Annotated in this window: 50 protein-coding genes (1 of these 50 running past the window's edge); 35 read left to right on the top strand and 15 right to left on the bottom strand. The window is 41.2% G+C overall.

The genetic code is table 11. The features are described from left to right. Nucleotides 1-217: 217 nt before the first annotated feature. Nucleotides 218-1,681, top strand: a complete 1,464-nt coding sequence (locus AVL57_RS20850; protein WP_061093810.1) for a hypothetical protein — start codon at nucleotides 218-220, stop codon at nucleotides 1,679-1,681. A 571-nt stretch (nucleotides 1,682-2,252) separates the two neighbouring features. Then, complete coding sequence (locus tag AVL57_RS20845) at nucleotides 2,253-3,140, top strand: hypothetical protein (RefSeq protein ID WP_061093809.1); 888 nt, start codon at nucleotides 2,253-2,255, stop codon at nucleotides 3,138-3,140. Between the two features lie 669 nt (nucleotides 3,141-3,809). Here AVL57_RS20845 and AVL57_RS20840 read toward each other — a convergent pair. Further along, nucleotides 3,810-4,010: a hypothetical protein gene (locus AVL57_RS20840; RefSeq protein WP_061093808.1), complete on the bottom strand. Its 201-nt coding sequence runs from the start codon at nucleotides 4,008-4,010 to the stop codon at nucleotides 3,810-3,812. 234 nt (nucleotides 4,011-4,244) lie between these two features. Here AVL57_RS20840 and AVL57_RS20835 point away from each other — a divergent pair, with 234 nt between their 5' ends. Together AVL57_RS20835 and AVL57_RS20830 are read left to right on the top strand one after the other, a co-directional pair. Next, entirely contained in the window at nucleotides 4,245-4,538 is a 294-nt protein-coding gene (locus AVL57_RS20835) for a hypothetical protein (protein WP_061093807.1), read from the top strand. 200 nt (nucleotides 4,539-4,738) lie between these two features. After that, entirely contained in the window at nucleotides 4,739-5,179 is a 441-nt protein-coding gene (locus tag AVL57_RS20830; RefSeq protein ID WP_061093806.1) for a hypothetical protein, read from the top strand. 42 nt (nucleotides 5,180-5,221) lie between these two features. On the opposite strand, the gene AVL57_RS20825 is transcribed toward AVL57_RS20830, so the two are convergent. Continuing rightward, complete coding sequence (locus AVL57_RS20825; RefSeq protein WP_061093805.1) at nucleotides 5,222-5,731, bottom strand: hypothetical protein; 510 nt, start codon at nucleotides 5,729-5,731, stop codon at nucleotides 5,222-5,224. A gap of 129 nt (nucleotides 5,732-5,860) precedes the next feature. Between AVL57_RS20825 and AVL57_RS20820 the strand changes: the two genes are divergently transcribed. From AVL57_RS20820 to AVL57_RS20785, 8 genes are all read left to right on the top strand, one after another. Next, nucleotides 5,861-9,181, top strand: coding sequence for a UvrD-helicase domain-containing protein (locus AVL57_RS20820; protein ID WP_061093804.1), 3,321 nt, complete (start codon nucleotides 5,861-5,863; stop codon nucleotides 9,179-9,181). After that, complete coding sequence (locus AVL57_RS20815) at nucleotides 9,178-9,588, top strand: hypothetical protein (RefSeq protein ID WP_061093803.1); 411 nt, start codon at nucleotides 9,178-9,180, stop codon at nucleotides 9,586-9,588. The genes AVL57_RS20820 and AVL57_RS20815 overlap by 4 nt, the downstream gene beginning before the upstream one ends. Before the next feature lie 121 nt (nucleotides 9,589-9,709). Then, complete coding sequence (locus AVL57_RS20810; RefSeq protein WP_156454892.1) at nucleotides 9,710-10,126, top strand: hypothetical protein; 417 nt, start codon at nucleotides 9,710-9,712, stop codon at nucleotides 10,124-10,126. Nucleotides 10,127-10,257: 131 nt separating this feature from the next. Then, the gene (locus AVL57_RS20805; protein ID WP_061093801.1) at nucleotides 10,258-10,770 is read left to right on the top strand and encodes a L5-gp82 domain-containing phage-derived protein; all 513 of its coding nucleotides are present in this window, start codon (nucleotides 10,258-10,260) and stop codon (nucleotides 10,768-10,770) included. Nucleotides 10,771-11,250: 480 nt separating this feature from the next. Continuing rightward, nucleotides 11,251-11,841 carry a hypothetical protein gene (locus AVL57_RS21475; protein WP_242635075.1) on the top strand — a complete coding sequence of 197 codons (591 nt, stop codon included), beginning with the start codon at nucleotides 11,251-11,253 and terminating at the stop codon, nucleotides 11,839-11,841. A 118-nt stretch (nucleotides 11,842-11,959) separates the two neighbouring features. Then, nucleotides 11,960-12,829, top strand: coding sequence for a hypothetical protein (locus AVL57_RS20795; RefSeq protein WP_061093800.1), 870 nt, complete (start codon nucleotides 11,960-11,962; stop codon nucleotides 12,827-12,829). A gap of 26 nt (nucleotides 12,830-12,855) precedes the next feature. Next, a complete protein-coding gene (locus AVL57_RS20790) occupies nucleotides 12,856-13,932 on the top strand; it encodes an endonuclease domain-containing protein (RefSeq protein WP_061093799.1) in 1,077 nt (358 codons plus the stop codon). Nucleotides 13,933-14,177: 245 nt separating this feature from the next. After that, a complete protein-coding gene (locus AVL57_RS20785; RefSeq protein WP_061093798.1) occupies nucleotides 14,178-15,917 on the top strand; it encodes an LA2681 family HEPN domain-containing protein in 1,740 nt (579 codons plus the stop codon). Nucleotides 15,918-16,217: 300 nt separating this feature from the next. Here the strand turns inward: AVL57_RS20785 and AVL57_RS20780 are convergent, their stop codons facing one another. Further along, entirely contained in the window at nucleotides 16,218-16,676 is a 459-nt protein-coding gene (locus AVL57_RS20780; protein ID WP_061093797.1) for a hypothetical protein, read from the bottom strand. Nucleotides 16,677-16,689: 13 nt separating this feature from the next. After that, complete coding sequence (locus tag AVL57_RS20775; protein WP_061093796.1) at nucleotides 16,690-17,493, bottom strand: LEM-3-like GIY-YIG domain-containing protein; 804 nt, start codon at nucleotides 17,491-17,493, stop codon at nucleotides 16,690-16,692. A 264-nt stretch (nucleotides 17,494-17,757) separates the two neighbouring features. Between AVL57_RS20775 and AVL57_RS20770 the strand changes: the two genes are divergently transcribed. Both AVL57_RS20770 and AVL57_RS20765 read left to right on the top strand, forming a co-directional pair. Beyond that, complete coding sequence (locus AVL57_RS20770; RefSeq protein ID WP_061093795.1) at nucleotides 17,758-18,186, top strand: hypothetical protein; 429 nt, start codon at nucleotides 17,758-17,760, stop codon at nucleotides 18,184-18,186. Next, on the top strand, nucleotides 18,183-19,376 hold the full coding sequence (locus tag AVL57_RS20765; protein ID WP_061093794.1) for an acyltransferase family protein: 1,194 nt from the start codon (nucleotides 18,183-18,185) through the stop codon (nucleotides 19,374-19,376). Before AVL57_RS20770 ends, AVL57_RS20765 begins: the two co-directional genes overlap by 4 nt. On the opposite strand, the gene AVL57_RS20760 is transcribed toward AVL57_RS20765, so the two are convergent. The 7 genes from AVL57_RS20760 to AVL57_RS20730 all read right to left on the bottom strand — a co-directional run bounded on the left by AVL57_RS20760 (nucleotide 19,350) and on the right by AVL57_RS20730 (nucleotide 30,640). Next, nucleotides 19,350-21,947 (bottom strand): PD-(D/E)XK nuclease family protein, encoded by a 2,598-nt coding sequence (locus AVL57_RS20760; RefSeq protein ID WP_061093793.1) that lies wholly within the window; start codon nucleotides 21,945-21,947, stop codon nucleotides 19,350-19,352. The two genes, AVL57_RS20765 and AVL57_RS20760, sit on opposite strands and share 27 nt — an antisense overlap. Before the next feature lie 560 nt (nucleotides 21,948-22,507). Then, nucleotides 22,508-22,897 (bottom strand): hypothetical protein, encoded by a 390-nt coding sequence (locus AVL57_RS20755; protein ID WP_061093792.1) that lies wholly within the window; start codon nucleotides 22,895-22,897, stop codon nucleotides 22,508-22,510. 22 nt (nucleotides 22,898-22,919) lie between these two features. Continuing rightward, nucleotides 22,920-27,530, bottom strand: coding sequence for an RHS repeat-associated core domain-containing protein (locus tag AVL57_RS20750; protein ID WP_061093791.1), 4,611 nt, complete (start codon nucleotides 27,528-27,530; stop codon nucleotides 22,920-22,922). Nucleotides 27,531-27,622: 92 nt separating this feature from the next. Further along, entirely contained in the window at nucleotides 27,623-28,057 is a 435-nt protein-coding gene (locus tag AVL57_RS20745; protein WP_061093790.1) for a hypothetical protein, read from the bottom strand. Nucleotides 28,058-28,587: 530 nt separating this feature from the next. Further along, nucleotides 28,588-29,847: a HipA N-terminal domain-containing protein gene (locus AVL57_RS20740; RefSeq protein WP_061093789.1), complete on the bottom strand. Its 1,260-nt coding sequence runs from the start codon at nucleotides 29,845-29,847 to the stop codon at nucleotides 28,588-28,590. Further along, a complete protein-coding gene (locus tag AVL57_RS20735) occupies nucleotides 29,844-30,293 on the bottom strand; it encodes a hypothetical protein (protein ID WP_061093788.1) in 450 nt (149 codons plus the stop codon). The genes AVL57_RS20740 and AVL57_RS20735 overlap by 4 nt, the downstream gene beginning before the upstream one ends. After that, complete coding sequence (locus tag AVL57_RS20730; protein WP_061093787.1) at nucleotides 30,290-30,640, bottom strand: hypothetical protein; 351 nt, start codon at nucleotides 30,638-30,640, stop codon at nucleotides 30,290-30,292. The genes AVL57_RS20735 and AVL57_RS20730 overlap by 4 nt, the downstream gene beginning before the upstream one ends. 406 nt (nucleotides 30,641-31,046) lie before the next feature. Between AVL57_RS20730 and AVL57_RS20720 the strand changes: the two genes are divergently transcribed. The 21 genes from AVL57_RS20720 (at nucleotide 31,047) to AVL57_RS20620 (ending at nucleotide 54,466) form a co-directional block, all read left to right on the top strand. Next, nucleotides 31,047-32,225, top strand: coding sequence for a GGDEF domain-containing protein (locus AVL57_RS20720; protein WP_061093785.1), 1,179 nt, complete (start codon nucleotides 31,047-31,049; stop codon nucleotides 32,223-32,225). 3 nt (nucleotides 32,226-32,228) lie between these two features. Continuing rightward, nucleotides 32,229-32,789 (top strand): hypothetical protein, encoded by a 561-nt coding sequence (locus AVL57_RS20715; protein WP_061093784.1) that lies wholly within the window; start codon nucleotides 32,229-32,231, stop codon nucleotides 32,787-32,789. Continuing rightward, entirely contained in the window at nucleotides 32,782-33,546 is a 765-nt protein-coding gene (locus AVL57_RS20710; RefSeq protein WP_061093783.1) for a DNA/RNA non-specific endonuclease, read from the top strand. The genes AVL57_RS20715 and AVL57_RS20710 overlap by 8 nt, the downstream gene beginning before the upstream one ends. Further along, complete coding sequence (locus AVL57_RS20705) at nucleotides 33,543-34,028, top strand: hypothetical protein (RefSeq protein WP_061093782.1); 486 nt, start codon at nucleotides 33,543-33,545, stop codon at nucleotides 34,026-34,028. The genes AVL57_RS20710 and AVL57_RS20705 overlap by 4 nt, the downstream gene beginning before the upstream one ends. A gap of 1 nt (nucleotide 34,029) precedes the next feature. Continuing rightward, entirely contained in the window at nucleotides 34,030-34,977 is a 948-nt protein-coding gene (rdgC, locus tag AVL57_RS20700; RefSeq protein ID WP_061093781.1) for a recombination-associated protein RdgC, read from the top strand. Between the two features lie 133 nt (nucleotides 34,978-35,110). Continuing rightward, the gene (locus AVL57_RS20695) at nucleotides 35,111-35,779 is read left to right on the top strand and encodes a hypothetical protein (protein WP_061093780.1); all 669 of its coding nucleotides are present in this window, start codon (nucleotides 35,111-35,113) and stop codon (nucleotides 35,777-35,779) included. After that, the gene (locus AVL57_RS20690) at nucleotides 35,776-37,308 is read left to right on the top strand and encodes a type II secretion system protein GspD (RefSeq protein ID WP_061093779.1); all 1,533 of its coding nucleotides are present in this window, start codon (nucleotides 35,776-35,778) and stop codon (nucleotides 37,306-37,308) included. The genes AVL57_RS20695 and AVL57_RS20690 overlap by 4 nt, the downstream gene beginning before the upstream one ends. Before the next feature lies 1 nt (nucleotide 37,309). Then, entirely contained in the window at nucleotides 37,310-38,632 is a 1,323-nt protein-coding gene (locus AVL57_RS20685; RefSeq protein WP_061093778.1) for a hypothetical protein, read from the top strand. Beyond that, a complete protein-coding gene (locus AVL57_RS20680) occupies nucleotides 38,626-39,330 on the top strand; it encodes a hypothetical protein (RefSeq protein WP_061093777.1) in 705 nt (234 codons plus the stop codon). The genes AVL57_RS20685 and AVL57_RS20680 overlap by 7 nt, the downstream gene beginning before the upstream one ends. A 9-nt stretch (nucleotides 39,331-39,339) precedes the next feature. Further along, nucleotides 39,340-40,938 (top strand): GspE/PulE family protein, encoded by a 1,599-nt coding sequence (locus AVL57_RS20675; RefSeq protein ID WP_061093776.1) that lies wholly within the window; start codon nucleotides 39,340-39,342, stop codon nucleotides 40,936-40,938. Then, nucleotides 40,938-42,098, top strand: a complete 1,161-nt coding sequence (locus AVL57_RS20670; protein ID WP_061093775.1) for a type II secretion system F family protein — start codon at nucleotides 40,938-40,940, stop codon at nucleotides 42,096-42,098. The genes AVL57_RS20675 and AVL57_RS20670 overlap by 1 nt, the downstream gene beginning before the upstream one ends. A gap of 40 nt (nucleotides 42,099-42,138) precedes the next feature. Next, nucleotides 42,139-42,612: a competence type IV pilus major pilin ComGC gene (locus AVL57_RS20665; RefSeq protein WP_061093774.1), complete on the top strand. Its 474-nt coding sequence runs from the start codon at nucleotides 42,139-42,141 to the stop codon at nucleotides 42,610-42,612. Continuing rightward, a complete protein-coding gene (locus AVL57_RS20660) occupies nucleotides 42,599-43,126 on the top strand; it encodes a pilus assembly FimT family protein (RefSeq protein ID WP_167542106.1) in 528 nt (175 codons plus the stop codon). Before AVL57_RS20665 ends, AVL57_RS20660 begins: the two co-directional genes overlap by 14 nt. An 18-nt stretch (nucleotides 43,127-43,144) precedes the next feature. After that, entirely contained in the window at nucleotides 43,145-45,193 is a 2,049-nt protein-coding gene (locus AVL57_RS20655; protein ID WP_061093772.1) for a type II secretion system protein, read from the top strand. Beyond that, complete coding sequence (locus AVL57_RS20650) at nucleotides 45,193-48,390, top strand: hypothetical protein (protein WP_061093771.1); 3,198 nt, start codon at nucleotides 45,193-45,195, stop codon at nucleotides 48,388-48,390. The genes AVL57_RS20655 and AVL57_RS20650 overlap by 1 nt, the downstream gene beginning before the upstream one ends. Nucleotides 48,391-48,506: 116 nt before the next feature. Then, nucleotides 48,507-50,468 carry a Calx-beta domain-containing protein gene (locus AVL57_RS20645; protein ID WP_061093770.1) on the top strand — a complete coding sequence of 654 codons (1,962 nt, stop codon included), beginning with the start codon at nucleotides 48,507-48,509 and terminating at the stop codon, nucleotides 50,466-50,468. A 61-nt stretch (nucleotides 50,469-50,529) separates the two neighbouring features. Continuing rightward, nucleotides 50,530-53,022: a Calx-beta domain-containing protein gene (locus AVL57_RS20640; protein ID WP_061093769.1), complete on the top strand. Its 2,493-nt coding sequence runs from the start codon at nucleotides 50,530-50,532 to the stop codon at nucleotides 53,020-53,022. A 96-nt stretch (nucleotides 53,023-53,118) separates the two neighbouring features. After that, complete coding sequence (locus AVL57_RS20635; RefSeq protein WP_061093768.1) at nucleotides 53,119-53,418, top strand: type II toxin-antitoxin system HigB family toxin; 300 nt, start codon at nucleotides 53,119-53,121, stop codon at nucleotides 53,416-53,418. Between the two features lie 15 nt (nucleotides 53,419-53,433). Further along, entirely contained in the window at nucleotides 53,434-53,856 is a 423-nt protein-coding gene (locus tag AVL57_RS20630; protein ID WP_061093767.1) for a helix-turn-helix domain-containing protein, read from the top strand. Nucleotides 53,857-54,032: 176 nt separating this feature from the next. Continuing rightward, nucleotides 54,033-54,257 carry a hypothetical protein gene (locus tag AVL57_RS20625; protein ID WP_061093766.1) on the top strand — a complete coding sequence of 75 codons (225 nt, stop codon included), beginning with the start codon at nucleotides 54,033-54,035 and terminating at the stop codon, nucleotides 54,255-54,257. An 8-nt stretch (nucleotides 54,258-54,265) separates the two neighbouring features. Then, nucleotides 54,266-54,466: a hypothetical protein gene (locus tag AVL57_RS20620; RefSeq protein WP_061093765.1), complete on the top strand. Its 201-nt coding sequence runs from the start codon at nucleotides 54,266-54,268 to the stop codon at nucleotides 54,464-54,466. An 86-nt stretch (nucleotides 54,467-54,552) separates the two neighbouring features. Here AVL57_RS20620 and AVL57_RS20615 read toward each other — a convergent pair whose 3' ends face one another. The 4 genes from AVL57_RS20615 to AVL57_RS20600 all read right to left on the bottom strand — a co-directional run. Continuing rightward, entirely contained in the window at nucleotides 54,553-54,765 is a 213-nt protein-coding gene (locus AVL57_RS20615) for a hypothetical protein (protein ID WP_061093764.1), read from the bottom strand. Nucleotides 54,766-54,880: 115 nt separating this feature from the next. After that, the gene (locus tag AVL57_RS20610; protein ID WP_061093763.1) at nucleotides 54,881-55,702 is read right to left on the bottom strand and encodes a hypothetical protein; all 822 of its coding nucleotides are present in this window, start codon (nucleotides 55,700-55,702) and stop codon (nucleotides 54,881-54,883) included. Further along, a complete protein-coding gene (locus AVL57_RS20605) occupies nucleotides 55,702-56,013 on the bottom strand; it encodes a hypothetical protein (RefSeq protein ID WP_061093762.1) in 312 nt (103 codons plus the stop codon). The genes AVL57_RS20610 and AVL57_RS20605 overlap by 1 nt, the downstream gene beginning before the upstream one ends. Next, nucleotides 56,003-57,671, bottom strand: the 3' portion of a protein-coding gene (locus AVL57_RS20600) for an ATP-dependent helicase (RefSeq protein ID WP_061093761.1). 374 nt of this gene lie beyond the right edge of the window; 1,669 of the gene's 2,043 nt are visible here — the last part of the coding sequence; its start codon lies beyond the right edge, outside the window; it ends in the stop codon at nucleotides 56,003-56,005. The genes AVL57_RS20605 and AVL57_RS20600 overlap by 11 nt, the downstream gene beginning before the upstream one ends.

Below are 57,671 nucleotides of genomic sequence, written 5' to 3'. Positions count from 1 at the left end.
TACATCCCACGTTTTTAAGGAGTTTCCAAGCTTTTGGAAAAATTTTCCCACGTGGGAATAATGACTAAATATCTTTCATTAATTTTAAAGGTTATGCAGCGCAACTAAAAATATTGATAGATAAAGGTCAGAAAATTTACACGCATCAGTTTGTAGGATATGCTCGAATCGAATCCTAGATATCTATCAAATCTTTAAAAATATGAAGGGAAGCACAGTGCGCGAATTGTTTCACCTACCTGAAAAGTATGGTTATAAAGCACCGCTAGCCAGCGTGTCGGAAAATTTCGATTTCAAAGCGTTTTACCGTCTTTGTAACTCAATGGATATTTCGCCCACAACTATCGCTGTTGCCTCCGACATATTTATTAAATTACAAAGTACTGATGAGCTTATCGCGAGCCTAGAATACCTCGCCATTGAAACACAAAGAAAAGTGTCCAATATCCGGCACCATCTTACTCTTCTTGAGAAAAGTGGATTCGTGGAAGGAGAATTTATAACTACCGACCCAATTAGAAAGCGCCGTGGTAAGTTATTCAAATTGATTATCCCGCAAGGCGCTGCGTTAACGAGTGCTCCAGAAAGTGAAGAAGTAGAGAATTTCAAGCTGGTGGCCTCTAATACCGTTGAATCAATCAACATAGACCAGTATGAAGATAAGACGCGGTTCATCGAACTCCAAATTGTTAGGTACCTTGTTAAAGCGATGAGAACAAACCGCAAAGACAAGTCTTCAAAAATTTCGATAGATATCAGAGAGAATTCACTTGTTAAGCCAATCAAAATTACTGCAAGGGCAGAGGAGGGGAGATTAGTATATCTGCCTGACATGTCCTATTACGCAGGCGCTATTACGTGGTTGATAGACCATATTCAAGGACGCTTGTTAGAGACAGACAATATAGGCGAAACATTTACGCTCCCGCTTGAGCCGTTAATCGCACTTGCTAAAGATATTAATTTGAGCGAAGCATCGGGCGGTGGTTACGTTACCAATGCAATATCAGCCCTGCAGCGAATATCAGCAACTACTTTTGACATGGCAGATTTCTTTGAAGCGAGCAACTCATCAGTTGTAGATATCGAGCTATTCTTCAAACTCTTCCGTCTTGAAGCCATAGTGACTTATAAGGATGACAAGGGGCTTGAGAAAAAAGCTGCAGTACTTCAGTTTCCACGCTCGACTATCACAAACCTAGTGAATGCCATTCGCTCTAGACAAGAGCTAAACGGTCTATTGCTTATACAAAGTGACATATTCGCCACTAACAATGAAATTGAAATCTTGTTCGGCCTATGGGCTAGGGAACACTTAATTACTGGTAAACAAGCACTTAAAATCTATACATGGAATGAGCTAAGAGAAAGTGTAGCTCCTTCATCTAAACTACCGGAGTTCAAAAGAAAGTTTTCGAACATGATAATTGCTAATCATGATCCAACTTACAACGCCAAAATTCACGAGAAGATAACGAAAAAGATTACAGAACAAGTTGGATCAACATACCTATCTGGATCTAAGAAAGGGGAGCGGGTGGTGGAATATGGCAGAGCAACTATACAAGGTTACTTAGTCAATATCGGTTACTCTGAAGAGCAGGGCTGTTCCATTATTGCATTTAGACGAGATATGTCAGCACTTAGCATCATCGGACAAATCGGTGCAAATAAGACATAACCTGTTTGAGGTCGAAAACCTGATTTATTAAAAAATAGAAAAAACGCTACAGCCCATTACTGAAAAGGGCTATAGGCATACTTAAGTTCAGATTCCCACGTGGGAATATCTATTACTCATGTAGCCAATCACCAATTTTTGCCTTTCAAATCACCAACTTTTGCCTTTCAAATTACCCATTGCGTCGAATACATTTATACAACCAATTGAAGTGGGAGCTGACCTGAATGACTGGATCGAATCTTTATATTATAAATCAATAGTTAAGGCTTCGGATCGAATCTTTAGAAAGATCCTGCGTCATTCAGATCCGGCTTGATCTATTGCGTTATTTAATTAAAGATTACATCAAATAGGTAAGGGGTTTAAATCTTTACTGATTAGCGGAAAATAAAAAACAGAAGATAGGAAGCGCTAAGAAGACAAAACCCGCAACGTGCGCTAACACATGCGGGTTTGAAAACGTAACTTTTTGGAATCGGTTACAGGTCTAATTTTAGCTGATTGACTAGTATGGTCAACAGTTATCGCGTTTTTTATCGGCAAATGATTAATATTTGTTGGTAAAAATATGACAAACAGAAATAAAGATAACGATGTTCTGTTCATGGCCACCTGCATGTTTGAACATCTCACAGATACGGAAGCTTATGTGTTTTCACACATAGCGTATTTCGCATGCCAACAAAAAATCTTCAATCGGACATTTAAGTCCACAACTCAGGCTATCTGTAATAAGACTGGGTACTCACCTAACGCAGTTCGTGCGGCCCTGGACTCGTTGATAGAAAAAAAATTCTTACAAGAGCCCGAACTCGATCCAAAAGCTCCACGTCAAAAGTACACCTACTATGATGAAATATCTCACACGCTTACTATTGGTGAGCATGCCTATGCTATTGAATATGCTAAATGGCTTGAGATAGCACTTAAGGATGCAAAGACGAAGAGTGCTGGTGGCCTAGTTAGGGAAATCACATTTTTCAAAGTTTACGTTGGCAAATTTAACAAAAAAACCAACACCCTCAAGTTAAACCAGTCTAAGCACATGCATAAACTACTTATCTTGCATGGGTACCTTTATAATCAAACGAACTGGAACATGAAGAAATTCCGACCTTCTCTTAATCGGGGAGTACGGTTCTTAGCTTTAGCATTTCAGTGGTCTCAGAATACAATTCGCCGTTTAATAAATAGTTTATCTGATCTAGGTTTCGTGAAATATGAATTCAAGGATAAGGCAGTTACCTTCGTAGCCGTAAATGCCATAGAAAAGTTAACCGGCTTTCTAAACGTACTTCGAGAAACGTTACAAAGCGATAACCTCTCCACTAATCACATCCCAGCTGTAACACAAGGCCCACTTAGCGCGCCTGATGCATTACCCCGACCCAAAAGAAGTTTCAAGCCATCAACCCCCGCTGAAGCAGCAGCCTTTCTTAATAATCTGAAAGCATAGAAACTCTTCTTTCAAGCAACAAAACTCCAATTACTATTTAAATTATTCAACACCCTTGCCTTAAGCCTCCATTGCGCCTAAAGATCAGGCCAAAGGGCGAGCTTAGGTGCCGTATATTAGTCTAAGAGCTTAGGTTTAACTTCTGTACATTCAACTTTGTTCACATCAAGACTCCATTCGTGCGCACTTATAGCTTCACTGATTTCCATTGGTGAGCAGTGATTTACTTTGAAGAGCAAGAACCGACATTGGTGCGTTTTAAACAACCATTAGTGCGGACATTAAATGATGTATTAAATGTTTTTAGATTTTTAAAGATGGCTAACGCCTCATTACTTAAATCTTATTTCTAAAAACAAAAGAAAAAAACTAAGAGCGTAATTGTTTGTATAAAAATAAGTAACAAGCAGAGGAGGGGAGGATGAATTGAAAACGGCATCAAAGTACATCCATCAAGGAAGTAACTATTCCATTGATGAGTATAGTTTTACTTTGCAGGTCACTTATCGACGTTGATGAGCTGAGAACAGCCATAGGTGCCTACATTAAATGTAGTTCTAAATGTTTTTAGATTTTTAATATGGCAAAACAATCATTATGACGACCAACTAACAATAGATGAGCATGATGTAGCGTGGAGCTTAATTCATTTTCTATAAACAGCGGTTTTTAGTCAGCGGAGATATACCTGGGCTCACACGCGAAATCATCGTTCTCAAATTTAGCGCCTCCCAATATGTCATATAACTCAGTATCAGTGATTGAAAACCAATAAGGAATAGTCGACATAAAATCATTTTCTGACATCGTTTTATCGACATTAGTTTGTTTAATTTTTACCTGAAAGAAGTCTGGTAGTTTCATTGGCATGTAAAACCCTTGGAAATTTAAAAGTTTGATTAAAAGTCGACGATACACGAATACTTTTAGGTCGCAAATAAACGCCTTCCCGCTAAACCAGATAACAAATCGCTGTATTACTCGCAAATAAAGGTTCTGGCACTAAAAACATATAAACTAGAAGATGCGAAGCCGGAGAGTGAGTGAGAAGGGGCACCATAGCCCCTATAATAAAACCTTACAGATACAAACAGCGGATCAAAAATGACGACAGTTAATCAGTTTGTGAGTAGCTTAGAATCACGTACTGTTCACATTAGTAAGCCTGTAGAGCTCCAATACGCTAAAGATGTGGATGACATAGAAGATTACATAGAGAAGTCTTTTAAACGTAAGCTTTGTGCTACGGTCATTGCAAACATGGCTCAAAATGAATCTATTTCGAGTGACTTAATTGAACACTTTGCGAAACGACTAGAAACGGAAGATGGGCTTCAAACACTGACAGCACATTTTCTATCGATGTTTATCTACGCTCAGCCTATTAGCTCACAATAGGCCGTAACAATGGGAGTGTAGAGCATCGACACTGCCAATAATGCCAAATTATTAGAGTATGAGAACTTATACCAAAGTATAGTGGCATATTCTGATTACCCCTGTATCTGTCAATTTTTGACATACTCAATTAGCCGCAAATCCTCTATAAATTCCCTGTTGAGAGAAATAAAGAACAAAAAGATAAACAGGAATTAACCGTGATTACTGATAATACAACCAAACAACTTAGCATCCAGACTTTTGACGCATGGACGGGAAAGGAGCTAAACACCTCTCACACGGATAGTGACATGATGGTTAAGATGCAACTTTCGGTAGGTAAAATCGATGTTGACTTACGGCCTACTGAAATAATTGATGGCAAGAGATTTATTTTTCCTGCTGAAGCCAAATGGCGATGCGTTGAGCCTAACGGCGTCGTATATTGGTCTGAACAGCGTTTGAAAAAATATTGTGATGAAGACACAAAAGAGCCACTGGGCTGGGGAGCAAATAAGCACCCAATTCATTACACTAATGAGAATGGGTACCTAAGAACAGTAACGCAAAAATTGGAGCCTGGTATGTGGCTTCATTCTTGGACTCGTATACCTCGTCAGGAAAATAGAAGTAAAAGGCTTTTCCTTGATTTAGATTGATTCGTATTTTAACCCTCTTACTCAACCAACCAGCCTTTTCTATCAGCTCAATGCCGAGCGTACTTCATCAAAGTTTGACAAGAAATATTGATGAAGTGCGCTGGTATGCTGCTCAGTCAGTTTGTCATAGTCTTTTCTCGCCACTTCTAACAGTAACTTATCGTCGTGTTCCATTAGCTCGATACGTAACCGAACATCAACATCATTTTCAATACAATCCATAAAAAGCTTAACCCATGGCGAATTAGATTCTAAAAGGCTTCTTTCGAATTTGCTCAGAAGTTCGTTGAGCTCTGGAGTGACTAACCCCCCCCCAAACATAAATATGTTATGAAGTAACGGCCCGCAACTTCCTATCACTAAATTTGATTTCATTTTTGTCTGTTGAAAAATTCGATTACTTCCTGCCCACTCTTCTGCAAGCCTTTCATGTTGGAGCACGGGGCGGTTAGCAAGTTTACAAATAGGAAGATATGCGAATATTCCATAGACCAGGGGATAGCTGTCACGCATTTTAGGAGCAGGGCGCTTTTTAAATAGCTTTCGAATCATATGGCCTCCAATATTCATGCACAAAGCATAAACCAGATAGGTCATATCCGATACAGATTACCGGATATGGACGTAATTTTGCGCTGGTACGTTTTGTAGATACGTTGACTGAAAAATAGGAGATGTATTATGCAAGACACGAATATACGTAAAACACTATCAGAACTCACAACACATAAATTGGTAGCTGCCCCTGCTGGCTCAGGTAAGACAACTGAGTCGATTAAATATTTCCTTAACTGTCTATTGCATAGCCTAGAGCCGGAAAACGTACTTTCAATCACCTTCATCAATAAAGCGACTGCTGAGTTGAGGCAGCGACTAGTAAATGAGCTTAAGCGTGCTAAGTTAAATCAGGTACCTAATAGCCCTCATGAAATGCAAATGTTTGAACTTGCCAAAAAGGTGTTGAAGCGTTCAGAAGAAAGAGGCTGGGGGATTTTAGAAAATCCCAATCGTTTGGAAATTAAAACCTTTGATTCCCTCTGCAAAAGTATTGCTGCTATGGCCCCTGCATCAAGTTGTTTTGGAAAAATCACGGCGATATCTGAAAGACCAAACGACCTTTACAGAGCAGCCGCAGAGTCTTTATTGGGGCAATACAAAGAAAACTCTGATTTGGGCGAAGACATCAGAAAGCTGCTTATGCATTTTGATAACAAATTTCCAAAGGCGGTCAACATGCTGGCCGAAATGCTGTCTTACCGCGAGCAATGGCTATCATTGGTTATGGACAGGGACGTCGTAGAGCAGCGTGAAGTTATGGAAAATAACAACGCACAAGTTATCGCTAAATGCGCTGCACCTTTGTTCGATACACTCAATAGTGTCATGGATGAGCTAAAAGACATTGTGGCGTATGCAAAGGGCACAGAATGTAACGTCCACCAGCTAGATTCAGATGCCTTAACAGATGAGCAAACCTTTAAATTTCTTACCTCGTTTAAAGAAGTTTTCTTTACTAAGCAAGGCAAAGTTAAATCTAAATTAACTAAGCGAGAAGGGTTCGGTCCACTTAAAGACATTAAAGATGAAGATGCAAAAGCGCATGCAACCATGATGCGTGAGCAAGCCAGCTGCTTACTAGAGCACTTTCGCGACCTAGATGAAGACATCGTAGGTATTTTAGATAGTGTTGTACCACCAAATTACTCCAACAAAGAATGGGATCTTCTATCAAGTATCTTAACCCTTCTACCAATACTTGCTGCCAAGTTATTGCTTCAGTTTAATAAGCATAAAGAATGCGACTTTGCAGAGATTCAAAACGCGGCATTACGCGCACTAGGGGAAGAAGGTAAACCGAGTGATACGATGCTACGACTTGATAACCGCATTTCCCATATATTAGTAGATGAAGTGCAAGACTGTTCGCCTTTTCAATTTGAGCTTTTAAAGCGTCTGAGTAGCGGGTGGCAAATAGATGATGGTAAAACGTTGTATCTGGTTGGCGATAAGATGCAGTCGATTTATTTATTTCGAGGTGCCGATGTTGGAAACTTTATTCAAGCGTCTGATAATGGCGTAGGACACTTAAACTTAGAGACACACCAACTAACGAGTAACTATCGCTCTCAAGCTGGGATTATCGAATGGGTGAATAGTAAGTTTTCAAGTGCATTTGGCAGCAAAACAGATGCTTCACTTGGTTCAACCACTTATAACCCTTCTGAGGCGGCAAAACCTGCCTTAGATAATGAGGCCGTATCCATCACACGATACGAAGGTCCAAATTGGTTAGCAAGACAAGCTTCTGACATTGTGAATCAAATTCACAAAATACAAAGCGCAGAAAAGAACGCATCTATCGCAGTATTAGGCCGTTCACGCGCTGACTTAGCAACCATCATCGAGCATTTGCGCAAAGGGGAGGTAGGTCATAGAGCGATTGATATTCACCCCCTCGCTTCATTGTCTGTTATTACGGATTTAACTCTACTGACGAAATCAATCTGTGACCTTAGCGATAAGGTTAGCTGGATAGGGTTATTACGCTCTCCGCTTATGGGGCTATCACTAACTGAACTAGAAACCATTGCACAGGAAGGTGGAACAAAGCGAGCCCGATATAAAGATATTATGATTGCGAAACTAAAGTCGGAAAAGACGCTAAGTAAATTAAGCCAAGGCACGGTCGAGCGTATCAAGCGCCTTACTAAGGTTATTGACCAATCAATTCGCCACGCAGAGCGTAAATCTTTAGCCTCAATCATCGAGGGGGCGTTTGTGGTCTTAGGCGGCTTATCAGTGTTGAAAGATGCGAATGAGAAAAATGCATACAAAGCGTTCTTAGAATTGTTGGGTAAATTCAGTTTTGAACAGTTCGATGGCGATAAACTGTCAGACTCCATTGAGAGTTTATTCGCACCGGATGAAAAGTCGTCTGGAATGATTAACCTTATGACCATGCATAAATCTAAGGGTTTAGAGTTTGATTACGTGTTCATTCCAAATAGCCACAAACCAATTAGGCCAGAAGTAACCAAGTTGGTCGATTTTGTGCAAACCTCCATTAAAGGTGAGCGCATTGCGGTATTTGCACCAAATAAATCGTCAAGCTTGACCGAAACTCGTATGAATAAATGTATCCAAGCCATTAAGTCAATGAAAGCTCGCAACGAAGCTATCAGACTGGCTTACGTAGGTTCTACTCGGGCTAAGAAACAACTCTTCATTCTTGGCGAGTCAAAGACTGCTTATCCTGAAAGTAGCTTACTGGGCATGTTAAAAGTTAATGATAGTGAAGCCGTTAAGGTTCTGACAAGCGAGGTTACTGAACAAGAGGTTGATACGTTACCAAAGCGAACGCGACTCACTAAATTGAATAACTTGCACCTTCCAGAAGGCCAAATGTTAGCGTCATCGCGCGGTATCATACATGTGGATAATGAAGCCCCTCCTAAATTTGACTGGATGGTTGATACACACAGAATTATAGGAATAGTTTTTCACGCCACTATTGAAAAAATTGCCGATAAGGGATGGGATGCATTCTTCGCTCAACCGGCTGAAACTAACCGAGCGTATTGGCGAGTATTGCTATTAAAACATGGGATAGCTGATAGCTCTTTATTTTATGCAATAAGAGAATTGGAAGAGCAGCTGCAATACCTTAAGTCCAGCGACTACATGGCATGGGCGTTACAGCAAAGTAATATCGAAGTTGAAAAGCCGATATATACGAAGCGGCTAGGCAAGCTTAAAAAGTTAATAATCGATATAACATTTGAGACTGACAATGCTCGCTATATTATTGACGCGAAAACGAGTAGGCCTTCTCATGGGGAAACTGAGCAAGCATTCGCGCATCGAATGATGGCCCGTTATGCCGAGAAAATGGAATCATACAAAAACTTATTTCCGGATAACGAGACAATTAAAGTTTGCCTATATCTATCGTCCATTGGGAAAATAGCGACATATGATTTCAAAGAGGATGTCGCTGTATGAAGGTTAAAGGCCTATATCCTTTATTGATAGGTTTGGTTGTGGGTGGGTTAGTTATACCGCTCACAGCAATGCTAGGGATTGTTATTACTCTTTTTAAAGGAAAGGGGGATAACTCATCTCTAAGCAAAATAGAATATTGGTCTTTACTATGGGCGTATGCGATGGCATTGTTTTCACCCTACCACCTCGATATTTTAGTAGTGATTGGTGTGTTGTTCGGGGTATTGGCAATTTGGAAAGTTAAAACACGTCTTTTTAGTTTAATGACGATGATAGGGCAGGGAGTCTTGATTGTTTTAAGCCCAACCCTGGCACTTATTAATAACCCCGAAGTCCTCCAGCTAACATTTGGTGTTTATGTTTTGTTTTACATAACAAGTATTTATTTATACACAAAGGTTAAATGATTTTTACTTAAAAAAATCCCTGTATCTGGTGTAATATATGGGATTGTTAGTTAGTCTACTGTGCTGAACTAACCCCAATAATAATTAGATATTACATGGAATGTTAAGGGTGAAGGCTGTTATGCAGAGTAGTAAAAATCCTGAAACTGATGTCGAACATGAATACGATGAGCTTATCAAAGATATAAAAGCCCATTTAGATAATGCTCAAATTCCAGATGAATTTAAGAAACGTAGCGTTGAAGAATGGGAAGATGATCCTAGCTTCAACGACTATGTCGTTAGAAAGATGTATAGCATGTTAGCCCGTAATTACATGGTTAATTTGGTGCTGGCTGGGCGTTTAGAAAAAGAAACCTATTTGCAAATGCTCAGCTTGGGTGAATCTCAAGAGGGGTGTCGCACCATTGCTATAAATTTCATGTTACAGAGCTTGGAAGTACCTCATAATTTTAAGGTACCGGAAGAGTTGGCAGGTCAGCTTTATCATAAGTTCGATCCTGAAATGGAAACGGTGGTTAAAAAGAAACGCCATTAAGATGGCAACAGGCTTCATCACCGGTTGTCATTCCTCCCTCCTTTAGCTGGCTAAAAAGTCCAAAACTGGAAACAAATTCTTAGCCTCATACATTACTTACATCTTCTTACAATCACTAAAATGAGATAGTAATGTACTCTGAGCAATCACAAGCAACTTTCTTTGATAATGTAGAATCCGTTTCAAACTTACCTTGTTCTTTACCAGAATTAATTATTGTCTTTAAAGACAGACAATACGCGCTGGGTATGAGTGTTCGCGGATATCGTGACTTAAACAGTAAAAATAGTGAGCTTTTTTCTATACAAGGTAAAGGCGGTCCGTTATCAGGCAAAGTAATAGATCACTCGGTCAGTGTGGCTATTGATGATGCAACATTCAATGTGCGTGTTGGCGGTCAGCGTAGAACACGTGTTGAAAAACGTCGGTGTGTGCATGCATTTGTGGAAGGTCAATTAACCCAAGTGAAAAAAGATAACATTACAACACTCGGCTCCGACTGGATAGAGGTAACTTACAACCCATTTTATACAGATACTTTTATCGAAAAATCATCGAACAAGGCAGTTTATAAGGCTAAGAAAGCTATCCTGCAACAAGGGAGCGTTTGGTGTAAGGGTTTAAGTTATGAGCCTCCTGCCTGACAAGGGGGAAGGGTACTTGCTCAATTAGAAAGATAGGCAAGCCCGAAGGCAAATGAGTAGCGCCTCAACTATTGCTCTCTAAAGTAAGTTGAAGAGATAGAAACCAAACATGTTTCATATTGATTAGTCATAATCTAGTCTGACATTTTCAATAACAGAATGCGACCAGAGCTAACAGTCTCTTGTGTACGTATTGCTGCCGTTCATTTTTGTCCCTTAAGACACCTATTCGTTTTATTTTACACTCAGCTATTTTGCGTACGCCTGAGCGTATGACTTGGCGGTGTAAAGCTTTAGAATGCTAATAATGAGATATTTATTTGCGAACCGCTCTTTGAATATAAATAGGTTCGTAAAATGCAGGATGTGATGTCATCTCAGTCTCAGCAGGGGATAGCGGGAGGTGGCCTCGTATGATAAAAATTAATATGCGGTTCTAAGGGGCCGCATCATTTAAATGTTAGTTTTTAGGAAACAAGGATGACTATAGAAACGGACGAAGAATTAGCAGCTGCCGTTAAGAAAGCAGGGCTTTTGCTTCAGGAAATTCAAGATTATTGTGGCCGTGAAAATCGCCCAGATGCTAAAGTACGGTTTCCCCGTGGTTACCTGAGAACTGCAAGCGAACAACGGAACCGGCTCAGCTTTGTACAGTCAAAAGAACTTAGGGCGAACCTCTCTTATACATTAATTCTGACAGATAGCGTTCTATGGCTTTTAGTAAGAACAGATATATCTGCTACTGCTAAAGACATGCTAATAAAAATGTTTATTTTTCTCGGTGGCGCTCTTATTGAAGGAATTCTTTCGGATTATTTAGTAGGAATAGTTGGTAAACAACGCTCATTTAAAAAGCGTTCTGAGTATCTTTTAAATCAGGGCATTGTTTCCCAATCATTGCACGACGACTTAAATTGGGTTTGGGATATAAGGAATAATATGCACCTGTTTCTACTCGACGTGCGTGAGTATGAAAACCAATACAACGTCTCATCTCACGTCAGGTGTGCAAACGCTTTTAAAGAATTAATCAAGATTCTAAACGAAAAAGGCCGTATCAATGCAAACTAACATTACGCTATCTGTACTGCCTTCAGTCGCTGGGAAGCGAACACTGGGCCGTTCAGCGATTATAGCCCATGTCTGCGTCCCAAAGCTCAAAGCTTAGCGTTAGGTATCAGGAGACAGAATGGAATACTTGCTCAGCATATTATCTGGTGGCTTTAGTGGTGCGGTTTTGGTTTGGCTTGCCCAAGGATGGATTTCAGAGAGGCTGAAACAATCTATTAAACATGAATACGCGGAAAAATTAGAAAGCTATAAAACTGAATTAAATTCAAAAGTGGAAGCGATTAAGCACGAAAATCAGGTTTCACAACTGCGAACCTCATTGTTCTTTGATCATCAAAGAGATGCTTTTGCAACATTAATAACTAAAATAGCCCAAATCAACAAAGAGTGGGTGTCTCACTATGACCCTGAAGTAGGGTTGTATGAACCTGTTCCTTCAAACGGGCAGAGAGAGTTTGAAGAGCTCTTATATCATCATCAATTGTTTTTAGATGAAGAGTGTTTAATGGCATTGTCATTAGTTAAAGACGCGTATAATCGCTCTCTGCCATTCGATGATGGAAGTGGTGCTCCTCCTCACCAAAATGAATCAAGTCAGCATGTTTCATTTATCGAGTATCTACAGCCAAGAATCGCTTCAGTATTTCGAGGCAAGATTGGTGTTGATTCTGATCCGCAACACCTAATGGATATCGCAGTTTTATCTGCAATTGAACTCGTTAATGGGTATCACTTTTTAGACATGGGGGTTCCTCCTGAAGGAAACCTGTCGACTCGTAGAACCAAAGATGCTTCTGATAAAGTTAAGGTTGGTTTAGATAATATCGATGAGCTAATAACTTTGCTAAGAAGTTTTGATGAATATTTGAGCCGTGATGGGGGCTGGATTCACGAAGCTCAATTAAAGGTAAAGCGAACTTTAAATGTACTGGACAAATGCCTGACAAATCAGAGCACTCGGACGAAACTTGATTGCGCCAGTGTTTGAGGCGTTATACCTAACATGGAGAAATCATGACACGAGATGCAGCAGACATTGAAAATAGACCAAAAGAGTTATTCAAGCTTCCAAATTACGGTTGCTTACCTTCAGGGAGTTTTCAGATAGATTTAAATGGTACTCTCGGTGATTTTTTGGCGCATGACCTATTTGATCTTGATGGAAACCAACCAATAGAGGGCAGAATAGTTGAACTGACGGATGGTCTGATTAACGTAAACCCATCAGATGAAGCTCTTGCATTTTATCGTGAGCGTGGTGACGATTTTCAAATGATCAATGTAGTAGTTTGCTGCTATGCATTTGAAGAAAGAGATGGTCAACTTTTTGGGCTTCCATACCATATATCGTTAAGACCTACACAAAAAAGAGGACTACCATCATCCGTTGGAGTTGATTGGATCGATAAAATCGACTTGGAACGTATTTTAGATGGCAACCCATATTATATGGGCTTCAATCCGTTTTCAAATGCGTTTGGTTTGTATTGTGTTGGTGAGGGAATACCAGTTAACGAGAAAATGTGTTCCGATGTAATAGGGTTTGTTTATAACACCTATTTTCTTGCATCAAAATACAACAAGTCAGACGTTTTAGATCCCGGTTTGTGCACATCATTACTCGGTGAAAGTAAGGGGTTGCTAAATGATTACCGAAAGTTCAGGTTCACTCGATACTTTAAACGATTTAATAACATCGAATCAGTAAAAATCTGGGGATGCGATTCTCCGATAGAGCTTTTTCTGCTTCAAGCTATGCATAGTTTCGGGCTAAAACCTACAATTCAAACCCACATCCTCAGAGACGGTACCATTTTTCCAACTTTACAATCGATGTGGGAAGGTAGCGTTAGAACTAAAGCGCTGAGCAAGACAATCACAGAGGTTGACTTTTACTTTGCTAAACAGCGCGTAGCGATTTTTGTTGATTCTGTAGCTCATCATTCTTCTGAAGAAGCCATAGCTAAAGATAAAGCAATAGATGACAAGCTAGAAGCTATAGGAATACGCAGCATTAGAATTTCTGGTCCCGATATTATGAACTCGCCGATAGCTTGTGCTCAGCGTGTTTTCAATATTATCGAAGGCTAGGTATTACAAGAGACTATGGTGCAAATGACCGAATTTGGCATCAATCAGAAGTTAAAGGACACTACCTATGAAGGTCCGCTTATTGTCTCAAGATGCCCCTGAAGCTGTGGGGCTGTGTACGTATTGAAGAAGTTGAAGCATTGAGACTATAACGGCATTAATGCGCGAATTACGGACATATTACTTATCTTCATGCTAGTTTCTAAAGACTGATTTTTGCTTAAACGGAAAGGTGTGTTTTTAATATGGATATGAAGGAAGAAATTTCTATTGAACTTCACAATGAAATGTCTGCTTTGATGGATGAGTTATGCGATCAAAACGATTTTGATGGCATCATCCAATTGTGTGAAGATTTAGGAGCATACACTCACGATTCGTCACTAATACGATTACACCTGTTCTACAATATCGGTTCTGGATATTCTCATGTTGCAGCTCGACGAGAAATTCAATTCGATAGCAAATCTTCTGGTCTGGCATTGCTTAATTATAGAAAAGCAATGGCCGAAGTTAAGGCTTTTGCGAGAGAGTGTTTTCGTAGTGTCCCGTCTGACGAAGTGATGAATTATTTCTATGATCTTCGTAGTCGAATACTCACCAATATGGCAAATGAGCTGGATTGTCAGGGACGCCGCCTTGAAGCTCTGTCGTATTACGACGACTCGATTGAAGCAAGTAATGTACATGCGATGTTGAGTAAAGCACGATGCCTTTATCAATTTGCACAAGACGTATACGACGACAGCCACGCTTATTATCTACAAAGGGAGTCGTTCAAATGTTACAAGAACGCGTTATCGAGAATTGATGAATTCCCATTAGAGCAGCGTAACAGTATTGAGTCTAACCCATTTCACAATCACTTCCTCAATTGGTTTCAGGAGCAAGAGATACAGTTTGGTTCAGAATTCCCAGAACTCAATACTTTGAGTGGTAGCTCAGCTGATACGAAAAAGGAGAAGGATTACCTCATATGGTGTGCAGAGCATAGGTTGTTTATAAACGAGCTGAATGGAATCTCGACATCTGAAGTTGTAAATCATGATGTGTTATCATTGCCTAGTTTTACAGCACGAATTAATACATTACTCACCACAACCGAAGAGCTTAGCTTTCATGGTCATTTCGATGAAATGAAAACAGATTATTGCTATGCTCGTTACTTGGCGTTTATGGGGAGTTCAATTCCATTATTTGAAGAGCACTTCTTCAATTCAACATTTGAGCATGTTGATACTCTTGATTACGAAATAAACAGTTTAAAGACAAACCATCTTAAGTCTTGCTTTCGGATTAGCTATTCCATTTTTGATAAAATTTCATTTCTTCTCCATCGTTTTTTTGAACTGGATACGATTCAGAATGATCATCAGGTTGACTTCAAAAAGGTTTGGTTTAAACCCCGCAGTCAGGAGCTTAAGAGTATATTCCAAAGTAGTGGGAATGATTACTTTAGGGCACTTTACTTTATTTCACGCGAAATCAGACAAGGAGGGCGAAACACCCCAGATGAGCAAGATCCATCATATTGGTTTGATCCAGACACACTTAGGTTATTTGAAATCAGAAATGCAATGGAGCATCGAGCATTCAAGTTGGTTGATGCTGTATGCCATAGCCACCATAGCAAAGATAACTCAAATGGAATTGAAGAGTGCAGAAGCATGATATTAAACGTCCAGCAGAATATCGAACTCATTAGTCAACAATTATTGCGCGAGCAAGGCAAGAAAGATGAGCTTGAAAACCAACTTGAAAAGCTGAGGGGGCAAGAGTCCAGCTTGGTCAAAGACCTAGATGAAAAAGAGCGTATGAGCTCATATTTTACTATTGTAGGTGTTGAAGAATTTGAGCTACTTACGATGAAATTACTCACCCTAGCAAAAGACGCATTGGTCTATTTGTCTTTGGCTATTCATTACGAAGAATCTAATAAGCCTCAAAATGGACTTGTGTTGCCGTCCTTCGTACCCAAGAAGTAATGTATTTTCAACCGTTTAAATTGCTCTGTAAAACTTAGCGCATTAAGGTTAATGCTTTATTGAGAGGCTATTCATTATGGCGACCTAATAGCACCTGCTCTGATGTCCGCTTTTGACCAAAATAGAAGCAGGAAATCACATCGTTGACCGTCTGCTCTTTGTCTAAAGCCGCCTGTCGGGTTGTGTCTAAACCTATAAATGAAAATTTAAGATCAAGTATAAGTTACTACATTTAATATTTACGTTGCTCGAAGTACCATTATCTAAGCAAGCTTCCATTTCAACCATTGAGATTACCCTCTATCCTTCTCCTATGTAGTCATGAGCTTCGTTAAACTGAATGTGATAAGCGAGAAGATATATGTTGTCATGGGATAGGCGCATCCAATTAGCAGGGCAGTAATCACCATTTAGCTCGATGTCGGCCTGATATTCAGATTCTCTATTTAGCAAACGTGCTGTCGCTCTGGCTATGCTTCGCCATTCAATTTCCACATGGAAGTACTCTTCCGCTATTGCATCTTGCAATCGCAAACCTATCGCTTCCAATGTGTCGACTTCAGCATATTCATCATCACTACTAACAATAAGCGTCTTATTTACAAATAGCTGATGAATATTACCTCGCACTTCATCTGCAAAGTAGGTGATTAGTACAAGCTTAGGCACTTTATCAATTTGCTGTAAAACGTCTGAGGAAGGGGAGTTTAATGCTCCTTCGTACTTCTTGTGCTCAGCGGTTGTCAAACGGGCTTTCATCACTCGTGTTTCCTTACTCTATATGCTTTATCGATTGTTGAGGCCACACTAGGGGTTCGCCATTGAGGGTTATTTTATATTGAGAGTAAGGGAACTCTGCTTTCGTAGCGAGTTGGCCAATAAACTCTTTTAACGTGTTCCCTTCTTGAGCAACACCTGTATTTTGCAACACTTCAATTTGGCGCTTATCGAAAACTGAAGAAAATGTAGTTCCCGCAGGTAGCCAAGACACCACGCGGTATGCACAAACAATTGCGTTACCTACACAAGCAACGGCAATAGTTGGCTTGTCTAAATTCGCTTTTTTCTGAGCAATCCGCCAATATCCTCTGGTAAGATCATATATCTCATGAGCTTCAAGGTCCTCGCGGTAGGATTTAATGTGTAAAAGCGTCAACCTAATATTTTTTTCACGCGCAAATTGCTCTAGTGCATCTAGCTCAATGAAATCCGTGCCTTTTTCAATAGCCACTTGTGCCCATGTTTTAATACCTAGCTTCGTGCCATCGCCACGTTTCAAATTGGTCAGCTTTGTATTGGTACTCAACGCATCAATTAATGCTGCCTCTACGTGAACAGCAACACCATCAGGTAGGTTATGTCTAACGATGTGAATGATTTGAAATTTATCGTAATGCTGTAACAGGGACTTAATTTTCTTCTCTTTTGCAGTGACGGCTTTGTCAAAATCGAAATGCTTGGTTGCACGTTCGTTAGTTCTGTTATTTGGCTTTTTACTTGCCATTCCAACGTAAAATATTTCCTTCGTGCCTGGGTCTACCAAGGCATATACATAGTTTCCAAGCACATCTAACATCTACACACTCCATAATTAGATTATCAACTTCCAAAACAGTGTCACGTTTTCATGATAGACCATGAAAAAAGAAAAAACAGACAGGTATGTCATTCGTGGGGCTTAACAATCCCTTCGAAAATCTGAAGCTAGTATTCGACATCTCCCCCACATAAACTGCTCCGGCCTTGAATCAGCAACAATCCTGCTTTAGTGCTATTTAGATTTTGAAACTTAGCCACGCTAACCGATATGCTTTCGCTATTTATAAATTGAGGGGCCTTTATGCGAAAGTTGATAGCGCTAAGTTTGTTGGTACTAAGTGCGTGCAGTCCACAGTCTGAAACAAGCAAAGGTGACGTTACGGTGACATTACCCCCTGGCACCGGACCATGGCAAATATGGACGTATAATGGAGAACCCATAGAATATGAAACGGTAGAGTACTTTGGTACCGATGATGTTCGGGTGATTAGGTACCCTGTATACATAAGTGTCACCGGTCAATTCATTCATAAGAACGGAAAGCCTTTCACCACGGTAAAAAATGAAACGGTTTATTGGGCACAGAACGGCAACTTCGTATCCGATCGACACAATATCATTCCGCGTCGTATCTTTAGCCTACATGGTGAACCGCTTTCTAATGCAGAGCCGCTACTTCTAAAAGAGCAACTACTCGAAGCTAAGGCAGACATGGTGAACCAGTTATGAGCCGTGACTCTTACTGGGATGGGTTGAGGGCGCTATTGCTATTCTTAGTTCTTAATGAGCATATCGCACGTATGCTTCACCCAGTACTTCTCAATTCCGAAGTGCTTATCGATAATTCCGGTGGTATTGATGTGGCCCTTTTTTTTAGTCCAATTCAATTACTATTTAACGGCGCTGCAGCAGTAAGCGTGATGTTTTGTTTAACCGGCTATCTGATATCAAGAAGCGCATTCAAATCTCAGAACTTGCTTTCCTTTGACGTCATTATATTGTTCTTAAAGCGGTATCTTCGCATCTGCACACCCATAGTGGGCGCGATGATAATCACCTATCTAGCCATTGCTACAGGGGTGTTCGAACCACAACGTTTGTCTCCGTTATTCATCACAACATTTGGCTATGAGCCATTCAACCTCGATGTCTCATTCGTTGATATGATTAAGCAGGCATTAGTTACCAGTCCTTTTTTAATGAACAGAGATAACAACCCCATGCTATGGGTGGTCAGTGTCGAATTGTACGCAAGCTTTGCCCTTTATCTATTGTGTTTAATAACAACTAATAAATGGCTAAAAGGTAATATCCAAATCATGGTGTCCCTTTCGGTATGTGCGGTCTTGATTTGCCTAAACCATCATGAAATTAGTATTGCCTTCGTTTTAGGCCATACCTTGGCAGTATTAGAGCGATTTAACTTACTACGTCATAGAAAGCTTCTCTCAGTAATAGCCACAATTGCTCTGGGTGGATTTCTATTTGTATTAAAAGGGGGAGAGCAAAACCCATTTAATTTTGTAGGGGCTGGTGTGCATCAATTAGATTCACAATATATTGTTTATGGCTGGGGGGGCGCGGGATTAATGTTGCTAATCATGTTGAGTAAACGGTGTCAGCGATGTTTATCATCTAAGCCATTGCAGTTGGTAGGTAAGGCAAGTTATAGCATGTTGCTGATACATATTATTGCACTAGTTATAGCAACGAAGTGGGGAGCATATGTCGCCCCCCATGATGTAGTTTATCAATACATGTTTGTTTCAATAGTGACCTATATAGGTACGTTTTGGTTAGGTACCGGTCTTTATCTTGCTATTGAAAAACCGGTACTCAAACTGCTAACTCGACTACCACTGGGAAGTAATATCAAACTAGTCACGGCAGATTTACCGAACGCTCACCCTACAAATTAAAGAGTATGGGCAATATCGGCAGGCGTTGACAGAGGGGGTAATATTCGCCGTACCCTCTATGTAATCGTTTGCCAATTCAACCAACCGGCTATTCCAATTTTCCAAGGTGCTCGCAAAATCGTCTTTAACAGGCCTTACATTTCTGCCATCAACCTTCGCTACCTCATCACAGCTTTGACCTGCTACTGCATCAAGTTTCTCATAATCGGGCTTAAATGAAGCATAGCCAACCATGTCCACATTCTTTTCTGCTAATGCATAAACGGGTAGCTGCGCATCTTCAAAGGGCTTTTCACTCAATAACGGTGCCGTAGTGCCTTCGCTGAGCTTGTAGTCTATTACTCCGCGCTTAGATTCATCTTGAGGGTGCGCTTCCTTTTTGTCCGTGCTTAACAAGTCAACGCGGTCGATCCTTAAATTAATGCCGACAGGGCCAAATTTGACGTGAGACTTTTTCTCGAGTGCATCAATGGCAAAGGGGGGGCGTTGTTTTTCAATGTCTAACCAGTTCCCTATAACTTTGGTAAGCAGTTGAGTTTCCATTTGCATCAAAGTGGGTTCAATATTATCAATGACATCTTCTACATTCAGACCGTAAGCAACGGCACCGGCTATGGCATCATTAAGTGCATCTGCAGACAAACTGAGTAATGTGGCTTGGTCTTGTACCCCCTTCCAAAAATGTAACATTGCATTGTGCAGTGCGTTCCCCCTTTGGATTGGGCTAAACCCCATATGCGATTTAGCTTTCTCACGCACTTTTACTCTATGCTTCATGAATGCACTGAAAGGGCACTTGGCTTGGTCGGAAAGTAAGGCAGTTGTGCCTTCAGCTTGACCAGCATCCACCGGTACCGGTTCATCTTGAATTACTTCAATCGGAATCTTTCGATACAACAAGTCTTCGTAGTTAAGCTCATTGACGTTAAAAGTATTTGCACCAAGCTGGGTACCAGATACAAATATTGTAGGCGAGAGCTCTTTATCACGGTCATATTCGCAGTAAGAATAAATAATCTCCTTGGCAGAATGCGTGTAACGGTCAATTAACGCTTTTGAAAACTCCAATTCGCGAGCAGGATCAGCATGAGGCATGCCCAATTCTTTCTGGAGCAGTTCTGGTAAAAATGGCGTCGGTGAAGCTTTGGCCGGAAAGACGGAATCATTCATGTCCAATAAATAGATGTAATCAAACTGTAAGCCGGCTGCTTCGAGTAAACCTAGCACCTGAATAGGACTATCCTCAGACTCTGGCGCAAAAATTGTCGAATTAAGGGCTAGATTGAAATAAAACAGGGCAGTTTCCATGGTGACTTGTTCAAACGAATAATGCGTACACACACGACTAAGCTGAGTCTTATATTGCTTAATTGCTTGGAACTCAATGGAGTTAAGTGAGCGCTCTCCAGGCCAACCCGCTGCCTCCAAAGCATTTTCAAATAGACTTAACCAATTCGCCATCACATCTTTATCAGGAGCGCCTAAGAGCTTTGCAACAAATTGCTTAATTGCACTGTATAAGTTGCTCGGGCAGTCTTCTGCTTCAATAAGATTAAGTAAGGTCATTTGCTCTGGGTATTCACGCAAATTCAATTTGAATATAGCCCGTTTCCAAGACTCTTTATCTGAGTGAGAAAGGAAAGGGGAAGTTACTACTTGCATCAGGGTTGATGTGTCGCTCAGATTTAGCCCTATTTTGAGCAAAGTTTGGGTAAACCGAATAACCGGTTGTGAAGATAACGACTCGCCCATTGAAATATTATAGGGCTGAACGTAATGCGGAATATGAGGCAGAATTTTTTGAGGCTCGAACACGTTGTCTAACGCCGAGATTATCTTATCCCGTTTATTCGCCAACTCAGGAATTACGATTGCTATGCGAGCCGTGGGTTCTAAATCCAATTTGTTGTATGCCCAATTAGCAGCTTTAGAAAGTTGTTCTCTGTCGTCATAAGCACTGGTCTGTGAAAGTATTGCCGGTGCCTCATTTTTAGCGTCACATATCTCTACGGCCGTGTTTTCCTCTAGGGCTGCGATAAAGGTGTCGATTAATGGTGGGAAATCATCAAAAGCATGGAAAGTGATGTGCTCCGGTAAGCGAAGTACGCCTTCTCGAAATGCTTCAATGACTATCGGTATAGCCATTTGCTCACAGACAACACCTTTCGTTCGTTGTCTGTATACCTTCAACCATTTTTTAAATAACGCTGACTCTTGTGAATCGGGTGATAAATTAACTTCAGATTGCTCCCACAAAAGCATATGGCGGTATGCGCTCGTTACATCGTTAGCCAATTCAGTAGGTGGCATTAAAGTTTGTAACTCTTCATCGTTTCGAATTATATCAACCCAGTGTAAGAACACTTTTTCGGTAGAAGTAAGTACATGGTTTAAAGCCGGTGGATAGCCGTTACTTTGAGCCTGTTCATATAGTTGCTCAATGAACGTCGAAAGGGAAAGTACGTTTGGTGCATCAACGACGAAGGTAGCTTTCTCTCTCATAGCAGCCAATACAAGTGATTCAGACTTCTCTTTAGCTAGTCGATTGTTGGGGGTGATTATCACGCTCATTCTTATTCCTCGATATAAATAGAAATTCTATGAGGTGAACGTGCCTGCTAAAAACATGTATGCACAAAAACGCCTTTAATCATAAATTACCAGCCAAATGGCACGCCTAGTACTTTTTATGTGAAACATAAAAACCAGAATCATGAAATGATTATCATATGGCGATGCCCACTGAAACTCATCAGATTCTCCGATTGAGGCAAATCATCAGATAAGTGATTAAGCGCCTTCGAAAAAAGATCGCTAACCTAATATCCGTACCAATAAACAAATATTGCTTACTGACAATAATCATTACTTGCTAAACAATGAATGTTTAGAGAATTCTGGTCGAATCACACAGGTAGAAAAAAACCTCTGCTACAACCACCTCAAGTAAACGATATTGTTTACTTGAGGTACATATATTTGACTACCGAGGAGGGGGTTACCGTTAGTAAACAAAAATGTTTACTCGCTACGAATGGTTTACTCCTTTGGCTTCAAAAGCAGCCAAAAATAAAGACCCATGATACCTAATAACAAAAAGCCCCGCGAGGGCGAGGCTTAGGATTCAAAAATTAGGGAGAAAAGAAATTCCTTTTATATTCAATTTTTATCAAATGATTTTCTTTAAATGTAAGCTTCACTGTTTCTTTGTGGACACTAGGGTACATTAAAATCCAAACATCCGATTCAAACAAACTTTCTTCACGTTGCCTTTGAAAAACTAATTTCGTTTTACCTGCAACATCAGAATAACCGACAATTTTAAGTTTACTATTAAAAACTGGGTTAATTGTTAGTCGAACTACATCCTCTTTACTGTCACTAATATTTAATCCTCTGTATTCTCCTGACTCAACTAAGCCACTCTTATCAATTAATGGCCAAATATATCTAAAATTCAAAAAAATCAAGTTAAACAGCAATACTAATGCTGCAAATATTATTACAGTTCTCTTTGACATAAAGTAATCTAATCCAGACCTGTTAGTGAGTTATTAGAGATAAATCTCTCTTTAATTGTTCCTGATTCACTTGAACATTATTTATATTTGAAGCTTCCGCACCCGGTAGGTTAGCTCCTTCTGGTAAAGCAAAGGTATTCCCTGCTATGCCTGACGCCATTTGCCCAAGAAGCGCAGATGCCGAGTTACTATTAGCCCCCGGCCCCGGCTGAAGGGAAGGAACGGTTTCATAATCATCGTTCCCTATTATGGCGTTACCTACAGCTTCAGTTACAGCATCTGCTGCATTTATTGTTGAAGTAAACACGCCATCTGGCAGTGGCGTTCCATTATTTAAAGAATTTATAACATGATTGGCATATCCAGCATCTGCAATATCTGTAGCATCACCAGATCCTGTAACATTTCTCAGGGGATCATTACCATCTTGATCCACTGGGCCATAACTAAAACGGGACGCTAGTGAATGTTGACCATTACTATCCACATTGGTAGTTATTGCAAAACCGTGCTGCGCCTTGTTTGTTCGACTAAGAGGCCTTGCGATAAAAATTGAATCTCTACCATCAGGATCAATATATTTATAAGGGTTATTGTTCGCGTATGCATAGCGATTGAAACTATGTACATCACGGAACCCGATAGGATCATTCGAATAAAACCGCCCAATCACCGGATCATAGTATCGTGCCTGCATATAGCTTAATCCGATATCCGTATCATATTTATGACCAGTGTAGCCTACGTCGTCAGTCTGCGTTTCTAAAGTTTCCCCAAACGGTCTGTAGTGCATTTTTCCTGTTCTAACTTCAACATGTCCGTCTTTTGCTATCAGTTTGTTAGCCAAGTACACATAATTAATGCCTCCATCAGGTGTTTCTCGGTAAAGTAGCTGGCCTGACTTGCTGTACAATGAGTATGAAGTACCGCTCCCGTCTTTTTGTTTTACACGTCTGCTATGGCCGTCGTAGGTGTAAGAGTTTGTTGTACCTTTGGCATTAATAAGTTGGTTGGCTCGGTTATATGTAAATGAGTGGCGGCCATTATTGGTGACATTTCCTCTTCCATCATAATTAATTGATGAGTATCTACCTAGAAAGCCCGACACAGAGGTGAGTCGATTTTTTGTAGTATCATAGATGTAACTCAGATCTCGATTTTTGCTCGTGTAAGTATCGATGTTACCAAGGCCATCATAAACAATGGTACTACTGCCAATTTTATTACCGCCAATTGTGGCTTCAAGCCTGTTACTCCCATCGTAATCAAGTCTCGTTAAACTATAACCACTGTCTAAGTTATCAGTAATGCTATCGATATTAAAATTATTGTCATAAGTATATTTGTAATCCATGACTATCAAAGTGACTTTAGAGTCTCTTATTCTTTGAGGAGTTTGATAACTTGTTAGATACGTTTTGTGAGTGATGCCATTGCCATAATTAAATGTATTAATCTGCCCATTTGCATAGAACGTTGCGCCAGTAGCGTAGTTGAACGAAGGTTCACCTGACTTCGTTCGAGTGGCTTTAGTTGGTCTACCGAGAGCGTCAGGGGAAAAACTTACTGCATAGCCATCTGGATAAGTAAGAGAGCTTAGGTTACCAAGTTTATTATATACATAGTCCAAAGAGGGTGTTGAGCCACTGGGTGCAATACGTTTGCCATTGACAGATAGTGTCTCACTTTCTAGCAAGTTCAAGCTATTGTAGGTATATGAATTAACAACCGTACCAGCGTTCAGCTGTTCAAGGTTACCACTTTCATCATAGTAATATGTTCTGTCTGGAGATGAGTCTGGGAAGTTTTCTTTATGCAATAGATTTAATGCGTTATAGGTTACAACTGTTTTGTGTGAACTCGGGACACTTGTACTATCACATTCTGTCGCGCTTCCCAATGTTCCTTCAGCAACCCAACTAATTTGGTTTCTCGAATTATAGGCGTATGCATCGATACCTGTTTCTGGGCGTATTGTCTTACAAAGTCGAGCATTACTATCATAGATACGGGTTTCTGATGTCGAACCTTGAGTGATAGTTGTTGCCTGATTCATGGCATTGTAAGCAATTGACGTATCATCACTATCGGGCACCTCCACTTTTCTAGGAAGTGAATAGGTAGGAGAACCGTACTCAAGGTATGTGGTTGTCTTTGTGTTTCCTTCTCCATCCAATTCAGACACCATGAAATCATCAAGATAAGAAAAGGTAGAGCCTTTACTGGTGTCCGCGGTGTGCTCTTGCCTCAATACTCTACGAAGGGCATCGAAGCGCGTTCTTACCCCTTGCCAGTTGTTAGATAGCGAGCTTGGATAAGTTTGTAATGTACTAAGTCCATCAGCGTCGTACTCAAATCCTTGATAAATTCGATCAGAAACTGTTGTATCTCTGCTATACACATAAACTGGTCTTATCATTCCATCATAATAAGTTACTTTTCTGTAATTACCTTTAGCGACGCTCTGTTTTAGTGAGCCTACTTTTATTCTGCTCCCCGAAAGTGAGTCTTCGGAAGTGGTGACATAGCTGAAAGTAATACTCACATCAGTCCACTTAGTATCAGAATAATCGACACTATCAAGCCGCGATAAATCATCATAGCCTAGCGTTGTCTTATTTCCTCGGTAGTCAGTGACACTCTTTACGCTTCCATCAGAATTTATCTCTCTTTTCATAACAACTGTGTTGTTCGTGCTTTGATTGGCAGTGCTGCAAGTATTAGCTATTGGACATGGTTGAGTAATTTTTCTAGGTCTTCCTCTGTAATATGACTCAAGTAAATCGTACCTTTGACTTCCATTGTAGGTAATCATCTTTAAATCACCTGAAGAATGGTAATCGAACGTATTGGTCACTCCGTTTTGTACTATTGTCTTAATACTGTAATCAGGGTGAAAAGTATAATTGAGTGTATTTTCAACATTGCCATTCGAGTCTTTAAGCAGTTGCTCCTCAAGTAAGTCGACGCCATATTCGAAGCCTGGACTGATAAACTTGCTCTCTAAGGTTCTATAACTACCAATACTGCTATGCTCAATTAAGGTTTTGGGTGAGCCGTAAAGGGTGAAATCATCAAACTCGGTTTTATAGTTATTACCTTCACGAATGATTTCTTTTTCTTTAAGTGCACTTTTATAAATATTTCTGTCTACAATGATGGCTTCATAGCCTGCCTTGTAAGCATAGATATCTCTTTGCGCATTGGAGCCGCTCAATTTGACTGGATAGTATTGATAGTTTTCGGTTTCCAGTAACGTTCTGCAGCTGTTGTTACTGTATGTTTTCTTTCTAGCCAGTTGTCCAGATAACCAAGTGCCTTGACCATCCGAATGGTAATCGTAAACCGTACAACGGTCGCTTTCTTTCGCAATGGTATGTTTGTTGTTCCTGTAACTTGAAGTAGAGCCCATGTAAAAGTAAACATCACCAGGTTCGTTGTTAACTAAGGAGCCCCCAGAGTGGGCTCCAAATTTATATTCATAAGAAATTGAATGGCTAGGTAAGTTTCCTGATGTAGTTTTGGTATGAACCTTAAATGGTTCATGCTCTCCCGAAAAGCCTGATATTCCAGTGTAGTATTCATAGTCATATCGCCCCTGCGTTTCTGTGGTTATCGAGCCAATCAAAAACACATTATTGTCGCCAGCACTGTACCCTTGGAAAGATTCGTATGTGTAACTCCAAATTTGTATTCCATTACGTTTGACAGTTTCAAGGTTACCTAATGAGTCATAGTGGTAGGTCACCTCATGGGTGTCGCTGTATATTTTGGTTAATCGCTTCTTGCCGTTAACTGTTCCATAGCCGAAGTCAAAGCGACGACTATCACTAGACACTACATAGCTCACCACTGCACGCTCACCAGAAGCATAATTGATGGTTAATGTATTGCCATGCTTATCTTCTATTTTACTGGCGTACCAACCATAGCTCTTGTTATTACCTCCATTCTCGGCTTCATATTTAATTTTGTCGAAAGTATATTTGTGGCCTTCTGGTGAGTAGAAGATAAAACCAGTTTGTGCACACCCGCCTCTCCATCCAGACTCTGTAACTCTCCAATCGTTACTTAAATGAGGGTGGGAAGCTTCCTGTCTCCCTTCGGGTGTCACAATATGATAAGTTGCACCATTTAGCACTATTGGGTCATTTATGTTGTGGCATTTTGTGAATTCTTTGCCCGAGCTAGGTTTGACCACCGAATTCCTATTGTGGTCAAATCTTGATTTACTAGAGTGCCTGTAATCAGTAACGTAGCCGAAGTGAATATTCCACCCCGATCCTAACAAATAGTCAGCATTATTTGCGGGCGGCATTTTATACGAATGAGAAAACGTATAGTCAGGTTGCTTGTAATAGCGCTTAACCGCGAGGTTAAGGCTTCCGTTGCCCGGGATTTCTAGGTCAACATTCCCGACAGATAGCTCTCCTGAGAAAAGGGATATAGATTCGTTAAACTTTTCGAAACCTACGAGGTCATAATTAATATCCTCTTTGTACCGGTTCAAGTTATCCAATTCTGCGTAAGTGTTTGGTGTATTTGCTATGGCTGTGTTGACAATTAGAATAGAAAATATAGCCATGGCAGACGTCAGTATGGTCCGCTGACTATTGAATATTAACGTTTTCATAATTTCCCTATTTTTCGACAATGGAGGCGCCTTGTACTTTATGTTCACTAAGATGCAGTGCCTAAATGTTGTTCATTCTCATTCTTTTTGTTTTAGAAAGTGCAAGATACATCGGCAGATGACGAGCCTGCCTTTACACTGACCCATGAGGTTGTTTCGGCGGATGAGCAACTACCTGAGCATGCACTTACCCTAGCCGCGTAATCACCGGTTGATTGAGGGATAAAATCAGCAACTAATTTTGATGTGGTATTGGTATAAATAATTTGCCCGCAGTTTTTTCCTTTTATGAGCTCAATTTTGTAATAAGTTGCATCTGTTACTGAGCTCCATGAAACTCTCACTACACCGGTGAAAATTGCGCGAATTGTAGCATTACTTGGTCTTGCTGGAGTGCTTCCGCTGCCAGGAGTGGTTTCGGTTACGGGGGAGCCTAAAATATCAGAATGAACAAAAACCACTTGTCTTTCAGTTGCCGCATGTAAGTAGAGGGGTAGAAAAAGAGCAGCGTAAAAACACTTTCTCATACAATGACATCCTTGTTTTATTGTTGATTATTTAATCTCTCATTAGTTTTACTTAATGTAAATAGTTTTTTAATTTTTTGTTTGTTTGATGTAATGTTTTTTTGTCGGGGAACAGTCTGTTCTAAGTTGGCTTTATATGCTGAAGTTTCCTAGATGATAAGTAACCGCCGAGAACTGATTGCCCGAAGCTCTGTTATTGAGTGTACTTTTATATTCGTGGGCTATTACACCAATCGTCTTTTTGAGATCGGATTTGTGACAACCAGAGTCGAAAACCGCAGTCAGCATTTCGACCATTGAATTGCTATGACAGACAATACGACTAAGCAAATCGAGCTTTCTGTATCACATGTCGAAGGGTTTAAAGGTTCTCGCCCATATAACCACTAAAGCAGAGCATGGGGTTTCTCAGCTATCTCTTCTGACACAATCACCGTAGATTAAAATCGCTTTTATCTTTCGAGGGGGATAGGTTTTTACAATTACTACTCATTACCAGATTTTTCCAATCGAAAAATATACTAAGCATTTTAAGTATTGGGCGAAAATCCGAAATCATCCGATTCTATTAAATGATTTGAATGGGGAGCTAAAACCGATTCAAAAAATTCCGAAATAGAACTGGGCAGGTTAGCGTCTGCAAAGATTTGTTCAAGGTTGCTGAGCGTTTTTTGTAGTAAATCAAAGTTATGCTCAATGATGGTGTTGTTAAGACCAATCGTATGCCCTAAAAAGGCGGAAAAGAGAGCATCGGGAGTAAATAATGCTCTAGACGCATGGCGGTAGGTGAAAGGGGTAGAGAATTTTGCCGCCGTATCTGGGTTAGGGAGAGATGCAAACGAAGGGGCGAGTCGCCATTTGTTCACCCCCAAATCAATCAGGTGAAAGTTATTTAATTCATTACGGGTAGAGTTTATAGAGGCGTCAAAAATCGCCCTCAAATGAAGCTGAGACAAGTCGGTTTCTGGCTGGTCACTATATTGTCTAATGACCTGAGCGATATCTTCATATGTGGGGGTTCTCTTGTTTTCAATTAAGATATCGATTGGAACGGCATTAAATTTTATGACGTGGTTAGTATCTTCACCTTTAAAAAAAGCATGTTTGAAGTTTTGTTGCACAGCTATATCTTGTTCGCCAAACGATTTGATAGATGTTTTTACAGTATCTATTTGTGCACTTTTTGAAAGTAGGTTTGTTGCAAATCTGATAGGGGTTTCGTTGTACTTGGGGTTACTGCTTGGCTTCGCAAAGAAGCGGGCACCGGTTTCAGGCTCTGCAAATTCGAACATTGGCCTTGTACCTTGCACTCCGCAAATTGATAATGAAGGTTTGTTGAAAACAACACGATGATTTTCTGACTGAAAAATTTGTATAGCCTCTGCAATGGTTTCTATGTCTTGTTCGCAATGGCCTATGCTATTTTCCTGTCTATCATCGTGGGCATTTAATTGTATTGCACCATGATCCCCAAAGTACTTACTGATAAAATAAAGCCTATCGAATTCATCCAGAGAATCCCACGGGGCATGAAGTTCACTAAGCACCGTTGAAGCATACTGACCAGGCAGGAACTGAGTAAAAAATGCAGGTAATTGACCATCCAGTGTAGTGAAAACCTTTTGAAACGTGAGGTTAAGGTTTTTGGGGTCAAGAGACGCGGGAGCCTTTACTAAGTATTCATCATCGTAGTGAAAAGAAACACGTTGTTCCGTGTCTTTAATTAAATTACCAGCGCAAAAATACTGTTGAGAGGGATTTACCCAACGAAAAACTTGGATGAATTTCACTTAATGACTACTCCTGCTTGCTTCTCGGTGTTGGCGCGCTCTTGCAAGCGTTGGTCACCAATTTCCTTGGCCTTCTCTAATTCAAGTTGAACAGTTTTTTTACTCAACAATGCGGTGTGCAAAGTAGAAGTGCGGCCACGTTCCAATACTTTGACTATTTCTGGAAAGACACCCATTTCGAAGAAGTATGCTGCGATAACGCCCCATTGGGTACTATGTCTTCCTTCTTCCGCTCGTTGTATAGAAGATCGTGAAATGGGTTTGCCGAAGTATTTTTTTAATTTAGAGCCGAATGAGGTTTCACTTCTGTCATTGATGGACAGAGAAAGGCGGTGGCGTTTAACTCTATCACCGATATATTTTAAGTAATTAACTGGGTGGGAAACGCTAGGATGTTCAGGACGGTCGTTGTATAAACCGTCGTTTACACCATCGTCTTTTTTCACGATAGATACCGATTAATTGAGGTTAGAACAACATTATATTTCTCAGGAATGTGGCCCAGAGACTCAAAATGTCGAACCATCACCTTTACCTCTTCTTTTTCACTCGACTCCATGAGCATGAGTTTCGTGTTGATCGCACTGACAAACGCGTTCGGTGAGGCAAGGTAATCACCTACCTGAATTTTAAGGTCATTTTCTTTAACCTCAATACCTCTTGAAGTCAGGAATTCTAGATAGTAGTTCACTGTGTTCGGGATCGAGCTATAAGCATTGTCAACGGTAACGCCGTTTTGCATAACCAAAAACAAAGCGGATAAAGAAACGGGTAATTGTTGATGTGAAGTCATACTATCTCGCATTTAAAAAGAGGTGATATTTGTAACAGCGCCTTAAACAAAGCAATCTCAGTGCGAAAGAAGCGCGGTTTTTCTGATGCAGTGCAACTTATAAAAGCGTGTCTTTTAGTTGGCTTAAAGTAAGTAATAAACCAAGCGCCGCTAACATGTCGCTTAGCCAGTAGTTTATAAGAATTCGTTGAGTCGGTGTGAAAAATCTCTTTTACCTCAGCTAAGGTTCCGCCCGTTTTATATTTTTCCAAAATATAACTTCCTCTATATTTTTCATCTCGATCTTATCGCTATGTGTCACTCACACACGAAAACTAAATGTAGCCATATCCGGAAAAGGAGGGAATTCAAAACGCCTCTTAGTTAGAGTGCCGAGCAACCAACAGTATTTATTTAGGATTGTTTAATGCAGCTACCATCAAAACGTTATCAGGCGATTATAAGTCTCATATTGATGGTGATGATTACATTGTATATCGCGGTTTTTCCATCTTCTTTAATTAAACAGCTTGCCACATTACCATGGCTAGATATGACGTTAGCAATCTTAGCGCTGGCCCTATCATTTCATTATAAACAGGGGAGAGCCTGTTTCTGTGCATTTCTACTCTTAGTCTACCAAGCGTTTCCTCTCACTTTACCTGATTTCGTGCTCACCAATATCTACGCCAACTTACTACCGCAAGTTATGGTGCTTTCAATGGTTTATCTCATTTCTGATTCAGAGCGCGGGGTTTCAATGTCAGTTATGAAGGAAAGAATGGCTACGTTTATCGCCATTATCTTCTTACTAACTATCGTAAATATGCTCGTAACCAAGTACATAGGTACCATGTCATTCACGTTATATCTCGTAATGGCACTGAGCACCCCAGCATTAGCCTATCAATTATGGCGTTCGCCAACGTATGAAAATACTGTCTTCTGCTACATAGGTTTTACGATGGCGCTTATAGGCCTTATCGGGGCTCCTGCGTCTAACGTTATTTTATCTTTGTTTGCTATTAGCCTCTTGGTTCTTGTTTTCAATGAAGCGCATAAGATGGCGTATTTTGACCAACTAACTGGGATTGAATCACGCCGCTCCCTAGACGTCAGCTCGCGAGGCTTATCAAAACAATTCGCCGTAGTGATGTGCGACGTTGACCACTTCAAACGCTTCAATGATAAGTACGGCCACGATACTGGCGATGAAGTGCTGAAGCTGGTTGCAAAGAAAGTCCAGCAAGTAGCTGGGGGCGGAAATGCCTATCGCTATGGGGGTGAAGAATTTTGTCTTTTATTCGATGGCAAAACTTCTGAAGAAATCTACAAACATGTTGAGGTCATTCGACAGGACATTGCTAATTATCCTTTTGCCGTTCGCAGCTCAAAGAGAAAAACAGGAACGCCTTTAGACAGAACTGGCAACGTCAAAACTAATTCAGTTCAAATAACAATGTCTTTTGGCATTGCGCAAACCACGTGTGGTGAAAACTTTGAACGCGTTATTAACCAAGCGGACGAACAGCTATATAGAGCAAAAGATGCAGGTCGAAACTGCATTATGCTGCCCGTAGCTGAAAGCCCTAAGTATTCGAGGTAATTCATGAAACAAATAATTGAGAAAATCCCCAACGATTTGGATGCACTGTTTTTTAACTATGGTCAACTTAAGCATGATTTTTTAGTTATGTGCGCCTCTCGAATTTTAGACCATGACATTGCACGTAAAATATTTTCAGATGGCTATCGTTTAGTTCTCAATGATCATGAAGAAATTTTCAGCGGTGAATTTGAAAATGCAAAAGTTGGATTAATAACGGTGCACTTCAACTCAGTTTGTTTACGGGTTGCACCAAATGGTTTTTTCAAAGCCACTGAGAAGCTAAATAGCCATGATTTATGGCCTGAACTTCATTACCTGACTTTACCTGTAGTCGCGCAAGTAGCAACGCCGTACCCGTCAAAGTTAGAAGATGCCAGCACATATATAAGCTCATATGCTGAACCAATTGAATCTGGGGCGTTAGAAATCGAAGCAACAGAGAAAGTTATCACTTGGTTAGCTCATGAGATGTCACTTACGACGGATATTGGGAATCCATTTACCAAAGCCGAGCATAGGGAGATTTGGAGCAAAGAATACGAGGACTCTATTGATGCTTAAAAAGATATTATTTATAGGTACAACCTTACTTCTAACATCTTATGTTCATGCCGAAAGTGGATGCGAAAAAGATAAAAGTCAGTGGGTGTTGACGCCGAAAACGACTTCGTACTTCTGTTTCACAGACTATAACTTGTCATATAGTACTGTTAATGAACTGCCTCTACAGGTGAGTTACTGGTTATCACCAACGCAAAAGCAAAGTTCCAATCCCTTCAATCTGGTCATCAACTCAGATAAATTTGTACCTTCCACGTTTAATCGTGAAGAAGCGGCACACAAAACAGGTTTCGATTTTGTGGCGTTAGCGCCAATAGCACTTACCAAAATAAACAGGCACGAACGGTATTATGACCTCAACAGAGTTCCCGTCGATAAAACACAAAACCGAGATGGTGGCGCTTGGTTTGAACTTAATAAGCTAGAAGTAGAAAAACTACTAAATATAGGAAGATTGTTGGTAATAAATGGCGTAGTCACAGTTAAGAATGACTATAAACCTACACACCTATACAAAATCTTATACCAACCCGAAATCAATATGGCGGCGGCATTTTTAGTCCCTAATGATTCTGAAAACCACACGATCACATCAACAATTACGTCAATATCCTGCATAGAACAAAAGTTAGGTTATCCATTGTTAGGCACGGAAACACTTATTCCTGAGTCTTTGAAACAAAAGGTGGCCTACAGCAAAAATGTGTGGGCAGATGTTGGCGCAAAATCTTATCAATGTGAGGCAGGTACTATATGAGAAACCGTATTTTACTATCACTGGCCTTATGCTTGGTCTCTCAAGCGACCTTCGGTGCTTCCAGCTATGTAGGCAAGGTCAAGCGTATTGTCTCCCCAACAATAATAGAAGTTTCTCTGAGCGATGAAGAGTTCATCACTTTAAATATTCTTGGATTAAAAAAGAACGGAGAACAACATTGCGGCGAAGCTAAAGGCGTTAACGGAACAGCCTGTAACGCGATGAAAGCTTGGCTAGACGGTAAAAATTTCGGTGTCATTATTGAAAAAGTGGATGGCAAGGCAATGTACGGAGACATTGTTGTGGGTGATAAATTGATTAGCCAAGAAATTGTAAGGCATGGCTATTACGCAGTAGATTCAACCAAATCTATGTCGCACTACCTGTTTCAAGCAGAACTCGAAGCTTATTGTAATTATCGTGGAATTCATGCCGTAAATAAAGGTATGCACGAAGTCGCTAAAAAGTGTGCGCGGAGGTAAAATGTTTAGTCGTTTTTTCAAAAGTATTAGTTGTTTTAACATCGATTTATCAGAAGATGAATGGCACAACCTATTAGACATAGAATCCCTTAAACAACTTCGACATATCCCCATCAAACAAAGCCAAAAAGAAAGCATTGGTTTTTCGAGTGTCACCGGCTATCACAACCCTGATTTGCTTTATCATAGTGTAGACCGGTTCCACTTTCTCAGTGTGACGCGTGAGACAAAAAAAGTCAGTAAGCTTAAAGTAGAGCAAAGGTTAGTTGAGGCGAAACGCTTATTAGCAGAGCGAAGAAATGTAGTTACTGATGACCTTGAAGAACAAGAGGTGATCGAATTAAAGGAAAAAATCGAGCGTGAAGAACTATCCAAAAAATCACCCGATGAAGCACGAATTAACCTTGTTCTAGATCCACTAAAAAATCGGATGTATGTCGACACCGTAGGGACAGATACCGTTATTAAAAAAACGGTTTCAATCATTAGAAAATTAGCACCGTCATTTAAAGTCCATCCGTTTGTAGCAAACCCTGCAGAAACAATTCTCACACAGTGGCTTTATAACCCTAAATCAGTTCTTCCAGATGAATTAGAGCTTGGCAATGAAGCATCTTTGAAAAGCCCCGAAGACGCTAAAGCTAAATTATTTAAGCAAGACTTGGAGAGTGAAGAAGTCAAAATATTAATGAATCACGGTAAGCAGGTTTTCGACATAGCAGTGTCTTATCAAGAGCGGATTGGGTTCACGTTGAATAATGTAGGGTACCTTAAAAAAGTTAAACCAAGAGACATGTTTTACGATGGGGTGGAGCGTGTCGAGGCCTCAGAAAGTTACTTGCAAGAATACCAACAAGATTGGGAATTACTGGTTTCATGGATGACTGAGTTTTACGATTGGCTAGAGAGAAAATTTGACCTACCCAAAACTGAGGAAGACGCCACGTAGATGGCGTTTTTTTTAACTAAAATCCCTTAACCTTCATAAATGCTTAGTTAAATTTCACCATATCCGGAAAGTCGTTGCCGCGTTTTTTACGGTCGTTAAAGTGTTCATATCCGAATGAAATAGGCGACGACAAATGTACAAAAAGCAAATGCTCGTGGGTGTTGTAAGCACATGTTACATGCTGACTATGCAAGCTCATGCGCAATCTACTGGCACTGATTATGTGGGCCAATGTAAAGCTCAGCTAGCATCTTATAAAGCTGACTTAAAGGCCTCACAAGTTGAAGACCAAAAGGAAGCTTTTGAGGCGGCAGTTGCTTTAGAAGTAGCAGTGCAACAGAAAGCAAAAGAAACTAATGAACCAATAGAAGTTGCTCATCAATCGCCAAACAAGATTAAGCAGATTGTGCCGTCATTAGATGAGTCTCTTGTACCAGAAATCTCGGAAATTGCACAAGGTGGTAACAAAGCTTTAAAGCCATCCTCGCAATCTGCTTTAGAAACGGTAGAGCCTGCTGAGTCAGTTGTTGTCGCTGCCCCTGAAGTTACAAAAATCATTTTCGATTTCCATCAAGGTAGATTGAAGGATCAAGTTGAAACTTTCCTGTCTATTCATGCTCCCGAAATTCAAACATTCATCTGGACTGCTGATGAGAATTTACAGTGGGTAAATGATTTCACCGCAGAAGGGCAAACATATCAGCACATTTTAAGCCGAATTCTTAAGTCATATGGCTTGGGAGCTAAGAAGTACGGAAATGATGTCATAGAAATTCTTCCACGAGGGGCATTGGGTAAATGAAAAACCAAGTATCTATTGTAGCTCTTGCCATAGCACTGGCGGTTTCAGGTTGCAGTTCACAAATGAAAGTACTTACCGGTGAAGCTGGTACTGAACTGCAAAATAAAGGTAAAACGGAACTAGAAGAGGCTTATAAATTAGAACCTCAGCAAAACGAACTAGATAACATAGTTGAAGTTGATGATTTCTATGTACCGCAGCTAACTTTAAATCAACAAAACCGTCCGGCTTGGTTTTTCGACGAGGTGAATACCCAATTTTCATCAATCACACTTGTTGAGTATATGGCGCTGCTTCAAAAGAAAAAGAAAATTAACGCTCGCTACTTAGATGGACTTGATAAAAACATTACATTTTCCATATACAACACTGACAAAATCGGTGCTGCGTTGGAAAAAATCAAGCTAGCAACAGGGTTCAATTACTCTATTGAAGATAATGTAGTGACATGGTCACAGTTCGAAACTGCAGCAATAGACATTAGCTTTATTCCTGGGCTGAGTAGTTACCGGATTGGTGGACAAAATAATGGTGGTTCAAGTAGTTCTGCCGAAGACCGGTACGGTTCAAGTTCAAGTATAGATATGGTTGTTTCAGACAGTGGTGTTGAAGATGACGACAACTACGTAAATATTGAAGCAAAGGAAATTGATAACGTTGCAGACCTGACCTCGGTGGTCAACCTCTATAAGTCAGATAAGGGCCGATTCCATATTCAGAACACGACCTCAACACTTTATGTCTCTGACTTACCAGAAAACATCAAAAAAATTCGAGAAGCCATCGAAAAAGAGAATAAAAAAATCACTGCAATGGTTTACCTCGACATTCGCATCATTGATTACATTGATTCGAGTGGTACTGAGCGCGGTTTAAATTGGAGCGCAATTGCAGATGATTTAGTAGGATCAGGTACGATAGATTACGCTACCAACTTTTCTGCGAGCCTGTTAGATGGTGCTGCAAGCACATTCTCCTTCACCCAAGCTGGTGGAAAAATGGATGGGTCTCAAGCCATCATTAATGCTTTAGATGAGCAAGGTGTCACATACTACTCAATTCAACCGAAAGTTAACTTAAGAAACAACCGGCCGGCAAAGGTAATTGACGGAGACGACTACACCTATTTGGCTTCATCAGGTAGTTCATCAACTACTACTTCGAGTTCCGATATTCTCATTCCTGGTGTACTTACTACCGGTCTAAACCTCTATGCAGTTGCCAACATCAATTTAGACAATGGCATGATTGTCGGCACAATTTCAAACAAGTTTGCTAGCTTGACTGAAATGGGTACTGTGACTTCTGACTCATCAACTATTCAAACACCAGAATCAAAACGTAAAGCCTTTCATCAAGAGTTCTCTGTAAAAGATGGCGATACAATCATGTTGTCTGGCCTGATACAGCAACGTTCTGAATACTCTAGCTCGGTAGCAGGTAGCCTAATTGCTGGCGGTAACAATGGTGTATCAGAAGAGTACACGAACACTATTATCATAATCACGCCGCATATCCGGAGATACTGATATGCGCGTGATTGAGTTACAAGATAAAGAGATTGTGTGGGTAATTAATCCGATCCGGACCAAGGTGTCAGATCGTGATTTAGTGCGTGCGGTAGAAAAGTACCTCGATAAGCGTTCAGCAATTTATGCATCGGCAACTCGAATTAATTCTACGGCGTGGATTGCATCCGCTGATTTCGAACAACGACACTTAAAGAAAGCTTTCGACTTCGCTGCTTTCGTCAAGGGGCACATGTCTCCTAATGGCGTAGCCGTATACATCGAACCAGTCCACCTAACATCAGAAGTTGAAGGGAAAAACTACTGCTTTGTTTGCTTGCAAGATGGAGAAATTATTCTCGATAAAGTCTTAAATAGACAAGATATCGTTGATGAATTACGCATGCTGCGAGATGAAGCCCAGCATCTTCAAAGTCGTGGTAATGACGTTAAAAGTACGCTCAGTTTTTATAGCTGTGAAGAAGATTTTAACGAGGCCTTGAAAGATTTCCCCAATGCAAAAATTGAAAGTCTGGACACGAGCTGGCTTAATTCTTTAGAGCCAACGAGTGCATACGGCTTCGTCAAATCTTCAAAAATTCGTGAAATGGTGATGCCGCGTAATATCTCATTACGTTTATTACCAATTGTCGGTGGTGTTATCGGCGTAGCCTTACTTCTAGCTTGGGTTGGTGGTGCATTCGAAAAGCCTATTGAGGTGAAGCGAGTTAAAGATGAATGGGCTAGCTATCGTACTTTTACTGAAAAGAAAGCCCCTCAATTATCTAATCGTATTGCTCAAGACTACAACAACCTTCGCGCGTTTGATGCGACGTTAACTGGTTGGCATGTCGCTGAAGTTAAGCACTCTAAGAGTCAAGATATCATCTACCGCTTAATCAATGATGGGGGGTACACAGCTGATTTAAATAAAACCGTTGATACTATCTCGAAAAAATTTGGTATCGCTATGCTGATGGATTACACCAGACAGGGCAGCATTATCACCTCTAGGGGTGCTAATACGCCAATGTTCAAAGAATCACAGTCAGAAAGGTGGAATTTAAGAACGCTCTATCAGACCTTCGATGATGATTTGAAAGTGTTAGGCACAAACGTAAGTCTTACATTTACAAATTTTGAATCTCCAGATCCTACTTCAAAAAAATGGCGAGCAATAAAAGGCCAAATCATTCTCGATAGAGCCCCGTTAGATACCTTGCTTTTGATAACTGCAGCAGCAAAAAACAAACCTATTTCGATAGTATCCGGCAACTACCAAACCTCAGAAGGTTGGATTTCTGGTAACTACACAATTGTCATGTACGGAGAAGACCAATGGTAAAAAAAATACAGCCCAAAACTTTAGCGTTAGTTGTAATTTTAATAGGGTTAGTAATTTATTTTGCGATTAACAATTTAGGCGTTGCAAGCGTCCTATCAAGTAAGGATAAAGCGTCTGAGGTTGTTAATAAGGTCGAATTGCCAAAGCCTGCGCCACCAGCCGCCCGTCCTACAACTGTTAAGGACACAGCAAAAGCTTTTTACGATATGGCTCCAAATAAAGAAGAGGCGATAGGTTATATCAACAACCGTGTGTCACTACCGAGCCGGTTAGTCGAAGCGCAAACGAAAGAAGCTGAAGCGCGCATCGCTAAGGCCAATTTTGAAATACAGGAATATCGACAAAAGCAACTAGCTCTAGGTAAAGAAGTCGAAGATGAGAAACTAGGTCAAATTGAGACACAACAAGGTTCTCAAGGGCTGACGTTAGATTATGCTAGACAGCTAGAAACTCAGGCCGCGATACAAAAGCAGGCTCAAGTAAACCAGGAACCTATCTTCCTAAGAGACTTCATATTTCGTGGAATTTCTGATTTGGAAAGCGATAAGTTAACTGCGCATTTCTTTTATAAATCACTTCCATACCCTGTAAAAAATGGCGATGTACTTTTCGGTAAAGTCCGCGTCAGCATCACAGATAAAGGCGATATATCACTATGCCTAATAAAGACTGATGAATGTCAGTCATATTACCTTTAGGAGTGCATCGTGGTACCTATCGAGCTATCAAAAAAAGACATCAAGGAAAAAGGGTTAACCTATTTTCCTGAGTTGACACACCGTTACCTTGAAATCAATGGCAGTGGCTTGAAGTCAGAGTCAGATGTTCACTATCTCTGTGTACTTCAAGATCGCAGTCAGTACGACCAATATTACATCATATTGACTAGAACCACTTACATGAAAGCTAGGTTTGAAGTTGAAGCGATTCAACAAGACCTATTGCAAAAATTTAGTGCTAAAACGATTAATATTGCCTATGTAACTGTTGAGATTGTCGAAAGTTATCTGACTCAAGCCATTCGCGATAAAACGTCTGAAGACTCGGAAACCAAATCTAAAAGAGATAGTACCGAAGACACCAGCGCGAAAAAAAGATTTAGAGAATGGATAGAACGAGCGCTTCAGCTTGGTGCTGCTGATATAGACTTTATCGTAAGGGGTGATCAAGGCTCCATTGGGATGAAAGTAAATGGGAAGATGCGCCCTAGAGAGGCCCATCCCGCTCAAACTATTCGCCGGATGATTAATGCAATGCTTCAAACGGAGTCTGAAAACTCTCGTGGCCATGTTGAAGATAAGCAAATCCTATCTAGAACGACGGTATTGGAAGTTTCCCCAACGATAAATAACCGGAAAGAACCACAAATAGTCCGACTTCGTGGTTTAAAAAGTTATGCGCATGATGGATTTACTTACTCAGCTCGTATCATACAAACCAAGCAAGAAGATTCGCGGAATATTGGAGAGTTAGGGTTTCCTGAAGAAAGCTGTGCAACGCTTCGCTATTTGGCAAGGCAGCCAAGCGGCATTATTTTAATTGTTGGGCCTACTGGTCATGGTAAAACCGTGACCTTGAAGGCGCTTTATGAAGACATGCCAATCGACTATAAGTTGCTGGTCATAGAAGATCCCGTCGAATACCTAATTAATCACCCTAACTGTATCCAAGAAGAGGTTATAGATGAGTTAGGACTCAGTGTGAATGCTTATAAAAAAGCTTCACTTCGTCAATTCCCTAATGTCATCGGAATTTCCGAAATTCGTGATGAAGTTGTCGCAAATGAGGTGATTCAATCTGCGCTATCAGGTCACCTTATGGTGTCCACCATGCATACCCACGACACGCTAAGTACGCCAGAACGCTTAAATCAAATGGGCGTGTCGTATCAATTGCAGGCGCAACCAGGGTTAGTAAGAGGCTATATGAGCCAGAGATTACTTCCTCGCTTATGCAGTTGCGCCATTTCTGGGCCAAAAGATACCTATTGGGGCGACAACCACAGAAAGATAAAACCAGGCGGGTGCGCCAAATGTGGTGGCACAGGAATTAAGGGTAGAGCACCGGTTATGGAAACAATTGTATTTACCGATGCCACTCGCAAGATTCTCGCTACTGGTGATTTAAATGCGTTAGAGGCCCACCTTCGTAACAATGGTTGGTTGAGTATGCTTGACCGTGGGCTTGCGCAGGTTAAAGCAGGTAATGTCGATCCAGAAGACCTGATCAATATGCTAGGAGACCCTCGACAAGCAGGTAACAGCGAATATCAGTATGGAACTGCCACATTTGAGGCGGTTGAATAATGAAGTTTTCGGAAGTTGCCATTACTGATTATTGGAGAGAGTTAGTAGAAGATTCAAAATTCTATTTTAGTATTTTGCTAACCCGTGCTGAAGTTCTCAAAGATTTGAAGGTGTTCTTAAGAAGACAGAAGTTTCCGCGTAAAGCTCAAATAGCTTACCTGACTGATTATTCTTCATTTTTAAAAACAGGCTCTGGATATGAGGCTGTAAAGAGCATCATCGCCGGTGTCGAAGAAGCACACGATTCTGTAGTTAAAAAACTAGTATCCCTCGATATTAAACGGGCTATCGATGAGGGTGATAGTGCATCGGATGGTGTAAAGCTATGGTTCGATAAAGATATCGTCGAAATCTTTATTGCTGGTGAAGCATGTGGCCAATTAGAAGACACGATTAAAATGTTCGTGCATCAACAAGCCAATCTGGCAGCATTTAAGAAAACCTTCATGGCAGGGATATTCATGCCATTAGTATATTTCTTAATTGGGCTATGTGCTGCTTACGGGTTGGGAACGAGTGACTTCTTAGGCTTCCCTAATATGATACCTGTAGAAAAGTGGCCATCTGTAGCGCAGTTAGCTTATAGCTATAGCGCTTTTGTTTATGACAAGCTGTTCTTAATAATGGCCGTGATATTCATCACCAAAATCCTCTTTACGTATTCGGCTCGAAATGTCACAGGTAAATTACGCCAGTTCTTAGACTACCTACCCCCTTACAAGGTTTTTAAAGCTTTTAGCTATCTCCATGCATTGAAATTAATCACGCTAATCAAGTCAACGGGTGCAGGGGATAAAGAAGCGCTAGAAATCACAGACAAAAACTCGTCTCCATATGTTCGTTTTTATACCGAGAAGATGCTTGAGCACGTTAACGATGGGGAACAAGACCTATCAAAGGCAATGGATGTTGGGTTATTGCCTTCACGCCTAATGTCGCGGCTGCATGCTGTCTCTCGCGCATCAGGGAAAGAGGCTAAAACTCGTGCATTACAACTTACTACTGAAGAAGGAGAGCATGAAGCGGGGTTAACACTTCAAACAACTCGCCGGTGGCTCATTATCTGTACTTGGGCACTGACTATTTCAACGTTAGCGCTCGTCATCATCGGCATTATGACCGTGAATATGGCGATGTCTGACGTAAACAATTTCATGTAACACAAACTTAAACAAACCAACCGTAAATTAGGAAGTAAAAATGAAAAAACTACAAAAGACATTTAAAAACGCAAAAGGCTTTACCTTAATCGAGCTTATGATAGTAATCGCCATCATGGGTATCTTAGCTGCCATTGCCTATCCAACGATTGTAGAAAATTTAGGAAGTGGTAAAGCTACTGCTGCAATGGATCAAGTGCGAGCAATTAGAACCGCGGCTACTAAGTACGCCCCCGTTAATGGTGATATGACTGACGTGTCTATTCAAGAGTTAGTAGACAATGGCTTACTTCCAGAAGACTGGGCTGACGGTTCATCAGTAAATCCATGGGCGGGTGATGTATCGGTATCTGTAGATTCATCTGATGTAACCCGTTTTGCGGTAAGCACGGATAATATCCCTGAAGATACAGATGGTGCGAATATGGTTCGTACAATGGAAGATGAAGCTGCGAGTAATACTACGCCTTCATATTCTGGAGGAAGTTTCTCAATCACCTTTGCGATCAACTAATTTGAAGCGTCAAAGAGGGTTTACTTTCTTGGAGCTGATGGTGTCTGTCACCATCAGCGCCTTGCTGGCGGCTATAGCTTATCAAAAGCTCCCGTCTTTGCTAATGGGAAACCGCATACAAACTATCGAAAATGCCTACCTATTAACAACCAGTGCAGTTAAGTCCTATTACAAAGCAAACTGTAATGTACTTAGTTCCAGCACGACACTTTCTATCAGTGACTTAGTATACGAAGGCTATTTACAGTCCGAATCGCTGGTGGATAACCAGTATACCAATAGCATGAGCTTTCAGATAAACCTAGAAAACGATAGCCCTTATGGGGTAGTTGAGTTTGAGTTTAAATCTGACTACGCCTACCTCATTGATTCATTAGTGCGCTCTAGTCATTACCCGTTCGAAAAGCAAGGTACTCAAGTACTGTATGGCAAATACCCGATAAACATCAATTACGATACGACAGTGATTAACGCACAGCAATCACGTGAAATTTTTGACAACGAACAATGCTGAATGTTGAAGGATAAAGTGATGAATAACTCGAAGAATAAAGGTTTTACATTAATTGAAACACTCGTAGCAGTTGCCATTTCCTCGTTAATAGCGGTGGGCGCTGCGAAGATGATCCAAAGTCAAAATGCTTCAGTGGATGCTGAGTCTGCGCAAGCCGATATCGAAGCAATACAGCAAGCATATAAAGCCTTTTACACCCAAAATCACCGTGCTCCTACGTCTATTGATGAACTTGTTTCAGATGGTTTCTACACAGGTAATGAGGTTAGTCCTTGGAACACAACATATACCGGCACTGAGGCTACTAATGGTTATGTTGTATCGGTTGAAACAAAGGATAGTAAGTCTGCCTATTTATTAAATCGAACGATAGGAAATTCAACTCGTTCAGGCACAACGATAACAACCCAAGAAGCTATTCCCTTACTAGAAACGGTAGCTAGTCAATACTTGTATCGGGTCGCTGTTGATGGGCAAGAAGAACTCAATACTTTAGAAACAGATATTGATGCAAACGGTAATGATATCAGCAACATTGGGACTATTACGGCCACCAGTGCTGACTTTACAACGGCAGTGATAAATGAAATCACCACTGACCAAATGACGGTTACGGATTCTATTACGTTTGAAAATGGGACAATTGCGTCAACATCGACAGGTATTACCGTTGATGCAGAAACTTTCACTTTAACTGGCGATACAACCGTCGATGGGGATCTTTCTTTATCCGGTGGTGATATCACTGGGGTAGGGGAGTTTAATGCCGACAATGGGACGTTCTCAGACCTGTATGCCGACAGTGGAACGATTGATGAACTAACTTCTACCACATTAAACTTTACGACATCAGATATAGAATCGTTGACGTTTAAAACGGCCACTGGTGAAGCGCTAGATGTTGTCGACCTAACAGCGGAATCATTCACCGTTGATAACCTAGACGCAACAACTGGCTACATCGAAAGTTTATCTGGAGATAGTCTGAACTACACTTCAGGCACAATCGACTCATTGACGTTTACGAATGCATCGGGAAATTCCCTCGATGTGAATAGCCTGACAACAGATACGCTAACTACCGGCTCATTAGAGGCTACCAGCGGCTATATCGCCTCACTTTCAGGTTCAAGCTTAGCGTACAACTCCGGTACGATTAATACGTTAAATTTCACCACTGCCTCGGGAACGTCTTTGGACGTTGATAGATTAGTTACTGATACGCTTTCTACAGATTCAATAAACGCCTCAACTGGTGAAATAGCTTCATTATCTGGTAACGATTTAACTTATTCATCAGGAACCATAGGTACTTTAGGTTTTACCACGGCTTCTGGTACTACATTAAATGCTACTAACGTAGTGACTACGAATGCTAGTGGAACAAACTTTGACTTTGTTACCGCGAATGCTAATAGCGCATCAGGAACGACTATCGATTTCACCAACGCCACTTTCGATAACGCCACCGTTGACTCTGCTGAGATTGAAAACGCTGATATTGAATCACTGTCTTACGACACGGGAAGCTTTGACTCACTATCAACAAACAATTTAACCGCCTCGAACGGTTATTTTACCTATGTAGAAGCACCTGCGATTGATACAGATGATCTTACAGCGGCTCAAATGGCAGTAGGGGAATTGACGGTATCAGGCACTTTGACAGCGAGTACCGCGAACATTACTACGGCAACTGTCTCTGGCACCACGACAACGACGAATCTCACCGCTTCTAAATCAACGCTAGGAAATGCATCAGCGTCATCTATGACCGTATCAGGTAATGTGACCAGTGACTCATTAGAAGCCGATACCGGTTCATTTACCACCGTAACCGCGAATACCTTGAATGGGTCAACTGGTACGTTCACCACACTCAATGCGAGTACCGTCAATGGTACTAATGGTGATTTCTCCAAAATCATTGCAGATAGCTTTGTGGGGGGCACTTTCACCGGAACAAACTTCACCACTTCAAGTTCATCAGTGAATGATAACTACATCCTTGCAAAAGATATTCAAAGTGATTGGAACTCATGTGTTGCAGCAGGAGGGTGTCAATAATGAGCCTTCTCAAGCAACGCGGTGAAGCGAATCTACCGTTAGTTATTGCCTCTTTGATTACGATGTCCATGGCCGGCGCTTATTACGGCATGCAGAATCAGCAAGCCCAAAAAGACAGATTGGCCGACGCAGTAATCAGTGATTTTTCGCGATTTCAGAGCGCAGCTTCTAGATGTTATAGCGATTATCGTGATTGGTGTTCTACTGAGTTGCTTGAATCTAATTATAACGCGGGGGATTTTAGTGATACGGGTGGGAACTCCTATTCAGTAACCACAAATTCGGATGGCACCATCACGATCACTACAGACCTGCTGAGTGAAGAGGCGGCTAGTATAGCTAGTTCTAGCTTAATAAATGGTGTGGCTACAGGCTCAAGCGTGTCCTCTACGATGAATCCCCCGAGCGACAACGTACTGTTTGATGATGTCCTGGCGCGTTATGAGAATGGGATGAATGAAGACGCGATATTGCTTGAGACAAGCTTAGACTTCGATGGGTATGACTTAACGAACGTTAAAGAAGTGTCACAAGAGAATATTGAATTAGAGTCAATGAACGCAGATAGTCTTGAAATTGGCACTATTAATAGCGTAAGTGACACGCTCCAGATAGGTGAGAATGCGACCTTTTCTGGTACCTCAGAAGGGTTGGCCCTCGATACAGGTACATTAGAGGTAAACGATTTAGCCATTGACGGTGACATGAGTATGTCCAACGGTACCTTCTCTGATGTTTCTAGTCTGAGTGCTGATACGGGGAATGTGACACAACTCACTGCGTCTACTGCCAGTATTACCACGGCAAGTGGAACAAATATTATTGCAGAAAACGCTTCAGGCCAGACGCAGAACTTTACGGATGGCACAGGCGAGAGCTTAAATGTCACTACGGCCACTGTGACCAATTCAGCAGACATTGAAACTTTAATTGTCGAAGGCACTGGCTCAATTGCGACCTTATCGGGTAATTCGCTTAACTATGCTGATGGCACTATCGAAACACTGGGCTTTACTTCTGCTACTGGAGATACTTTCACGGCAAATGATGTTGCCAGTAATGAAACCGTAGCTGGTGCGTTGACCGCGTCAACCGGTGTTATCTCGGATCTGTCAGGTTCCAGCTTAGCATTTAATGAAGGTACGATTGATACCCTAAATTTTACTAATGCGACAGGTGGAAACATCACCGTTACGGATACCACATCAACAGAAGCTACCGCCACTACGTTGACTGCAGATACCGGCGCTATTGATGAGATAACCGGTACAAGCCTCGACTATACAAACAGCACCATATCAAACCTTAAATTTACGACCTCCACGGGTTCAGATACCACCACGACAACGCTTAATGCGACCAATCTATCTGGTGAGGTAGCGACCGTCTTAAATCAAGCCACATTTAAGAACTATTCAGGCGATGAGTTAAATTACTCAAGCGCTACCTTTGATAGCGCATTGTTTGTGTCATTAGACGCTGACAGTGTAAAAGGTGCATCTATTTTAGTAGACGATGGCTCAGGTGCATCAACAACGGCCGATTCTGTCTCAAGCAGCGACGCCTATATAACATCGCTTTCTTCAGATGAAATTGACAGTGATGATGTTACAGCAACTAAAGCTAGTGCTGACAGTGTAACCGTAAGTGACGAATTAACCGCTAAAACTCTTAAGGCTACAACACTAAAAAATACCACCTTGGATACAGGCACTTTAAAAGTTAATTCATCTTCAACATTAGGGGTAGCAAGCGCAACCTCGTTAGATATTTCGGGAAAGTTGGAAGCAACAAAGTTCATTGCCACCGATGCAAATATTGAGACGTTGAGTGGGAACACAAACGCTACAACAGCGAATATCGACAGTGCGAACGCAACCACCATTAATGGGACCAATGCGAACTTCGACGAAGTTGAAGCAGATACTTTTGTAGGAGGGAGTGCTACAGGAAGTAATTTTTCCAGTTCATCGTCTTCGGTAAACAACAATTATGCATTACTTACTACCTATGAAGAGAAAATCGATAATTGCATCAATACAACACAGTATTGCATACCCGAAACGCCATCTATTAGCCTGTCATGTAGTGGCTGTATCCAAGCCTCCGCAACGTCTACGTTTACAGCAACCCTCACAGCTAAAGTTACTAATTGTCGTCAAGGGTGTTCGGTTACTTGGTCGAAATCATCTTGGTTATCTACCGTTTCTGGTTGCACTACCACTTCTATTTCAGCTGGTGGTACAGCAACGTTAAGTTGTCAGGTGCGGAAAACATCTGCATCAGTAGGGGTAAACTATATCGGAAGTGTTAGTGTTACAGCTACCAATTCGCACTATTCAGACAGAAGCACTACTGCTAGCAAGAGTATTTCTTTTGAAAATACCTCTTCAGTTACCCCCGAAGCATCTGTAAGTTGTTCTGGCTGTACTTCATCGAAGCAAGGCTCATCATTTAGCGCAACGATTACGGGTACCGTTTCAAACTGCATTCAAGGTTGTAGTTACAGTTGGACAGAAACTGGGGGGGCGAGTAAATCCTCATGCTCCAATGGCACCATCAGTGCTACTTCGAGTACCTACACCGTTTCATGCTCTATTTCAGCAACTTTGGATGCCCAAGAGTCGGCCAGTGGCTCAGTGAAGCTTACTGTCACAAATAGTACCGACTCTTCTGAAAGTGATACGGCCAGCACTTCTTACTCATGGAATAATACTTCGTCAGCCGTAGATTTAGGTGATTGGGTCAGCTACAACACCACATCTTTCAGCGACATAAATCCAGACTATTCCTACTACTACAATGTTTTACGCCCCACATTAGATGGCGAAACGACACCTAACTGGGCTAGCTCATCAAATTGCCCAGATTGTATATTGACCTTCATTTCTGCCGAAGTTAAGCAGTGTTACGTGTATGACTCATCAAGCGCCTATTCGGATGATGGGCAAGGAGAGTGTGGATTTGAAACTTATTATGAGTCTGGTAAAGAGGCTGGTTGGTATGGTACCCCCCAGTATTCTAGCGTTAACCAAGCAGAGGCAGGATTAGATGAAGGATATGTCGAAATTGAGTTTACTTGGAAAGTATCGAGTGATGCGCTGGGACAAAGTGAAACGCTGTCGGCTACCGTAACTAGTACTTCTGAAACCGAAGTGGCGGATAGTGGTGGCGGTGGCGGGGGAATTATACTCTAACATCATGAAAAGAAAGGGGAAGGTGTTTTTTTGCACCTTCCCAATTAGTTGTCACAGTGCATATGTGACATGTTCGGATAGGCCGAGCAGAATTATAAAAAAGTTGAGAAGTAAACATGAAGTTCAAACACACATTATTAGCTACTGCACTTATCGCATCACTAAGCGGTACAGCGCTTGCCAAATCAGATTTATTCATAACGTCTGGTGGTATTTCACTGGAAGATATCAAAGCCCGAACTGCCCAAGTATCGGATGCTTCAACATTTTCATTAGAGACTGATACCGCAGTAGATAGTGCGATTGAAATTGATCTCGTTCTCTTCTATCAAAACTCGCTGATGAAGGTTCTTGGTGAATACGAAGGTTATCAACATCTGCTAGCTGTTGAAGACACTATCAATGAAACATTGGAAAATAGCGACATCAATGCTTTTGTGACGGTTAAAGATATCGTTATGACAACAAATATTGAAGATTCAGTTCCTTATTTGGAGGTCACTAACGACGATGGTGAAGTCATTCAAGCAGGGGCTGATGAATTGTCTTCATTAGCCATGTTGAATCCAGGCTTTGATGAATACGATACCTACACCCAAAAATGGCAAGCCGACCACGTGATGTATTTAACGGACTATCGAACTGGCGTCACGTTAGGAGCAGCCGGATTAAATGGTGAGTATTCGATCATCCTTTCTAAAGGCGACGACCAATCATTGGCCACCACTGCTCACGAAATTGGACATAATTGGGGCGGAAACCATGAATACGACGATGTGCCTGATTACGCCATTGCTTATGCGCATTCTTGGGAATGCGGCGATTCTTACACAATCATGCATTCGGTGAATGATGGGACGCGAGAGCCTATGTACTCCAACCCTGATATTGCCGTAGATGGGGTCTATTGTGGTGATGAAGTTGAAGCTGACAATGCTCGTGTCATAAGCGGTAATGTGAGTGCTTCTTCACAGCGCAGAGATGGTGTGGACGTTGTAGGCGAGGTATCTATAGACGCCAGTACATACACGGTTTATGAAGATGAAACATTAGTAGTCACGTTAACTCGAAATGGTGATATCAGTAATGAGGCCAGCGTAAAAGTTTTTGCTGAAAATGATACAGCAACGTTTGGGCAAGATTTCGTAGATGTTTATCAAACTGCAACGTTTGCCGCTGATAGCAGTACCGCTACTGTCACGTTTGATATTGTTAATGACCTTTTAGATGAAGATGAAGAGTCGTTTACCCTTGCCTTGCGATTTCCATATACCCTGTCTCTTGCAGATGTTAGTGAGGCCACGGTTTATATTGAAGACGTAGCGAATGAAGATGATGCTGGTACTTTTACTATTACTGCTCCCACCTCATTGGTCGAAGGTGACAGTGGTACGGTGACGGTGACGCGTTCCGGTGAAACCTCCCAAGAAGTTATCGTTTTGGCAACAAGTGAAGATGGTACCGCTGAGGCAGAAATTGACTATCTACAAGTTAATGAAATTTTATATTTTAAAGCTGGTGAAACGCAGAAAACCTTCACTACAGAAGCATGGGCAGATTACACCGATGAAATCGCCCAGACCTACACCATTTCTTTATCAAGCGATGCTTCGATAGCGTATGAGGCGCAGTCAGCTGAAATTTCAATTGTCGATACCGATGATGGCGAAGCCGGAAGCTTTATCGTAGAAAACGGGGATACGACGTACACCGAAGGCGAAACCATTACTTATGATATTAACCGATATTATGGGGTAACGGGTGAGGTGACTATAACAGGCACTATTACTTGGCCAGATTACGATTTTGATGCAGTGACAGTAACCGCGACCGTAGACGATCAATCCATCACCGGCACGTGGACCTACACCACGCCGGACTTAGATATAGATGAAGAAGAATATGAAATGGTTATCAGCTGGGAAGCATCTGGTGAGGCTACCGTGAATTCAAGAACGAACAGCTCGAATACAATTACTTCGATTGTAGAAGAACAAAGCTCTGGGGGCGCTATGAATATTTGGTTATTGCTCCTTCTAACGCCAATAGTATTTCTACGTCGAGTTAGCTTCAAATAATCAATAATTCACCTTACAAGCCCTAATTTCTATTGGGGCTTTTTTTTAAGTGAGAATATCTATGTCTTTATTTACTCGCCACCACGCCTCCTTACTGCTTCTTTCTCTAACTGGATTACCACAAAGTTTGCAGGCCACTGAACTAAATGTGTTGGTATTTTACCAACCAAGCTATTTCACCGAATTAGGACAAAGCGAAGGGCTTACGCGATTAGAATTACTTTTTAGTGAAGCGAACGACGTCTTCTTAGCACAGGACACCAACATTTCCCTCAACCTGCTGGACTTCACACCTATGACAAGCATAGATGATGCATTGCCATATTATTCCTATGTCGATGAGGGAACCGATGAGACAGTTGGTGGCGCGAATGATTACGCAAGTCTCTATATCTTCAATGATGGGTACGATGAATATGATGTATACACCAAGTGGTCGCCCGATATCGTACTGTACCTAAGAGACTATCGGGATGAAGAAGTGACGGGCACTGCAGCGCAAAATGGTGATTATATGGTTCTGCTGGCGCAAGACAGTGATATTGATAACATGAGTTTCATTCACTATCTTGGACACAACCTTGGCGCGAATCATGAGTATGAGGCCATTGGCGAAACCGATCCTGTTTATGCGCATCCATCCACTTGCTCTAATTACCAAACCATCATGTATTCTTCGTTCACTGAGGAACCGGTTCTACGTTTTTCATCACCTAATCTGATTATCGATGGTGAACAATGTGGAAATGTTGCAAGTGAAAATAACCTTCAAGTTATACAAGACAATGCTGAGATAGCTGAAAGCTGGGGGGGTGAAGTAGAGCCCTGGGGACAAATGAGTTTTGCTGCACAAGATTTTTATGTTGATGAAAATAATGAATCCATCGACATCACTGTCTATCGAGATGGTGATTTGGGTGCACCGGCAACGTTAAAAGTAATTTTAAGTGAAGCAACTGCGACCTATGGAGAAGATTTCGACGATGCATTTATCGATGTAGCGTTTGAAATAGGTGCGGATAATGCGACGTTTACCTTGCCTGTAATTGATGACGCTCTAGAAGAAGCAGAAGAGACTTTAACCATGGCGTTGAGTTACCCCTATATGCTTTCAGAAGGGGAGCTAACGAAAGCCACGCTGCATATTATCAGCGATGAAGTGACAGCGTCATCAGGGGTAGTTGGGTTTAGCGCTTCAGGTTATGCAAATGACGAAGGGGGCACCGCGCAAATCCAACTGATTAGGACCGAAGGAGATGCGGGAACCGCAACAGTGCATTTAAGCTCCAGTGACGATTCAGCCGAGGCAGGTGTTGACTACACAGCCATTGATGAGGACGTGATTTTCGCAGATGGTCAAACTGAAATGAACGTCAGCGTAATGCTATTAGAAGATAGTGAGTATGAAGACACTGAAACCTTTACTCTGACTCTGTCTGGTGAGTATGCCGACAGCGAAAGTAGCACCTCGACCGTTAGCATAATAAATACCACTGAGGCTAATTCAGGTTACTTTTCATTAGAGGTATACCAATCACAAGAAAGTGTCATTTATTCACTATTTCGTAGCGATGCCGATAAGGTCGTGGTTTCAGGCACCTTATCGCTGTACTCAGAAGGTGAAACGGTTATTGAAAACAGCGCAAACTTTTCAGAAGACGAGACAACGTTGTCCGGTGATTTACTGCTATCTGAAAGTCTTCAAGAGGATGGTGGCACAGTACAGGTTGTCTTTAGTATTGAAGGTGAGTCCATTGTGACCGAAACCCTTACCATCATACCCCTTTCAAATTCAGATGATGGTTCTACCGGAGATGACGAAATGGGTAACTTCACTTTAGCGGTTATCCAACAAGAGGGGGTTCTTACATATTCATTAATACGCTCGGACTATGGTGATACTGCAGTAACGGGCAATATAATGTTCTCTTTTTCAGATGAAACCAGCGCTGAAATAGGTGCTAACTTTAGTGAGAGTGAAGATACAGTGACCGGCAGTGTTGCTTTATCGGATAGCCTTTTAAACAACGGGGGGGAAGTCTCAGCCTCGTTTAGTATTGATGGCGTAACATTTACAACCACTTCTCTTTTAATAGAAGCTCTGGACGGTTCTGACGATGATACAGAAACCCCCATAGAGTACGGCGAGTTCGCACTTACCCTTTTCCAATCAGAGAACATTATTGATGTGACCTTAGTACGAACAGGCCATGATGAAGTAGAAGTTACTGGGCAGGTCGTGTTGGAATATGCGGATGAGCAGGTAGACACAACCAGCCTTACTTTTGCGGAAAGTGTTGATCAAGTTTCTGAGACATTAACCCTTTCCGATAGCCTGCAAAGCACTGGGGGCGAAGTGAATGTCACCTTCAGTATCGAAAGTGATGAAATGGTTTCTGAGACACTGGTTGTGAGCGCATGGGGCGAAAGTCAGGACGATAATTCAGAAAACAATAATACAGTTGATGAAGGGAGTGCGGCTGGTGGCGTAACGTTCTGGGGGCTATTGGCCATGCTTTGCTTTGTTGGAGTCCGAAGGGTTAAGCGAATTTAAAGCTTTAAAAAAGCAGCATGTTTATTGTTTAACTGGTTTACTACTTGTAAACCCTATTTGAAGTGTTATAGTTTACCAATAGTAAACGGAGTTTAAATGCACGTAATATCAAAACGGCCATTTGCAGATGCCATTAAGAAGTATCCCAATGATGCCGCAGCAATTGAAGCGACATACAACGTGCTGACCAGAGGTGAGTTTAAGACACCTGAAGCGTTAATGGCGGTGTTTAAAACTCTGGACAATTTTAAGTACAAAGATAAATGGTGGGTAATTGATATTGGCGGTAACAACCTTCGGCTAATGGCCTTCATTGAGTTTAGGCACAACCGAATGTACGTCAAGCATATCGTTACCCATGCTGAATACGATGAACTTTGTAAAAAGTATCGTTGATAGGAGCGAAGCCAAATGTTAGCCGTTGAACAGATCACAGAACTGGTAAGCGAATTGAATGAACGCGTTCCTGTGTTGCGTGAGATTTCAAACCAGCAAGACCATGACCATGCTTTAGCGCTCATGGAAGAATTGATTGAAGATTATGATACCAACCTAGTCGCTATTGAAGCGCTGGGCAATTCTATTGCGCGCTATGAAGCTGATGCGGTGTCTTTCACTGAATTTAATCAACGAACATTGGGGGGCGACCCTGCGGTTGCCACGCTTAAAGTTTTAATGGATCAACACAACCTTAATACAACCGATTTTAAAAATGAAATTGGCGGTAAAAGCATGGTGTCCCAAGTGTTAAATGGTGGTAAGCGCTTAACTCGTGACCACATAGAACGTTTGGCTAAGCGCTTTGGTATAAGCCCTGCGTTATTTTTTGAGTAGGAAGCATTATGGCTATTTTGTGTCTCAATCGTATTAGTATTTTTATCTGGCTGGGTTTGGTCAGACGCAACACCTTACTTGTTACAGGTTAGTGGCTTTTCATTATTAACTGCACTTACCAGAGATTACGAAAAACTATTGAAACCGCTCTTCGATAAAGCGAAATAGGAAACTCGATGCCACCTGAATCTGAGCTACAAATATCTTTAAGAAATGCGAAAGCTGCTAACAATGATCGCAAGATAAAGGCTGAAAGGAAGCGCCTGAATCGTGAAATGGAATTGAAAGAAGAAGCTGTTCAAATTGCCAAATCGAACTCTAAAAAGGTTACAGTGGCACTCGTCATTTCAATTATCAGTTTGCTGATGTCAGCCTTTACATTTATTCATAACCTAGTGTAGGAAATAAGATGAAATTTGGATTTTTCAAAAACGGAAAGTTAGTCGATACCTGTCATGCTGAGGGTAAACGACACGCTAAATCTTCAATTGAGCATGATGAAGTGCATGAAATAATGGACTCTGATTTACTAACTAGTGGGACTTTGGACGGAAATAAAATAACTGCTGATGGCACTAAAGAAATGCCAATTTTTAATGGCCGGCGCTAGTATGTATCTGAATTACTTTCTGTCAGTTGACTAAAAACACCTGAGCTATTATTCATAGTTCAGGTGTTGTTCCGATGATTTGATTATTAGGCGTAAACAGACAGTTTATGGCGAAGTGCTGACTCAAAATCTGGCTCGAAACTTCTTTTTCTCCATGCTAGTTGGTCATTATCAACATAACGTATCTCTACACAACAAGCCTTGTACGCTTCGGGTGTAACAGTCACTGAATAACGCTCATTCAATGCTGCTTCGCTAACAATATCTTCTATTTTTTTTACTGAAAGTTGATTAGCCAAATTGGTTTCCTCTCTTCTTGTCTCACATTGTTTTCATATGCTCAACGTATTGAAGAAGGGAAAGGTGTCAAAAAAAGGCATATTAGGCTTTGCTATCTCATTAATAAGCTCTCTATTATTGCGACAAACAAGGTAAGCCTCTTCCTGCCTGTTCGGGCAAGAATGTGCCCATTGAAAATCGATTCAGGGTATTAAGGTCGATTGCAAATTGAAAGCACCGCCAACGCAAGGTTTGCGCAATACTCTCATATTGATTCACAGCTATATCACTCGCAGCGTATAACCCGATAGGCTTCACCACATTGATCGATTTATATAAATCCAATTGGTATTCAATTTTCACATACAGTGCGGTATCGATGCCTACTGACTCTGGACAGGTGTATTTAAGCAAAGAATAAATGGGCTGAAACTCAGTGATACTGTCTCGTTCCATTTGCTCTAGAAGTTCGTGATGAAAAGGTTGCGCGTAGGGCATGACGTATGGAAAAGGGTTGCCCCCTTTAAGATATGCACTGCTGACATTAAAAAACTTGGCCAGTTTGTCTACATGAGGGCTCAACAATTGAAAAAGCGCGTCTTTAGAATTGATTTTAGTCTCGTTAATCTCGGGAATATTGATGGCCTTCAACAGCGTATTTATAAAAATACTTGGGATGATATGAAATTTGAAAACATCATCAATTTGCCATTTAGCTTGGTGATACGAAAAGAATGGATCTTCATTCATTTGCATACCAAGATTCACTAAATGAGACACGGCATCATTGAACGAGGCCTTCCCACCAAGGCTTTGCTGCAAGGCCTCTAAAAAGTGTGTTTGTTGAGGGGTAAAGCGAACAGTCCTTTTCTGCGGTTCAACCACACTATTACTTTGCGACTGATTGATTGCTTTAAGTGCGAGCGAGATCTTCTGCTGTAGTTGATGTGGAAACATTATAGCCACCATCTAGCGGTAAGAAGCGCTATTCCAATCACGGCACTGAACAAGATTAATTGATATTGTTGAAAACCAAGAACATGCTCCCGATTGTAATAAGCACCTACTGAATAAAATAGCGAAGCGGTACCAAATAAGGTGAATTTGGTGATGTAGTTCGCGTTACCCAAAGACACCAATAAGATGATAGGCAGCATAGCGGCGGCAATAGAAAAACAGGTTATAGCAAAAGCATAGCGTGGCCGTTTCGTTATCTTATATTTTTGATAAACCGTTAATTGAGCCAGTTGAATGGGATCATGCTCCATTATAAATATCCTCTAATGTAGTTAGATAGCGTTCTATTATGCTGATATCGCCAGTGGTGGTTAGGGTGATGTCGTTATCAAGGGTGATTGCGTTACCTACGGCTTCTGCATCCGATAGCCGCATTTCGTAAAGAAATCGACTGGGTTCCTTCATCGTTGGGGAAACTGTAGATACCGGTGATTCATGGCCCGCCTTAAGTGCGGATTGAAAGCCTTTCTTCTCTGTGGTGATAAGGTGTAAATGTTGTGTAGCACGGGTGATACCTACGTACATTAGTCGACGCTCATCTTCTATGTCGGTTGGGCTATCGGGGTGCTGATACGGCAAGATGGTTTCCACGCAAGCTGGAATGATGACGGTGAACCAAGCACATCCTTTAGAACTATTTAGTGTGGTAATCGTTATCGTATCCTCGTCTTCACTCGGGGCGGTCATTATTCGCAGTAGTTCATCACCAGAACGAGTCGAATTCAGCAATAAGAGGGCTGCGATTAGAATACTGTGGTTACGAATGTCATTCCCTTGTTTACGGGTGGCAATTTGTTCAGTGTAAGCAGCGTGTATTTCAGACTCATAATACGTAGAAACTGCCTCACTCCACGGTTGTGATAAGGCCTTATTTAGACTATTGATACGCTTTTTCACGATGGTTTTTACATAAGGTGAAAGCGTGGGCTCTATCCGCTCGATGTCCTCATCGTCAATTGTTCTACTCGCCTCTACCAGGCTGGCAAGTTGGGGGAGTAAGGCTTTTTTTACGGGTAGGACAGGATGATTGAGTAGAAAGATAATAGGCGATACTTGCGGTGGCTCGGATTGGGTTTCGACATGCAGGGCAGCAAACGCCTTTATACCTTGAACAAAGGGAAGTGAAAGAGCGCTACGGCCATCTTCAACTCTATACGCTATGCGTTCGCGTATGAGGGCAAACTCAATCCACGGTGAGATGTGGTAGGTGCGTAGCAGAATACCAATGTCGCTTTTACGACGCCCTGTAGCTAAATGTTTATTAATGGTCTGTAAAAGGGAACGCTGGTGGGGGCACCGATAGCTGAGTTGTTCATCATAATAACCAAGGCTGATGTGAGTATGTGGCGTATTTGCTCCGGATACACAAATCTTATTGTGTCTAACTTTGTTATGTTGAATAAGTTGATTAGCGGCTATGGCCGTAACATGGCCAAATCGATATGTTTCAGCTAATTGAAGAAGCGCCACGTTTTGTAACCCTTCGGAAAACCCAGAAACAATAAAGTGAGGATCACTACCTCGATAGACGTTAATAGTTTGGTCGTCATCACCAATGCCGGTGATGTAAGCACGACTCCCAGCTATGAAGCTAAATAACGCAAACGTGATGGGGTTCATATCTTGAAATTCATCAATTAAAATATGGTCTAAATGATTTTCAACGAAAGATACCGCGCTAGGTGTCGTCAATAAGACTCTGACTGGATCATATAGAAGGTCATCAAAAGTTTGAAAGCCTTGCTGCTCACGGAGCTTTTCATACTCTTCAAAGCCATTAATAAAACACCTGTACCGTGCATTAATTTGTTTTTCAGTGAAGGTATCTTCAGCACTTAAAAGCTGGCTTTTTACCACGCTAATGAAACTGACAAAGTCTTCCAAGGTTCCTGAGTCATGCGGATTGATG

The sequence above is a fragment of the Alteromonas stellipolaris genome, from assembly GCF_001562115.1.
Taxonomy (GTDB): Bacteria; Pseudomonadota; Gammaproteobacteria; order Enterobacterales; family Alteromonadaceae; genus Alteromonas; species Alteromonas stellipolaris.
This window is presented reverse-complemented; position numbering and strand designations above follow the sequence as displayed.

Excerpts from the sequence above, each read along its gene's own strand:
- AVL57_RS20845 (WP_061093809.1), top strand. The coding sequence starts at position 2,253 with ATGACAAACAGAAATAAAGATAACGATGTTCTGTTCATGGCCACCTGC.
- AVL57_RS20840 (WP_061093808.1), bottom strand. The coding sequence starts at position 4,010 with ATGCCAATGAAACTACCAGACTTCTTTCAGGTAAAAATTAAACAAACT.
- AVL57_RS20835 (WP_061093807.1), top strand. The coding sequence starts at position 4,245 with ATGACGACAGTTAATCAGTTTGTGAGTAGCTTAGAATCACGTACTGTT.
- AVL57_RS20825 (WP_061093805.1), bottom strand. The coding sequence starts at position 5,731 with ATGATTCGAAAGCTATTTAAAAAGCGCCCTGCTCCTAAAATGCGTGAC.
- AVL57_RS20820 (WP_061093804.1), top strand. The coding sequence starts at position 5,861 with ATGCAAGACACGAATATACGTAAAACACTATCAGAACTCACAACACAT.
- AVL57_RS20815 (WP_061093803.1), top strand. The coding sequence starts at position 9,178 with ATGAAGGTTAAAGGCCTATATCCTTTATTGATAGGTTTGGTTGTGGGT.
- AVL57_RS20810 (WP_156454892.1), top strand. The coding sequence starts at position 9,710 with ATGCAGAGTAGTAAAAATCCTGAAACTGATGTCGAACATGAATACGAT.
- AVL57_RS20805 (WP_061093801.1), top strand. The coding sequence starts at position 10,258 with ATGTACTCTGAGCAATCACAAGCAACTTTCTTTGATAATGTAGAATCC.
- AVL57_RS21475 (WP_242635075.1), top strand. The coding sequence starts at position 11,251 with ATGACTATAGAAACGGACGAAGAATTAGCAGCTGCCGTTAAGAAAGCA.
- AVL57_RS20795 (WP_061093800.1), top strand. The coding sequence starts at position 11,960 with ATGGAATACTTGCTCAGCATATTATCTGGTGGCTTTAGTGGTGCGGTT.
- AVL57_RS20790 (WP_061093799.1), top strand. The coding sequence starts at position 12,856 with ATGACACGAGATGCAGCAGACATTGAAAATAGACCAAAAGAGTTATTC.
- AVL57_RS20785 (WP_061093798.1), top strand. The coding sequence starts at position 14,178 with ATGGATATGAAGGAAGAAATTTCTATTGAACTTCACAATGAAATGTCT.
- AVL57_RS20780 (WP_061093797.1), bottom strand. The coding sequence starts at position 16,676 with ATGAAAGCCCGTTTGACAACCGCTGAGCACAAGAAGTACGAAGGAGCA.
- AVL57_RS20775 (WP_061093796.1), bottom strand. The coding sequence starts at position 17,493 with ATGTTAGATGTGCTTGGAAACTATGTATATGCCTTGGTAGACCCAGGC.
- AVL57_RS20770 (WP_061093795.1), top strand. The coding sequence starts at position 17,758 with ATGCGAAAGTTGATAGCGCTAAGTTTGTTGGTACTAAGTGCGTGCAGT.
- AVL57_RS20765 (WP_061093794.1), top strand. The coding sequence starts at position 18,183 with ATGAGCCGTGACTCTTACTGGGATGGGTTGAGGGCGCTATTGCTATTC.
- AVL57_RS20760 (WP_061093793.1), bottom strand. The coding sequence starts at position 21,947 with ATGAGCGTGATAATCACCCCCAACAATCGACTAGCTAAAGAGAAGTCT.
- AVL57_RS20755 (WP_061093792.1), bottom strand. The coding sequence starts at position 22,897 with ATGTCAAAGAGAACTGTAATAATATTTGCAGCATTAGTATTGCTGTTT.
- AVL57_RS20750 (WP_061093791.1), bottom strand. The coding sequence starts at position 27,530 with ATGAAAACGTTAATATTCAATAGTCAGCGGACCATACTGACGTCTGCC.
- AVL57_RS20745 (WP_061093790.1), bottom strand. The coding sequence starts at position 28,057 with ATGAGAAAGTGTTTTTACGCTGCTCTTTTTCTACCCCTCTACTTACAT.
- AVL57_RS20730 (WP_061093787.1), bottom strand. The coding sequence starts at position 30,640 with ATGACTTCACATCAACAATTACCCGTTTCTTTATCCGCTTTGTTTTTG.
- AVL57_RS20720 (WP_061093785.1), top strand. The coding sequence starts at position 31,047 with ATGCAGCTACCATCAAAACGTTATCAGGCGATTATAAGTCTCATATTG.
- AVL57_RS20715 (WP_061093784.1), top strand. The coding sequence starts at position 32,229 with ATGAAACAAATAATTGAGAAAATCCCCAACGATTTGGATGCACTGTTT.
- AVL57_RS20710 (WP_061093783.1), top strand. The coding sequence starts at position 32,782 with ATGCTTAAAAAGATATTATTTATAGGTACAACCTTACTTCTAACATCT.
- AVL57_RS20705 (WP_061093782.1), top strand. The coding sequence starts at position 33,543 with ATGAGAAACCGTATTTTACTATCACTGGCCTTATGCTTGGTCTCTCAA.
- rdgC (WP_061093781.1), top strand. The coding sequence starts at position 34,030 with ATGTTTAGTCGTTTTTTCAAAAGTATTAGTTGTTTTAACATCGATTTA.
- AVL57_RS20695 (WP_061093780.1), top strand. The coding sequence starts at position 35,111 with ATGTACAAAAAGCAAATGCTCGTGGGTGTTGTAAGCACATGTTACATG.
- AVL57_RS20690 (WP_061093779.1), top strand. The coding sequence starts at position 35,776 with ATGAAAAACCAAGTATCTATTGTAGCTCTTGCCATAGCACTGGCGGTT.
- AVL57_RS20685 (WP_061093778.1), top strand. The coding sequence starts at position 37,310 with ATGCGCGTGATTGAGTTACAAGATAAAGAGATTGTGTGGGTAATTAAT.
- AVL57_RS20680 (WP_061093777.1), top strand. The coding sequence starts at position 38,626 with ATGGTAAAAAAAATACAGCCCAAAACTTTAGCGTTAGTTGTAATTTTA.
- AVL57_RS20670 (WP_061093775.1), top strand. The coding sequence starts at position 40,938 with ATGAAGTTTTCGGAAGTTGCCATTACTGATTATTGGAGAGAGTTAGTA.
- AVL57_RS20665 (WP_061093774.1), top strand. The coding sequence starts at position 42,139 with ATGAAAAAACTACAAAAGACATTTAAAAACGCAAAAGGCTTTACCTTA.
- AVL57_RS20655 (WP_061093772.1), top strand. The coding sequence starts at position 43,145 with ATGAATAACTCGAAGAATAAAGGTTTTACATTAATTGAAACACTCGTA.
- AVL57_RS20650 (WP_061093771.1), top strand. The coding sequence starts at position 45,193 with ATGAGCCTTCTCAAGCAACGCGGTGAAGCGAATCTACCGTTAGTTATT.
- AVL57_RS20645 (WP_061093770.1), top strand. The coding sequence starts at position 48,507 with ATGAAGTTCAAACACACATTATTAGCTACTGCACTTATCGCATCACTA.
- AVL57_RS20640 (WP_061093769.1), top strand. The coding sequence starts at position 50,530 with ATGTCTTTATTTACTCGCCACCACGCCTCCTTACTGCTTCTTTCTCTA.
- AVL57_RS20635 (WP_061093768.1), top strand. The coding sequence starts at position 53,119 with ATGCACGTAATATCAAAACGGCCATTTGCAGATGCCATTAAGAAGTAT.
- AVL57_RS20630 (WP_061093767.1), top strand. The coding sequence starts at position 53,434 with ATGTTAGCCGTTGAACAGATCACAGAACTGGTAAGCGAATTGAATGAA.
- AVL57_RS20625 (WP_061093766.1), top strand. The coding sequence starts at position 54,033 with ATGCCACCTGAATCTGAGCTACAAATATCTTTAAGAAATGCGAAAGCT.
- AVL57_RS20620 (WP_061093765.1), top strand. The coding sequence starts at position 54,266 with ATGAAATTTGGATTTTTCAAAAACGGAAAGTTAGTCGATACCTGTCAT.
- AVL57_RS20610 (WP_061093763.1), bottom strand. The coding sequence starts at position 55,702 with ATGTTTCCACATCAACTACAGCAGAAGATCTCGCTCGCACTTAAAGCA.
- AVL57_RS20605 (WP_061093762.1), bottom strand. The coding sequence starts at position 56,013 with ATGGAGCATGATCCCATTCAACTGGCTCAATTAACGGTTTATCAAAAA.